Genomic DNA, 54,386 nt, shown 5'->3' with positions numbered 1-54,386 from the left:
GTCCTGCCACACGGTCAGGGCGGGCCCGTGGAGGCTGATGAACGTGTCGTCGATCCGTTGTGGCCGGTTCCACCGGCCGTTGGCGTCGCGTCGGTCAAGCCGCAGGCCGCCCTCGCGGGCCCACCGACACACCGGTCAGTGGTGGCCCGACTCCTTGAGGCGCTTGAACGACGCCTCGACCTCGGCTTCGGCCTCGACGCGGCCGACCCAGTCGGCGCCTTCGACGGACTTGCCGGGCTCGAGGTCCTTGTAGACCTCGAAGAAGTGCTGGATCTCCAGGCGGTCGAACTCCGGAACATGGTGGATGTCGCGGAGGTGCTCCATGCGCGGGTCCGTCGCCGGTACGCACAGGACCTTGTCGTCGCCGCCGGCCTCGTCGGTCATGCGGAACATGCCGATCGCGCGGCAGCGGATGAGCACACCCGGGAAGGTGGGCTCCTCCAGGAGCACCAGGGCGTCCAGCGGGTCGCCGTCCTCACCCAGGGTGTCCTCGATGAAGCCGTAGTCGGCCGGGTACCGCGTCGAGGTGAAAAGCATGCGGTCGAGCCGGATGCGGCCGGTCTCGTGGTCCACCTCGTACTTGTTCCGCGAACCCCGAGGGATCTCGATGGTGACGTCGAACTCCAAGGCTCCTCCATCCATTGTTCGGCCGGGATCGTTAGGGTCTGTCCGTGAAGTCCGCGGTGCTCCGGAAGGATCCCGACATGACCCCTCGCGGACATCGGACACCCGCACCGGGCCAAAGCCCGGCCTTCCGCCGCGCAGAACACGGTGGACGGTGTTTCGGTGGGAGCGTCCCGCACCCCCCATGAGGGTGACGGGAGTCCTGCCGGAGTCCCGAACAGAACCTAGTCTGCTGACAGTGTCTCGCATGCCCGTCCGGGCTGCCGAAGTGGATCTGTCGAAACGGTGTGAGAGGGGTTGGTCGCGCGTGCCCAGGGTGAGGACGGCGGCCCTGGCGGCGGCAATCTTGGGGATCCTCCTTGCGGTCCTCGCGGTATGGGCGGCGGGCCCGTGGAAGGACGGCTACCGCGTCGCCGAGCGGCACGGCGACAAGAGCGGCGGCGTCCAGTCGGCCGTCGGTGCGGACGGCTCCGGTAACGGCGGCACGGCCGCGGGTGAGAGGCGAATCACACCGCCGGTGCTGCTCCCGGTGGGCGTGGACCCCGCCGGGCCGGCCCCGACCGACGCGGGCGTGAAGGCGATCCTCGACCCGCTGCTCGCGGACAAGTCCCTGGGCGGCAGCACCGCGGTCTCCGTCGTCGACGCGGTGACCGGGCAGCCGCTCTACGGCGTGGGCGCGGACCGTGGCGCGACCCCCGCGTCCACCACCAAGATCGTCACCGCCGTCGCGGCGCTCTCCGCGCTGCCCCCCGACATGCGGCTGACCACCCGCGTCGTCATGGGCGCCGACCCCGGCACCATCGTGCTGGTCGGCGGCGGCGACCCGACCCTCACCGCACTCGACGGGACGCAGTACGCCGGGAGCTACGCCCCCGCGCGCCTCGACCAGTTGGCGGAGGCCACCGCGGCGGCCCTGCGGGCGGCCGGCGTCACCTCGCTGAAGCTGGCGTACGACAACTCCCTCTACAGCGGCACCGCGCAGCACCCCATCGGGCCGAACGAGAACATCGCACTGGTCGTCCCGCTGACCACGGACGAGGGACGCGTCGACGGCAAGATCGCCGAAGGCCCGGGCAAGCGGGTGGCCGACCCGTCGGCCAAGGCGGCCCAGCAGTTCGCGCAACTGCTCGCCAGGCAGGGCATCGCGGTCAACGGCACGCCCGCGGCGGGCAACGCGCCCCCGACCGGCGCCGCCGGCGCGCCCACCGCGCCCGGCACCCAGCTGGCGGCCGTCCAGTCGCCGCCCGTCCCCGAGTTCGTCGAGCAGATGATGACCGCGAGCGACAACGACATGGCCGAGGCCCTGCTGCGCCACATCGCGGTGGCCAAGGGCAAGCCGGCCTCGTTCGAGGGCGGCGAGCAGGCGGTGCGCGAGGTCCTGACCGGTCTCGGCGTCAACCTCGGGGCGCTGGACCTCAACGACGGCAGCGGGCTCGACAACCAGAACAAGATGCCGCCCGCCGTGCTCACCCAGACGATCACCCTCGCGGCGTCCCCGGCCCGTCCCGAACTGCGCCCGACGCTCACCGGCATGCCGATCGCGGGCTTCACCGGCACCCTCAAGGACCGCTTCGACGACCGCGGCTCGCTCGCCGGCGCCGGGCTCGTCCGCGCCAAGACCGGCTCGCTGACCAACGTGAGCACGCTCGCGGGCCTGGTCCGCGACAAGGACGGACGCCTGCTCGCCTTCGCGTTCCTGGCGGACGGCGTCAAGGGCGCCCCGGACGTGGCGCGCCCGGCCCTCGACAGCCTCGCCACCGCACTGGCCGGCTGCGGTTGCGGTACGCCCGTCGTCGCCGCGGCGGGCTGACCGCGGGCGTATCCGCACAGCCTTTCGGTCGCTCCTTTGCCGTCCTACGCAGCGCGGGGACCGCAGTTGCACGTACGGTGGCCGTATGACGAGCGGTGCGGACATGATCGACTGGGACCTGGCCGTCTCCACGGCGAACCGGCTGGTGCGCCCGGGGCCCGAGGTGAGTCGCGACGAGGCCCGCGCCGTCGTCGCCGAGTTGCGGGTGCACGCCGCCGATTCCGAGGGGCACGTCCGCGGTTTCACGGGGCTCGACACGCGTGGCAACGACACCCCGGTGCTCATCGTCGACCGGGCGGGCTGGGTGCAGGCCAACGTGCAGGGCTTCCGGCACGTCCTGCGGCCGCTCCTCGACAAGGTCAACGAGCGGCGCGACACGATCCCCGGCGGCAACGCGCTGTCGGGCGTGGGCAGCAAGGTGACCGGCATCGAGCTGGGCACGCTGCTGTCGTTCCTATCCGCGCGCGTGCTCGGCCAGTACGAGACCTTCGCCCCCGGTGCCGCCGACGCCGCGCCGGGCAACGCCGGCCGACTGCTGCTGGTGGCCCCCAACATCGTCCAGGTCGAACGCGAACTCGACGTCGACCCCACGGACTTCCGGCTGTGGGTCTGCCTGCACGAGGAGACCCACCGCACGCAGTTCACCGCCGTCCCCTGGCTGCGCGACCACCTCGAACAAGAGGTGCACGCCTTCCTCACCGAGACCGAGGTCGACCCGGCCGCGATGATGCGGCGGTTCCGCGAGGCGGCCCAGGCGCTGGTGGCCGGACGCCGCGGCGACGAGGGCGCCGAGGCGAGGAACGGCAACGACGGCTCGCTGGTCGAGATGGTGCAGACGCCGGTCCAGCGCGAGATCCTGCACCGCATCACGGCGGTCATGTCGCTCCTGGAGGGCCATGCCGACTACGTGATGGACGGCGTGGGCCCCCAGGTCATCCCGACCGTCTCGGAAATCCGCGAGAAGTTCCAGCAGCGCCGGGCGCGCGGCACCGGGCGGCTCGACCTCGCGCTACGCAAGCTGCTCGGCATGGACGCCAAGCTCCGGCAGTACCGCGACGGCGAGCGCTTCGTCCGCAACGTCGTCGACCAGGTGGGCATGGAGGGCTTCAACCGGGTGTGGACCTCGCCCAACACGCTGCCGACGCGCGGTGAGATCGCCGACCCGCAGACCTGGGTGGACCGGGTGCACGGGACGCGTCCCGGGACCACCTGACCGGCGGTTGGCCGAGGGGTTCGCGGGGGTTCCGGGGCCATCGGGGAAACACTGAGCGTATCCGCCTGACTACTTTCCGGTGCGACACTCCGAAAGCTTCACGCGGTCGGGCCAGTGCGTGCCGTAACTTTGTTGCAGGCTCGGGCGTGCCTTTTCGCCCGTATGGACCGGCCCGCCTGGACCTTGGAGTGCGCAAGCCGCGGCCCGGTTCCCGGCCCGCCCGCTCGGAGCCCGCCAACCCCAGGAGGAGAGCGTGGGACCGCACCCCGCCGTCGCCGCGACCCGCGTCGCCGTCCGTGAAATATTGCGCCCGCTCAACCCGGGCGACCTCGTTCTCGTCGCCTGCAGCGGCGGCGCCGACTCGCTCGCGCTTGCCGCCGCCACCGCCTTCGAGGCCCCCCGGGCCGGCATCCGGGTCGGCGCCATCACCATCGACCACGGCCTGCAGCCCGGTTCCACCCGGCGCGCGGTCGACCTCGTCGCCCGGCTGCGCGACATGGGCCTGGACCCGGTCGAAGCCCTGGGGGTACGCGTCGGCAGGCGCGGCGGCCCCGAGGCCGCGGCCCGTTCCGCCCGCTACGAGGCGCTCGACATCGCCGCCGCCCGGCACGGCGCCAAGGCCGTTCTGCTCGGCCACACCCTCGACGACCAGGCCGAGACCGTCCTGCTCGGCCTCGCGCGCGGCTCCGGCGCACGTTCGCTCGCCGGCATGGCCGTCGCCATGGGGCACTACCGCCGGCCGCTGCTGGGCATCGACCGCGACACGACCCGGGCCGCGTGCGACGCGCAGAACCTCGCGACCTGGGACGACCCGCACAACGCGGACCCGGCGTACTCCAGGGCGCGCGTACGCCACGACGTGCTGCCGATCCTGGAGAAGGCCCTCGGCCCGGGCATCAGCGAATCGCTCGCCCGCACCGCGCGGTTGTTCCGCGACGACGCCGACGCGCTGGACGCGTGGGCGGACCGGGTGCAGGCCGATCTCACCCTCGACGACGGCGGTCTCGACGTCTTCGCCCTGGCCGAACTGCCCGCCGCGATCCGGCGCCGCGTGCTGCGCCGCAGCGCGGTGAGCGCGGGCTCCCCGCCCGGCGACCTGTTCGCGCGGCACGTCGACATGGTCGAGCGGCTGGTGATTTCGTGGCGGGGGCAAGGGCCCATCAACCTGCCGGGCGGCGTCGAGATACGTCGGCGATGTGGAAAGCTTCTCTTCCACCGGCCCTCGCAGCTTTGACTCGCGGCGTGCTCGGCGCCGGGGCCCCCACCTCGGGGACTGCACAGGACACTCGTTAGGGAAGAGCACTGGTGGACGAGAAAGACATGGGCACCGACCTCGCGCGCGTGCTGGTCACCGAGGAAGAGATCAACGCCAAGCTGCGCGAGCTTGCCGAGCAGATCGACCGCGACTACGAGGGCCGCGACGTCCTGCTCGTGGGTGTGCTCAAGGGCGCCGTCATGGTCATGGCCGACCTGGCCCGCGCCATGCACTCGCCGGTCAAGATGGACTGGATGGCGGTGTCGTCCTACGGGTCGGGCACCAAGTCGTCCGGGGTCGTCCGCATCCTGAAGGACCTCGACACCGACATCGTCGACCGGCACATCCTGGTCGTCGAGGACATCATCGACTCCGGCCTGACCCTTTCGTGGATGCTCGCGAACCTCGCGTCCCGCGGCCCCGCCTCGCTCGAGGTGTGCGCGTTCTTCCGCAAGCCCGAGGCGGCGAAGGTCGACATCCCGGTCAAGTACCTCGGCTTCGACATCCCCAACGAGTTCGTGGTCGGCTACGGCCTGGACTACGCCGAGCGCTACCGCAACCTGCCCTTCGTCGGCACCCTCGCGGAGCACGTGTACGCCGGAGCCAAGCCGCACTGACCCGGCCGCCGACCGGCACCCGCCGCCCGCAGCCGGGTCCGGTCCGGGCCCGGTCACCGAGGCCGCCCGCTGCCCCGTACGCTCGAATCCCCGGTTACCCCGTGCTCGCGCCGGGAACCGGGAACAACGGAACACACCCCCACGTTGGACGGGTCGGTGGGAGTCGTCTCCGCGCCGCGACGCCGTAGGGCGCGCGCGGCGCGGTGCCTGGGCGACCGCCGGTGTACCTTCATACGCAGTGGCACACAAGCGGTGACACTTCGTGGGCGACATCGGAGCAGGGCAGTGAGCCTGGGGCCATCAGGTCCCCGGGTAAGGAGCTGGCAGGAGGGACGGGGCGGCTATAGCCCCGCATGAATGGACGTCAAGCGCATTTTCCGCGGGCCGATCATGTGGGTCGTGCTGGCCGTACTTGCTGTCTTCGTCCTGATGCAGCTCGTCGGCGGGTCGAGCGGCTACAAGGGCGTCGACACGAGCCAAGTGATCGAGGCGATCAACAAGGACCAGGTCCAGAGCGCCAAGATCATCGGCGGTAACGACCAGGCGGTCGAGCTGTCGCTGCTCAAGAAGGGCCCGGACGGCAAACAGGTCAAGATCGAGGGCAGCGGCAAGATCAAGTCCTCGTACCTCAACGACCAGCAGGGCGACACGATCGCCGACCTGCTGACCCAGAAGGCGTCCGAGGGCAAGATCCCGGACGGCTACACGGTCAAGATCGGCAAGCAGAGCGCACTGGTCAGCATCCTCTTCTCGCTGCTGCCGTTCGCCCTGATCGTCATCGTCTTCCTGTTCCTGATGAACCAGATGCAGGGCGGCGGCTCCCGGGTCATGAACTTCGGGAAGTCCAAGGCCAAGCTCATCTCCAAGGACACCCCCAAGACGACGTTCGCCGACGTCGCGGGGGCCGACGAGGCCGTCGAGGAGCTCCACGAGATCAAGGAGTTCCTCCAGGAGCCGGCCAAGTTCCAGGCGGTCGGCGCCAAGATCCCCAAGGGCGTGCTGCTGTACGGCCCGCCCGGAACCGGCAAGACGCTCCTCGCGCGTGCCGTGGCCGGTGAGGCCGGGGTGCCGTTCTACTCGATCTCCGGTTCCGACTTCGTCGAGATGTTCGTCGGTGTCGGCGCCTCGCGTGTCCGCGACCTGTTCGAGCAGGCCAAGGCCAATGCCCCCGCGATCGTGTTCGTCGACGAGATCGACGCCGTAGGCCGGCACCGCGGTGCGGGTCTCGGCGGCGGCCACGACGAGCGCGAGCAGACCCTCAACCAGCTGCTGGTCGAGATGGACGGCTTCGACGTCAAGGGCGGCGTGATCCTGATCGCGGCCACCAACCGGCCCGACATCCTCGACCCGGCGCTGCTGCGCCCGGGCCGATTCGACCGGCAGATCGCCGTCGAACGCCCCGACCTGGAGGGCCGCTTCTCGATCCTCAAGGTGCACGCCAAGGGCAAGCCGGTCACCGAGGACGTCGACCTGCGCGCGGTCGCCAAGCGCACCCCGGGCTTCACCGGTGCCGACCTGTCGAACGTGCTGAACGAGGCCGCGCTGCTCACCGCGCGCGGCAACGAGAAGCTCATCGACAACAAGGCGCTCGACGAGGCGATCGACCGCGTGGTCGCCGGTCCGCAGAAGCGGACGCGTCTGATGAGCGACAAGGAGAAGAAGATCACCGCGTACCACGAGGGCGGCCACGCCCTGGTGGCGCACGCGCTGCCCAACACCGACCCGGTGCACAAGATCACGATCCTGTCCCGCGGCCGGGCCCTGGGCTACACGATGGTGCTTCCGGAGGAGGACAAGTACTCCACCACGCGCAACGAGATGCTCGACCAGCTGGCGTACATGCTGGGCGGGCGCGCGGCGGAGGAGCTGGTCTTCCACGACCCGACGACCGGTGCCTCGAACGACATCGAGAAGGCGACCGGCCTGGCCCGCGCGATGGTCACGCAGTACGGCATGACCGAGCGGCTGGGCGCCATCAAGTTCGGCACGGACGGCTCCGAGCCGTTCCTCGGCCGTGAGATGGGCCACCAGCGCGACTACTCGGAAGAGGTCGCGGCTATCGTCGACGAAGAGGTCAAGAGGTTCATCGAGGCGGCGCACAACGAGGCGTGGGAAATCCTCGTCGAGAACCGCGACGTGCTCGACAACCTCGTCCTCGCCCTGCTGGAGCGGGAGACCCTCGACCGCCACGAGGTCGCGGAGATCTTCGCTCCGGTCACCAAGCGTCCGGCCCGCCCCGCGTGGACGGGGTCGAGCCGCCGTACGCCCTCCAGCCGTCCGCCGGTCATGACCCCCAAGGAACTGACCGTCAACGGCAGCGGCGCGGTGCTGAACGGGGGCGGGGCCGCCACCAGCGGGACCACCACCGGAACCACCGGCGGGACCACCGGCACGGCCGTGCCAGAAGGCCCGTCTGACGCTGCGGAGAACTGAACGTGACGATCGACCCGGTCACCCTCGACGGCGGAGGCGCCGTGGGTGAGTTCGACCAGGACCGCGCGGAGCGGGCGATACGCGAGCTGCTGATCGCGGTCGGGGAGAACCCCGACCGCGAGGGGCTCAAGGACACGCCCGCCCGCGTCGCCCGGTCGTACCGCGAGATATTCGCCGGACTGCGGCAGAACCCCGAGGACGTCCTCACCACGACGTTCGACCTCGGCCACGACGAGATGGTGCTCGTCAAGGACATCGAGGTCTACAGCTCGTGCGAGCACCACCTCGTGCCGTTCCACGGCGTCGCCCACGTCGGCTACATCCCCTCCGAGGACGGCCAGATCACCGGCCTGTCCAAGCTCGCCCGCCTGGTGGACGTGTACGCCAAGCGGCCGCAGGTCCAGGAGCGCCTGACCACCCAGGTCGCGGACGCCCTGGTGCGCATCCTGCGTCCGCGCGGCGTGATCGTCGTGTTCGAGTGCGAGCACATGTGCATGACCATGCGCGGCATCCGCAAGCCGGGTGCGAAGACCGTCACTTCGGCGGTGCGCGGCCAGCTCCTGGACGCCGCGACGCGCGCCGAGGCCATGAGCCTCATCCTGCAGCGCTGACCCTCGAACCGGCGTGGGTCCGGGCCACCGCCCGGAAGCGCCGCCCGGCACCTGCCGGATCCCAGGGCGGCGGCCTCGCGGCGCTGACAGTCCGTCAGGCCGTCGGCGGCGGCCTGAAGAGGCCCCGTACGCCCCAGGAGTCGCCACGCACACCGGGCACATGCCCGGTGTGTTGTGCTTTCCGGCTGTTTACGCCCCGCGCCGCACCGTGGCGCCTGGGCTGGGCGGCAGGCCTTTGCCCCTACGCTTGGGGCCATGACAGCGACGACCAAGTCCGAGGGGGGCACCGGCCGGGGCCTTGAGCGGGATCCGAGGCCACCAACCGTGCGAGGACTCCCGGACTTCGGCCGCTGCGCGGTCATGGGCGTGGTCAATGTGACCCCCGACTCGTTCTCCGACGGCGGCATGTGGTTCGACCCGGCCGAGGCGATCGCCCGCGGCCACGCACTCATCGCCGAGGGCGCCGACCTGATCGACGTGGGCGGCGAGTCCACCCGCCCCGGCGCCGAGCGCGTGCCGCTGGACGAGGAACTGCGGCGGGTGGTCCCGGTCGTCCGGGAGCTGTCCGCGGCGGGCGCGATCGTGAGCGTCGACACCATGCGCGTCGAGGTGGCACAGGCCGCGGTCGAAGCCGGGGCCACGGTCGTCAACGATGTCAGCGGCGGCCTCGCCGACCCCGCGATGGCGGCGTTCGTCGCCTCGACCGGGGTGCCGGTGGTCGTGATGCACTGGCGCGGGCACTCGCGCGACATGCAGGACAAGGCGCACTACGACGACGTCGTCGCCGACGTCCGGGCGGAACTGGCCCGGCGCATGGACCGGGTGGTCGACGCGGGGGTCGACCCCGAGGCGGTCATCCTCGACCCGGGTCTGGGGTTCGCGAAGAACGCCGAGCACAACTGGGCGCTCCTCGCCGGGCTGCCGGAACTGACCGGACTCGGCCGCCCGCTGCTGGTGGCCGCGTCCCGCAAGGCGTTTCTCGGTCGGCTGCTGGCCGACGACCAGGGGCTGCGCCCGCCGCGCGGCCGTGACGACGCGACCGCCGCGGTGACCGCCCTCGCGGCGGCGTCCGGCGCATGGGGGGTAAGGGTGCACGAGGTTCCGGCCTCGCGGGACGCGGTTCGGGTTGCGGCGGCCTGGCAGGCGGCCCGATGACCGGCCCGGAGGACGAGCTGCTGTCCCCCGACCAGGCCGAGGTACGCGACCTCAACCTGGCGCTGTGGACCGCCGTGGAGGAGGGCGACCTCGACCGCCTCGGCGCCATATGGGCCGACGGCCCGGAGGCGGCCGGCATCACCTGCGTGCACCCCGGGTGGCCGGTGCTGCGCGGCCGCGCCGAGGTGCTGCGGTCGTACGCCCTGATCATGGCCAACACCAGCTACGTGCAGTTCTTCCTCACCGACGTGCAGGTGACCCTGGACGGCGACGTGGCGATCCTGTCCTGCACCGCGAGTCTCCTGACCGGCATGGGCGAGGAGGACGGCGGCGACGACACCGGCTTCGCGGGCGGCCAGGCCGTGGTGACGAACATCTTCCGCCGGAAGGACGGCGACTGGCGGCTGTGGCTGCATCACGCCTCCCCGGTCCTGGCCGAGGCGGACGCCGAGGACGAGATCTAGACCACATGTCGCCTGCCGACGGCCCGGCCGCGTCGCCCCTGGAAAGGGGCCTCGCGGCCGGATTTCCCGGGCCGGGCGTGAACAGTCGGTGCCCTGGGGAACACCGGGTGGGGTACGGCGGTTGGCATTTTGCGTATCACTGCGCCCGGAGGCGCCCGACGGCACCCCACCCGGGGAGTCGCGTCGGTGTGCATGGGTACATTCGTAGGGCACCAAGGCGATCGAGGACCTGACGAGGACCAGCGTGAAGCCCCCGAGTGCGCCGGAAGAGAGTAGAGCGCCGAGGAGGGCGACCTGATGCTGGACCGCGTCGCTTTGCGGGGCCTCAAGGCCCGCGGGCACCACGGGGTGTTCGACCACGAGCGCGAGGAGGGTCAGACGTTCATCGTCGACCTCGTGCTCGGCATCGACACCCGGCCGGCGGCCTCCGGCGACGACCTGGAGCGCACCGCGCACTACGGTGTCATCGCCGAGCAGGTTGTCGCCGTCGTGCAGGGTGAACCGGTGAACCTCATCGAGACGCTGGCGCAGCGGATCGCCGACGCCTGCCTGGAGCACAAGCAGGTCGAGGAGGTCGAGGTGGTCGTGCACAAGCCCGACGCCCCGATCACGGTGCCGTTCGACGATGTGACCGTGACGATTGTTCGGAGTCGTGTGTGACGGATCTGGGAACGGACACTCTCATGCGGTTGCAGGCCGTCAGCGGCCCCCACCGCGCCGTGCTGGCGCTGGGCAGCAACCTGGGCAACCGCAGAGAAAACCTGCAGGGCGCGATCGACGCGCTCGCCGACACCCCGGGCATCCGGGTCAACGTCGTCTCACCGCTGTACGTGACCGAGGCGGTGGGCGGCCCCGAGGAGCAGCCCGCGTACTTCAACGCGGTGATCCTGGTCGACACGTTCCTGCCCCCGGAGATGCTCCTGGAGCGCGCCAACGCGGTCGAGGAGGCCTTCCAGCGGGTGCGCACCGAGCATTGGGGTCCGCGCACGCTGGACGTCGACATCATCGTCTACGCCGACCGGGTCTCCGACGACCCGCAGCTGACGATTCCTCACCCGCGGGCCCACGAGCGGGCCTTCGTGCTCGCCCCCTGGGTCGACGCGGATCCCGCCGCGGAGATCCCGGGCCAGGGACGCGCGGCGGACCTGCTCGCGAAACTCGGCCGCACGGGCGTCGAACGCCGCGACGACCTGGAGTTGAGGCTCCCCGAGTGAAGCCGACGCGCCCCGCAATCCTGCTCGGCCTGGCCCTGGCCACCGGGGCGCTCTCGTACGGCGCCGTCGACCTGTGGCTGACCCGGGGCACGCCGCCCGGCGTACCGGTGCTCGCGCCGTTCGTGCTGCTGCTGCTCGCGGTGGTGGCCCTCTCGACGGGCCTCTCGCTGCGCACCCGGTTCAAGGCGCAGCGCGAACGGCGCCGCGACGCCCGGCCTGTGGACCCGCTGACCGCCGCCCGCGCGGTGGTCTTCGCGAAGGCCAGTTCGCTGGTCGCCGCGCTCATCGCGGGCCTGTACGGCGGCTACGGCCTGTACCTGTGGATGCACCTCGACAACGACGCACGCCGCGAACAGGCGGCGCGCTGCGGCTTCTCGGTCGCGGCGGCAGTGCTGCTGATCCTCGCCGCGCTGTTCCTGGAGAAGGTGTGCCGCGTGCCGGAGGACCCGGACGAGCCGGGCGGCACCACGGGAGCGGCACCCCGCTGACCCGGACCACCGGCCCGGTCGACCGCCGCTCCGGTCGACCGCCTAGTCGATGATGGAGTCGATCGTCTCCAGCACGACGTGCTCCGGGGGGATGCCCGCCTCTTCGGCCCCGACCGAGCGCCGCAGCGCCTCGTGCAGCCGCTGCGGGGTCAGCACGCCGAGGAAGCGCCCGCCGTCGACGACCGCGATCCAGCCCGCGTCGTACTGCAGCATCATGCCGAACGCCGCCTTCAGTGAACTGTCGGCCGGCACCCACGCCTCCATGCGCCGCGCCCGGTCGCGGACCGTGCCGCTGCCGGAGATCGGCTCGCGGTCGTCTATCCACCCGTGCAGGTCGCCCTGGGCGTCCAGCACGACCGCCCAGCGCGCGTCCGCCGCGCGCAGGGTCTCGCGGGCGTGCGTGAGGCTGTCGTCGAGGCGCACGACCGGGGGCTGTTCGAGGTCGTCGGGGGTGATCGGGGTGACGGCCAGGCGCTTGAGGCCGCGGTCGGCGCCGACGAAGTCGGCGACGTAGTCGTTGGCGGGGGAGCCGAGCACCGCGAGCGGGGTGTCGTACTGCTCGATCCGGCCGCCGGGCGCGAAGACCGCCATGCGGTCGCCCATCCGGACCGCCTCGTCGATGTCGTGCGTCACCAGCAGCACGGTCTTCTTCAGCTCCGCGTGCAGGCGCAGGAACTCGGTCTGCAGCCGGTCCCGCACCACCGGGTCCACGGCGCCGAACGGCTCGTCCATGAGCAGGACGGGCGGGTCGGCGGCCAGCGCCCGGGCCACGCCGACGCGCTGCCGCTGGCCGCCGGAGAGCTGGTGGGGGTAGCGGTCCGCGTACGTGTCCGGCTCCAGGCCGACGAGTTCGAGGAGTTCGCGGCCCCTGGCCTTGGCCTTGCGGCGGTCCCAGCGCAGCAGCGACGGCACGGTGACGGTGTTGTCCAGGACCGTGCGGTGCGGCAGCAGGCCGCCGGACTGGATCACGTACCCGATGCCGCGCCGCAGCTTGACCGGGTCGCGCCGGGTGATGTCCTCGCCGTTGATCAGAATGCGGCCCGAGGTCGGCTCGATGAGCCGGTTGACCATTTTCATGGTGGTCGTCTTGCCGCAGCCGGACGGTCCGACCAGGGTCACCAGGTCGCCTTCCGCGACGTCCAGCGACAGGTCCTCGACGGCGCCGGTGCCGTCCGGGTAGCGCTTGGAGACCCGGTCGAGCCGGATCATCACAGGACGTTCGCCCTCCGCGGCGCCGTCCGTCGGCGGGTTCGTCTCGTGCGAGCTGGGCATGCGGTCGCCTTCCCGGTGCGGTCCGGGTGACCAATACCCCGTGCACGCACGGCCATGCCGTGGCGCATGTGACACCCGGGAATATGTGTGTGAAGGGGCAGGGCGCGGGTAACGGTGCGGCCGTGACGGCATCGGACATGGCGGCCTCGTCGGGGGACTGCCTGGAACGGAACGCGTGGATCTGCGGCGAGTACGTCGGTGAGTACTGGCCGGACATCTCCACGGCGCTTCGCGCGCACGTGGTGCTCACCGTCGTGTCCGTGGTGCTCGGCATGCTGATCGCGTTCCCGCTCGCGCTCGTGGTGCGCCGCTGGCCCAGGACCGGGATCCCGGTGATCGGTACGACGACCGTGCTCTACACGATCCCGTCCCTCGCGATGTTCGCGATCCTCCAGCCGTTCTCCGGCCTCGACCCGTCGACCGTGGTGATCGGCCTGACGCTCTACTCGCTGACCATCCTGGTCGGCAACACCCTCGCGGGACTGCGAGCGGTGCCGGCCGACGCCGTCGAGGCCGCGCGCGGCATGGGGTACGGCCCGGTCCGCCTGCTCTTCGGCGTCGAACTCCCGCTCGCGCTGCCGACCATCATGGCCGGGCTGCGGGTGGCCACCGTCTCGACGGTGGCCCTGACGACGGTCGGCTCGGTCGTCGGGTCCGGCGGCCTCGGCAACCTGATCCAGACGGGCATCGACACGCAGTTCAAGGCGCAGGTGCTCACCGCGTCGGTGCTGTGCGTGCTGCTCGCGGTCGCGTTCGACCTCCTGCTGCTGCTCGTGCAGCGGCTCCTGACGCCGTGGGAGCGTGCGGGGGCGAAGAAGCGGCGGTGGAAGCGGGACTCGCCGTTCGTGCCCGGCCCGACGGCCGACGTCGGGATCGACGACACCCACGCACACCCCAAGGCGGTGGCGTGAACACCATCGAGTCCGCATGGGACTGGCTGACCGACGGCGCGAACTGGTCGGGCAGCGACGGCGTGTGGCAGCGCCTGCTGGAGCACGTGCTGCTCACCGTCGGCTGCCTGGCCGTCGCCGCGGCGATCGCGTTGCCGGTCGCGCTGTGGCTCGGCCACATCGGCAAGGGCGGCGCGCTCGCCGTCAACATCTCCAACATCGGGCGTGCGGTGCCGACGTTCGCGGTGCTGGCGCTCCTCGGCCTGAGCCCGCTGGGCATGGGCACGACGACGACCGTGGTCGCGCTGGTGCTGTTCGCGATCCCGCCGATCCTGACCAACGCGTACGTCGGAATGCGCGGCGTCGACCGCGAGGTGGTCGAGGCCTCCAAGGGCATGGGCATGTCCGGGACGCAGACGTTGTGGCGGGTCGAACTGCCGCTCGCGCTGCCCCTGGTGGTCACCGGGCTGCGTACGTCGGCCGTCCAGGTCGTGGCGACCGCGACCCTCGCGGCGCTCGTCGCCGGCGGCGGCCTCGGGCGCATCGTGACCGCGGGCTTCCAACTCCAGGACCAAGGGCAGGTGGTGGCCGGGGCGTTCCTGGTCGCGGTGCTCGCCCTGGTGGTGGAGGGCGTGTTCGCGCTGGCGCAGAAGGCCGTGGCACGCACGCCCCGGCAGGGCTGAGGGGAGCGGGACTTGTTGTCGACCGACCGCGTACGGCGGGGTATCCGCCGCCGTGCCGCCGCGCTCGGCGCCGTCGCGGCCCTGCTCTGCGGCGTGACCGGGTGCGGGCTGCTCGACAAGGCGGTCGGGACCGGCGGCAGCGGGATTGCGGTGGGCTCGTCGGGGTTCACCGAGAGCCGCATCCTCGCCGAGCTGTACCGGCAACTGCTGGAAGCGGGCGGTGTCGACGCGTACGTGAAGACCGTCAGCAACCGTGAACTGCTGGAGCCCGCGCTCGCGAAGGGCGAGGTCTCGGTCGCCCCCGACTACGCCGCGACGCTCGCGGAGTTCCTCAACCTGAAGGAGAACGGCCCGGACGCGGCACCCGTCGCCTCGCCGGACATCGGCGCGACGATGGAGGTGCTCAGCCGCCTCGCCGCCGAGCAGAACCTGCGCGTCGGGGTGCCGACGCTGGCCGTGGACCAGAACGCCTTCGCGGTGACCCGGGACTTCGCCGCGAAGAACAACCTCAAGACGCTGTCCGACCTGGGGGCCTCCGGGATCCCGGTGACCATCGCGGCGGGCGAGGAGTGCAAGGTGCGGCCGTTCTGCGCGCCGGGCCTGGAGAAGACGTACGGCATCAAGGTCAGCGGCGTCGACCCGCTCGGTGTGGGCACGGCGGCGTCCAAGCAGGCGGTGCAGCAGGGGCGCGACCAGATGGCGCTGGTGACCACGACCGACGCGACGCTGGACCGGTACGACCTCGTGCTGCTCGCCGACGACCGCAAGCTCCAGAACGCGGACAACATCGTGCCGGTCGCGTACGAGGGCGACGCGGCGAAGGTCCTGCCGATTCTGGACAAGCTGTCGCCGGTGCTGACGACCGAGGACCTCGCCGAGATGAACAAGAAGGTGGACCAGCAGCGCCGTCGGCCGGCCACGGTGGTCAAGGACTACCTGACGGAAAAAGGCTTGATCTGACCGCTGCGCGCCGTTCGTCGCAAAACGAGGTTTGATTTGTCGATACATCATCAGAATCCGGTGTGGCGCCATGCGTTCGTGTAGGCGTCCGCGTTAGGGTCACATCTATGCCTCGTGGACGTCACCGCCAGTCCTCCGCCCTCATGCGCATATCCGTGCTGGCCGCGGCACTTGCCCCTGCGCTGATAGCGGTCATTCTCGCGGCAACAGGCAGCGGGGCGGGGGTGCTTCGCGTCGCGGTCATATGCGCGGTGGTGTCCGCGGCGGTTGTCGTCGCGCTGCTGCGCCAGAGCCGGATCGGCTACGGCAAGGATCTGGCCGCCCGCCGTCGCGAGCGCGAGCGCCTCGACGATCAGCTCGGCGAGGCCCGCGAGGCGCACGCCGACACCATGACCCGGCTCGCCGGCCGGGAACGGGAACTGGCCACGGTCCGCGAACGCGAGACGCGACTGCGGGAGGGCGAGACCCGGCTGCGCGAGCGGGTCGCCAAGCTGGAGGCCCGCGCCAAGGCACTCGAAGCCCGCACCGACGAGGCGGAGGGCCGGGCCAAGCGGGCGGAAGGCCGCGCTGCCGAGTCCGAGGCCCGCGCCGCCGCCGCCGAGAAGCACGCCGCCGAGCTGGACGCCCTGGTCTGGGACCTCCCGTCGCGTCCTCCGGTACGCCTGACCCGGGATCTCCTCGTACGCGGTGCGGCGTCCCTGCGGAACCTGGAGCGCGGCAGCGGCGAGCGGACCGCGACCCCGGCTGGCACGTCGGCGCAGGCCCCGACTTCGACCCCGACTTCGACCCCGACCCCGACGCCTGCTCCGAGCCCGGTGCCTGCCTCGACGCCGACCCCGGCCCCGATTCCGGCGCAGGCCGCGGCCCCCACCGAACCGGCCGAGCGGACCGAACCGAGCGAACCGAGCGACCCGGTCGCACCTGCCGCACCGGACGTCGCCGAGCCCGTCGAAGCCGCCCCGGCTCCGCCCGAGATCCCCAACGTCCGGCACCGCCCCATCACCGTCGAGGGTCTGGTGCCCGCGTACGCCGCCGCGATGTACGGGCTCCGGTCCGCCGAACCGGCCGCTCCGGCGGATCCGATCGCTCCGCGTCCCGAACTCCCCGCCGCCCGGCTCCCGGTCCGGCGTCCGCCCGCCGAGGTCGCCGTACCGCAGTCGGCCGTACCGGAAGCGCCCGTGCTCGACCTCGGCGTCGGATCCCTCGAACCGGCCGTGGCCGCGCTGCCCGCCGACGATGCCGTCGCCCGCGTGCTGCGCGACGTCGCGGACACGGTGCGCGCCACGAACCAGCGCATGTCCCGTCCCGAGAACACGAGTTCGTTCGACTTCTTCGGACGTCAGCTGACCGCGGCCGAGGCCGGCGGACCCGACACGACCACATCCGCCGGGACGGCCGCCGCGCCGACGGACGCCGGCGCTCCCGCGCCCGCCCAGCCCGTCGCTGCCGCCAAGTCCCCGGAATCCGACCGAAGTTCGGCGCCGGCGGCCGCCACGCGACCCGCCACGCGCGCCCCGCGCGACGCCGGGCCCCGGGTCGTCGAGGCGGGGCCGCGAGCGCTGGTGACGCACGAGCCGCGCACCGGCCGCCCCATCCCGGTCGACCTGACCGCGCACGACGACACCGAGCAGCTCCCCAGGATCGTCGACGAGCGCCGCCGCGCCTGACCCGCCTGACCCGCCTGACCCGCGGTCCGCCGCGGCGGTGCGCCGCTCACTTGTCGATGTCGCCGACCACGAAGAACATCGAGCCCAGCACCGCCACCATGTCCGCGACCAGGCAGCCCGGCAGCATCTCCGAAAGCACCTGCACGTTGTTGTAGGACGCCGAGCGCAGCTTCATGCGCCACGGCGTCTTCTCGCCGCGCGACACGAGGTAGTAGCCGTTGAGCCCGAGCGGGTTCTCCGTCCACGCGTACGTGTGCCCCTCCGGTGCCTTGAGTACCTTCGGCAGCCGCAGATTGATGGGCCCGGCCGGCAGCGCCTCGAGACGGTCGAGGCACGCGTCCGCGAGGTCGAGCGAGTTGTCCGCCTGGTCCAGCAGGCACGAGAACCGCGCGAGGCAGTCGCCTTCCGTGCGGGTCACCACCTTGAGGACGTCGGCGAGTTCGGCGTACGCCAGGTACGGCTCGTCGCGGCGCAGGTCGAAGTCCACCCCCGAGGCCCGCGCGATCGGCCCGCTCACGCCGTACGCCCGCACCATCTCCGGGGACAGCACCCCCACGCCCTCGGTCCGCGCCCGGAAGATCTCGTTGCCGTGCACGAGGTCCCGCAACACCGGTACGCGCGAACGCACTTCGGCCACCGCGTGGCGGGCGCGCCCGAGCCATCCCGCGGGCAGGTCCTCCTTCAGCCCGCCGACCCGGTTGAACATGAAGTGCATGCGCCCGCCGGAGATCTCCTCCATCACCGTCTGGATCTCCTCGCGGTCCCGGAACGCGTGGAAGATCGGTGTGATGGCGCCGAGTTCGAGCGGGTAGGAGCCGAGGAACATCATGTGGTTCAGCACGCGGTTCAGCTCCGCGAGCAGCGTGCGCGCCCAGACCGCGCGTTCCGGCACCTCCATGCCGAGCATGCGCTCGACGGCGAGCACGACGCCCAACTCGTTCGAGAAGGCCGAGAGCCAGTCGTGGCGGTTCGCGAGGACCAGGATCTGCCGGTAGTCGCGTACCTCGAACAGCTTCTCCGCGCCGCGGTGCATGTAGCCGACGATCGGTTCGGCGCTGAGGATCATCTCGCCGTCGAGGACCAGGCGCAGCCGCAGGACCCCGTGCGTCGAGGGGTGCTGCGGACCGATGTTGAGCACCATGTCGGTGGTGTCGAGCTGGTCCGCGCCGATCCCGACGCCCAGGGTGGCTTCTGTCATGCGGCAGATTTTGCCAGGCTTCCGGGCGCCTGCCCGGATTGTGTGCCCACTGTTCGGAACGGGGCCGCATACGCTGAAAGGCATGGATCACGCCCTGGCACCTCCCGAGCAGCCGTGGCATCCCGTCTCCGAGCAGTTGTTCCGTGTGCGGCGGTTCCTCCTGGTGGGCGCCATGGTGCCGATCGCGGTTGCCGGCGCTGTGCTCGCGGCGCTGTTCGTGGCGGCCTGGCTGGGCGCGCTGATCGTCGCCGCGGTGCTGGTGGGGCTGGTGTGGGGGGTGAGCGCGCTGCGCCGCAACCAGCGCTCGTGGCGGTACGCGGAACGCGCCGACGACCTGCTGATCGCGCACGGCGTGCAGTTCCGCCGGCTGACCGTGGTGCCTTACGGCCGCATGCAGTTCGTCGACGTCACGGCCGGGCCGGTCGAGCGGCGCTTCGGCATCGCCACCATCAAGCTGCACACCGCGTCGGCCGGCACGGACGCGGTCATCCGGGGCCTGCCGCCGGAGGAGGCGGCCCGCCTGCGGGACCGCCTCGCCGAACGCGGCGAGGCCCGCTCGGCCGGGTTGTGAGGCGGGACGCGCCATGACCATAGACCACCCCGAGCGCGGTACGGCGCGGCCGGGCCCGCCGTCGCCCGCCGTCCCGTCGGACCGTCCGGACCGTCCGGGCCGTCCGGACCCTCAGGACAGCGCGGACAGCACCCACGACGCTCACGGCACTCACGACACCCAGAGCCCCCACGGCGCCCACGGCTCCGACAGCGCGCAACCGCGCCGCCTGCACCCCCTGACCCCGGTGGCGAAGGGGTGGAAGGCGATGGCGGTGGTCATCGCGATCTTCGGCCAGCACGCCGCCCGCACCCAGGAGACCCGGCTCGGCGTGATGGTGGCCGGTTCGGTGTTCCTCGGGGCGCTGCTGTGGGGGCTGCTCAGCTGGGCGTTCACCGTCTACCGCATCGAGGACGACGACCTGCGGATTGATTCCGGCGTGTTGTTCCGGCGGACCAGGCACGTGCATTTGGGGCGCCTTCAGGCGGTCGACGTCGTACGCCCGTTCATCGCCCGCCTGCTGGGCCTCGCCGAGCTGAAGCTCCAGGTCGCGGGCGGCGATTCGGCCGAAGGGTCGCTGGCGTACGTCCGCGAGTCGGACGCTTCCCTGCTCCGCGCCGAACTGCTCGCCCGCGCGGCCGGAGTGCGCCCGGACGCGGGGGAGGCGCCGGAGCACCCGCTCGTGGTCGTGCCGATGCCGGTGCTGATCGGGTCCGTGCTGCTGTCGTTCGCCGCGTGGGCCTTCCTGGTCCCGACGGTCGGCCTGGTGGTCGCGGGCGTCGTGATGGGCAACGAGGCGCTGCTGCTCGGCTTCATCCCGCTGTTCATCGCGGCCTGGCAGTTCACCGCGGGGCGCGTGCTGCGCTATTTCGACTTCACGCTGTCGGAGTCGCCGGACGGCCTGCGGCTGGCCCACGGTCTGATCGAGCACCGCCACCAGACCGTGCCGCCGGGCCGCGTACAGGCCGTCCGGATCGTGCAGCCGCTGCTGTGGCGCTGGAAGGGCTGGGTGCGGGTCGAGGTCAACGTCGCCGGCTACGGGGCGCAGGAGGACGGCACCGACCACCACGAGTCGACGCTGCTGCCGGTCGCCCCGCGCGAGGTGGCGCTCGGCGTGCTCGGACGCATCCTGCCCGGGGTCGACGTCGGGTCGGTGCCGCTGACGCCGGTGCCGAAGCGGGCCCGCTGGCACAGCCCGGTACGTCGCCGCCGGATGTTCTGCGGTGCCGACGACCGGGTGTTCGTGGTGCGGCGCGGGGTCTTCCAGCGGGAGACGGATGTCATCCCGCACGCGAAGGTGCAGAGCGTACGCCGCACCCAGGGGCCGATCGAGCGCCTGCTCGGTCTGGCGACCGTGCACTTGGACTCGACGCCGGGTCCGGTACGTGTCACCGCCCAGCTCCGGGACGCCGACGAGGCGTCGCAACTGGTGGACGAACAGGCTGAAAGGTCGCGTATCGGACGTCGAGGAGAGGGGCCTCACAGGTGGTCGGCGCACTCTGGGGGTTCCCCTGAAAGGATCGATCGCTAATATCTGACGCATCGTCATATTCCCCTGGAGGTCACGATGAGTCAGGTGCCAGCGCCGCTGGCCGGTGTCCGCATCATCGAATGTTCGATGCTCGGCCCCGCCGCGATCACCTCGGCCCTGGTCGACCTCGGTGCCGAGGTCATCAAGATCGAGCCGCCGAACGGCGACTACATCCGCGACATGACGTGGCCGATCGTCGAGGGCGTCTCGCTGATGCACCTCCACATCAACCGGGGCAAGAAGTCGCTGGTCCTGGACCTGCGCAAGCCCGAGGCCGTGGCCACGTTCAAGGAACTGGTCAAGGACGCGGACGCGGTCATCGAGGCCATGCGGCCGGGTGGTCTGGCCAAGCGCGGTATCGGGTTCGACGACCTGAAGGAGATCAACCCGAAGATCGTCTTCTGCACCATCTCCGGCTACGGCGCGACCGGTCCCTACCGCGACATGCCGTCGCACGGTGTGGCGTACGACACGTGGGCGGGCGTCGTGAAGCCGGCGTTCACCGACGAGGGCCACCCGTACACGCCGGAGCACGCGTCGATCGGCATCCACGCGGGCCCGCTGTTCGGTGCGCTGGGTGTGCTGGCCGCGATCATCCGCGCCCGCGCCACCGGCGTCGGCGGGCAGATAGACATCGCGCAGTCCGACGCGGCGGCGGCGATGGACTGGCTGCGCAGCGAGACGTACAAGGCGTACGAGCGCCCCGAGTCCGAGGTCACCGGCAACAAGACGGACAACTACGTCCGCCGCGCGCCGGGCACCGCGGGCATGACCGAGGGCGTGCGCTACCAGATGTACAAGTCCTCGGACGGCTACATCCTGTTCATGGCGTCCGAGCAGTCGCTGTGGAAGAACTTCTGCGAGGCCGTGGGCCGCCCCGACCTGTTCGAGAAGTGGCCGGGCTCGACGTATGCGGACCACGCGGTGGGCAACCTCGAACTCCGCGAGGAGCTCACCAAGATCTTCGAGACGCGCACCTCGCTCGAATGGCTGGCCTTCGGCAACGAGGCGAACACCCCCATCGCCCCGGTCAACGACCCGAAGACCATCGCGGACGACCCGCAGTTCCAGCACCGCTTCACGTGGTTCCCGAAGGAGGAGCTGGGCTCCGACCAGCTCTCCAGCCCGATCCACTTCGTCGGCGAGGAACTGCCGCGGCCGTTCAAGGCGCCGACCATCGGCCAGCACAGCGGCGAGGTCCTGAAGGACCTGCTCGGCTACGACGACGCGAAGATCGCCGAACTGCGCGAGGCGGGCGTCCTCGGCAAGAGCTGAACCCGAGAGCAGGCCCGCGGTCAGAGGGAACAGGCCGCGGGCCGCAAGCGGACCGATGTGGGCGGGGCAAGGCAACTTGCCCCGCCCACACGCTTGTCGGCGCCGACCGCGGAGCCACCCCCGGATATGGCCAAGCGGTCTCGGGGAACTCAAGTGCGCTTCCGGGTTGTCCAGTGCGTGCTACCGCAAGGCGCGGGACCGAAGCTCGTACTCGCAAGGTCCCGCAACGCCGCGAGAGTGCGTGCTGGGCCGCGCGGAAGTGTTCCCCAGTTCCCCGAGGTCGCTCAGCTCTTGTCGAGGCGCTGCTCCAAGGCCACCCCGGCGTCCACGCCTATGCCCATGTCCATTTCGGACACCACCTCGACGCTGTTGACCTCCTCGGGGGCGACATCGCGCGAGGAGTCGAAGGCCATGGAGGTCATCCCCGCCGCCGCGATCTTGGCCGCCGAATCCATGCCCGCGCCCGGCGACATGGCCGGCTCGAAATCCATGCCCGCGGAGGCCGAGTTGACTTCCGGGGCGGCTGAGCTGAACTCCGCCTCGGGCTGCCAGTCGTCCCGGGACCGTGTCTCGGCCACCGCCGACGGGGGTTCTGCCGTCGCGTGCTCGATCAGTTCCGGTTCGGGTTCGGGTGTCGGTGCCGTTGTCGGTGCCGCCGACGGCGGTTCCGCGGTCGGGGCGGCCGCCGGGGTGGGGGCGGGCGCCGGGGTGGGGGCGGGCGCCGGGGCCGGAGCCGGGGCGGGGGCCGGGGGAGGCGTCGGTGCGGCACCCGGCCGAGTGCCGGTCGGTCGGGCGCCCGGTGCGGCGTTGCCTTGGATCTCGGCCCGCATGTGCGCGGTGTCCCGCTGGATCTCCGCACGAAGTTGCGCGGTTTCCCGCAGGATCTCGGCCCGGAGGCCGACAGCGTGGGCGGCGACCGACTCGCCGCCGCGGTGCTCCCGGTAGTCCGGGACCTGGTAGTGCGGGACCTGGTAGTCGGGGACGTTGTAGTCCCGTCCTTGGATTCGCGATGCCTGGGCGCCCGCCAGGCGTTCGTAGTCGGCCTGCTGCGCTTTCATGCGGGCGGCCAGCATGGACATGAGGTATTCGCGGTCGGCCGAGTTCGTCAGGCCCGGCCCCGCGGGGGCCGCCGTCGGTCCGGAGGCGTTCGCCGCCTGTCGGCCCCTGCCGGTGACCTTGGTGAAGGCCGCGCGGGCGAAGTCGCCGAATCTCGACATTCGCCACCGCCTTCACGAAGTCACTCGAGGACGGGAGGGACCCCCGAATTCACACCCTGCACTACCCACCGAAAACTGCCTAGGCCGTCGAGCGCGGTGAGTTCGCCCGCTTCGCCCGCATCGCGCAACGCCGCCAGATAGCCGCGCGGATCGGCGCGCGCCTGCTCGTACGGTGGACGCTTCCCGTTCACGCCGAGCGCATGCAGCGCGGCCCGCTGGCTCGACAGCCTGGTCCCGGTCGCGCCCGCGGCCTCGCCCGCCGCCGCGATCGCGTCGACGGCGACGTGCGAGGTGACGTCGCAGGTGCCGTCCGGAATCGGGGGCACCGCGCGCCCCTGCCGGTAACCCGCGAGCGTGCCGAACGGCGGCCGCGACGCGCGCTCATGCCCGTAGTCGATCGCCACCGCGAGCCCGGACGACAACGCCCCGACGGCCGCCGCCCACGCCTCGTCGCGCGGTACGCCCACCTCCGCCCGCAGGCCGGGCTCCGCCCCCTTGAGCGGCCACCACCGGTCGAGCCACACGGCATCCGTACCGCCGGCCTCCGCCCCGAGGCGTTCGCGCCCGGTGCCCGACTCGACCTCGACGATGCGCGGCACGCCGTGCCCGTCCACCTCGACGACGTCCACGGGCACGTTGTCCAGCCACTCGTTGGCCACCAGCAGCGCGGACACGTCGCCCGGCACCTCCGGCGACCAGCCGATCGACGGCGGCAGCGCCTCCGGCCGCCCGGCCACGTCGACACCGTGCAGCGTCAGCGCCGGATCGATGCGGCGCAAGGCGATCAACAGCTCGCCGCGGCCCGCGCCGACGTCCACGACCGTGGTCAGGCCGGCCTCGCGGGCCAGCCGGGCCAGCGCGCCGGCGAACAGCGGCGAGGCGTGGACCGAGGTGCGGAAATGCCCCGCGGGACCCTCGGGACGCAGATAGAAGCCCCCGGTCCCGTACAGGGCCCGGTGCGTGGCGTCCCGCCAGGTGGACCAGGTGTTCATCGCCGACGACGCTACCGCCCCGGGGCATCCGGCGTAGCTGGACCGGGCGGTCCGAGATCAAACTCTTAGGGTTGATATGTGCAATACGTCTATGCCTGGCTTCGGGCGCGTCCCCTGTACGTCGACATCGCGTGGGCGCTGCTCCTGCTGGGCCTGAGCCTGCTGGAGATCCTGACCGACACGCTGACCGGCGACTCCGGCACCATGTACTTCGCGCTGGCCCTGCTGTGCGGTGCGGTCGCGCTGCGCCGGCGCTTCCCGGTCGGCGCACTGGCCGCCACCGTCGTGGCGGGGCTCGCGCAGCTGATCGGCGACGTGCCGCCCGCGACCATGGACTTCGCGATGCCGGTCATCGTCTACGCGTCGGCGGCGTACGCGCCCCGCTGGGCCGCCCGCACCGCACTGGCCGCCTGCGTCGCCGCGCCGCTCGCCGCCGCGGCCCGCTGGTGGGACCTGCCGAACACCACTTTGATGCACACGGTGTTCCTGTTCCTGCTGCTCACCGGCCCGTTCCTGATCGCGTGGGTGCTGGGCGACTCGATGCGCACGCGCCGCGCGTACTACGCCGAGTTGGAGGACCGCGCGGCCCGCCTGGAGCGGGAGCGGGACGCGCAGGCCCAGGTCGCGGCGGCCGCCGAACGGGCCCGCATTGCGCGGGAACTGCACGACGTGGTGGCGCACAACGTGTCGGTGATGGTCGTGCAGGCGGACGGTGCCGCGTACGCCATCGACTCCGCCCCGGACCGCGCCCGCGACGCCCTCGGCACGATTTCGACCACGGGCCGCGAGGCGCTCGCCGAGATGCGCCGCCTGCTCGGCGTGCTCCGGTCCGCCAACGAGGCCAAGGCCCTGGTCCCGCAGCCCGGCGTCGCCCAGCTCGAAGACCTGCTGGCCCAGGTACGCGGCGCCGGCCTGCCCGTGGACTTCCGCGTCGACGGCGTCCCCGCCGAACTCCCGCAGGGCGTCGCGCTGACGGTCTACCGCATCGTGCAGGAAGCCCTCACCAACACCCGCAAGCACGGCGGTCCGGACGTCCGCGCGACGGTCCGTCTGCACTACGGCGACGACGGCGTGGTGGAGGTCGAGGTGGCCGACGACGGCCGCGGCGCGGACGCGCCCGGCGACGGGATGGGCCACGGCCTGGTCGGCATGCGCGAGCGCGTCGCCCTCTTCGCCGGAACGCTCGACGCCGGGCCGCGGCCGTCCGGCGGGTACCGCGTCACCGCCGTGCTCCCGCTGAACGTCCCGGCGGACGGCCCGGTCGCCCCCGTCTGACGCCGACCCCGACCACGACCGCGCCCCCGACCCCGACCACGCCCCCGAGTCCGCCCCTGACTTCGCGGCCCGTCACCTCGTCGCCGCGGACGAGACGCCGGGTCGTCGCCGTCCACCCGCACCGCCCAGCCCTGATACCTACGTCGTACAGGCCGTTCCCCATGCAGGCGGACGCCGCGCCGCACCCGGGTGCCTAGTGTCGAACGTATGCAGACTCTGTATGAGTGGTTGCGAAGGCACCCGTTCGCCGTGGACGCGTCGGGTGCCTTCGTGCTGCTCATGCTCGGGTCCATCGCGGTGCTGGGCGAGAACGCCCGTGAGGAGGCGATGGCCAACGGGTTCATCACCTTCATCCTGTGCGCGTCGATGGCCGTCCGCCGCAAGCACCTGACCGTCGCCGCCTTCGGCGCGATCGCCGGCGGGTTGATGCAGATCGCGGCCGGCATGCTCCCGCTCGTCGCGGACGCCGCGATCATCGTCGTGCTGCACTACGCCGCGAAGTCCGGGCCGCGGTGGATGTCGCGGCTCGGCCTCGTGCTTTCCTTCGTCGGCCCGGCGCTGCTGGCACTGCGCATCGAGCCCGAGGAGCCGGGCGGCTACCGCGAGCGGTTCTTCTTCTTCGCGTTCGTGTCTTTCATGCTCGTGATCGCGTGGGTGCTGGGCGACTCGATGCGCACGCGCCGCGCGTATTACGCCGAGCTGGAGGACCGCGCGGCTCGCCTGGAGCGCGAGCGTGACGCCCACGCGGAAGTGGCCGCCGCCGCCGAACGGGCGCGCATTGCGCGGGAACTGCACGACGTGGTGGCGCACAACGTGTCGGTGATGGTCGTGCAGGCGGACGGTGCCGCGTACGCCATCGACTCCGCCCCGGACCGCGCCCGCGACGCCCTCGGCACCATCTCGACCACGGGCCGCGAGGCACTCGCCGAGATGCGCCGCCTGCTCGGCGTGCTGCGCTCCGACGCCGACCGGGGGCCGTACGCGCCGCAGCCCGGCGTCGAGCAGCTCGGCGACCTCGTCGACCGGGTACGCGACGCGGGGCTGCCCGTCGACCTGCGCATCGTCGGCGTGCCGGTGGAACTGCCGAAGGGTGTGGCGCTCGCGTCGTACCGCATCGTGCAGGAGGCGCTGACCAACACCCGCAAACACGCCGGGCCGACGGCCAACGCATCGGTGCTGCTCGGCTACGGCGAAGATGTCCTGGAGATGACGATCACCGACGACGGCCGCGGCGCGGACGCGCCCGGCGACGGTATGGGCCACGGCCTCGTCGGCATGCGCGAACGCGTCGCGATGCTGGGCGGCCGGATCGAGACCGGCCCCGCACTCGAGGGCGGCTGGCGGGTGTGGGCCGTGCTCCCGTACGTCGCCGACGCCGGGCCGACCACGGTGCCGTCCGCGAGCGGCCGGGCCCCGGCCGGCCGGCCCACCCGAGACCACGCCGCCGCCTTCGCGGCGCGGACCACACCCGCTGTACCCCCTGTACCGCCCGCCCCCACCGCACCCACCGCACAAGGAGCCGCATGACCATCCGGGTGATGCTGGTCGACGACCAGGAACTGCTGCGTACCGGATTCACGATGGTGCTCCAGGCGCAGCCCGACATGGAGGTGGTCGCCGAGGCCGGGAACGGCGCCGAGGCGATCGACAAGCTCCGGTCGACCGCGGTGGACATCGTGCTGATGGACGTGCGCATGCCGCGCATGGACGGTGTCGAGGCATGCCGCCGCATCTGCGACGACGGCCCCGACGCCATCAAGGTCCCGCCGGGCCGCGAGCGCCCCAAGGTGCTGATGCTGACGACGTTCGACCTCGACGAGTACGCCTTCGCCGCGATCAAGGCGGGGGCCAGCGGCTTCCTGCTCAAGGACGTCCCGCCCACCGAACTGCTGTCCGGCATCCGCGCGGTGGCGTCCGGCGACGCGGTGGTCGCGCCCAGCACCACGCGGCGCCTGCTCGACCGCTTCGCACCGATACTGCCGAGCGAGACGGACGCCAAGCCGGAGGCCGTCGAGCTGTTGACCGAGCGCGAGCACGAGGTTCTGCTGCTGGTCGCGCAGGGTTTGTCGAACGCGGAGATCGCCGAGCGGCTGTTCCTGTCCGAGGCGACGGTCAAGACGCACGTCGGGCGCATCCTGATGAAACTGGGGCTGCGCGACCGCGTGCAGGCGGTGGTCCTCGCGTACGAGACGGGCCTCGTCCGCGCCCGCGGCGCCTGACGGCCAGCCGGTCCGGCCGGTCCGCGCGGCGCCGGGCGCGTCCGCGGAGTCAGTCGGTGTAGAAGCCGCCGTCCGGGTGCAGCATCTCGCCGGTGAAGTACGACGACTGCTGGCTGGCCAGGAACAGCGCCGCGTCCGCGACCTCGCGGGCGGTGCCCATGCGTCCGAGCGGGACGTTGGCCAGGAGGCGTTCCTCCAGGTCCGGGAGTCCGCGTACCACCGCCGTCATGTTGGTCTCGATGAAGCCGGGGCCGATCGCGTTCACCCGGATCCCGGCCGGGCCCAGCACGCGGGCGGCGTACTTGGTGAGCATCCAGACCCCGGCCTTGGACACCGAGTACGCGGGCGCGCCGGCCTCCGGGTGCTTGGCCGCGATCGACGCGATGGTGATGATCGAGCCGCGCTTCTTGAGGTCGAGCATGACGCGCGACGCCGCCTGCACGGCCAGCAGCGTGCCGGTCAGGTTGACGTCCAGGACCTTCTGCCACTCCGCGAGCCGCAGTTCGGTGAAGCGGCGCATCGGGTCGGGCTGCTCGCGCGCGTGCTTGGCGGCCTTGCGGGCGACGATCTCCGGTTTGTCGCTGCGGTAGTCCGCGGTCGAGATCCCGGCGGCGGTCACCAGGATGTCGATGCCGCCGAAGACGTCGACGGCGTGCTGCATGACGGTCTCGTTGTCGGTCGGGCTGCTCGCGTCCGCGTGCATGTACGCGGCGCGGCGGCCCTTCTTCTCGACCGCGGCGATGGTGTCTATCCCCTGCTCGTCGAGGATGTCCGCGACGACGACGTCCGCGCCCTCCTCGGCGAAGCGCTCGCAGCACGCCCGGCCGATGCCGTTGGCACCGCCCGTGACCACCGCGACCTTGCCGTCCAACAGGCCGCGCGTGCCGCCCTGACCCTGCCCCATGTGCCGTACCCCTCCCGATACGCGCGCCCGATGCCCCCGGCGGCGTCCGCCGCGCGCGTACCGACCCATCCTCCCCCTCCGGATCAGTACTCCAAACCGGCCCTCGAAACCGATGGCCCCCTGAGGCATGCTGTTACACCGTTACAGAAATGACGCAGCATCAGGAGGCACCATGACCACCCTTGCCGACGGCCCCGACCTGTCGATTCACATCGGAGCGGACGACCTGCCCTTCGTCGAGATCGGCGGCGGCAACAAGCTGAAGGTCCTCTGCGTCAAGCCGCAGGAAGGCCTGTGGATCGTCGAGAACGTCTTCCAGGCGGGCTTCCAGGCCCCGATCCACCGGCACACCGGCCCGGTCTACGCCTACACGACCGCCGGGGCGTGGAAGTACGCCGAGTACGACTACGTCAACCGCGCCGGGTCCTTCCTCTACGAGCCCGCGGGCTCGGTGCACACCCTCACCTGCCTCGAGGCGGACACCCGGGTGTGGTTCCAGATGTACGGCGCCAACCTCAACCTGGCCGCCGACGGGACCACGATCGAGTCGGTCACGGACGGCCCGGGAACGCTCCGCGCCTACTACGCGCTGTGCGAGGCTCAGGGCTTCGGCCGTCCGAACGTCCTCGTCGCGTAACCGCCGACACCCGACAGCCGCCGACGCTGCCTCCCAGCCGCCACCAAAGGGGTCCCCCTGCGATGACCACGACCGTCCCGGACATCTACACGCCCGACCTGTACATCGCCGGCCCGCCGCACGAGCTGTTCACCGAACTCCGCCGCACCCAGCCGGTGTTCTGGCAGGACATGCCCGGCGAGCCGGGTTACTGGGCGGTGCTCAAGCACACTGACGTCGAGTATGTCTCCCAGCACTCCGAGCTGTTCTCGGCCGAGCGCGGCGGCATCGTCCTGGAGGACCTGGACGAGGCGCGCCTGGCGGCGCTGCGCGGCAGCCTGCTGGCCATGGACCCGCCGCGCCACCGGCAGTACCGCAAGCCGCTGGTGAAGTCCTTCACCGCGAAGGTCGTCGGCGGCATGGAGGCCCGTATCCGGGAGATCTGCCGCGAGATATTCGCCCGGCTCGACGGCGACGTCGAGTTCGTGCACGACGTCACCTCCAGCCTCCCGACGCAGGTCATCGGCGAGCTGATGGGCCTGCCGCAGGAGGACTGGGACTACATCCACCGGCTGGCCGAGCGGAACACCACGGGCCAGGACCCCGAGGTCGGCGGCACCGAGGAGGACGGCTACGGCCCGGGCGCGGCGTCGATCGAGATGGCGAAGTACGCCATCGGCTTCGCCATGAAGCGTCGGTCGGAGTTGGACAGCGCCGAGGAGCCGCCGGAGGACCTGACGACGCTGATCCTGGAGTCGGAGTTCGCCGGGAAGCGGATGTCGGACATCGACTTCGGCATGTTCTTCGTGCAGCTGGTGACGGCCGGCAACGACACCACCAAGACCATGCTGGCGGCCGGCCTGCACGCGCTGCTCACCCATCCGGACCAGTTCACCGCCCTGCGCGAGGACCCGTCGCTGGTGCCCGGCGCGGTCGAGGAGATCCTGCGCTGGGCGAACCCGCTGCACTACTTCCGCCGCACCGCGACCCAGGACGTCGAACTGCGCGGCGTGCGGATCAAGGCGGGCGACAAGGTCGCCATGTACTACACGTCGGCGAACCGCGACGAGGAGGTGTTCGAGGACGCGCAGAGCTTCGACATCTTCCGCCGCCCGAACCCGCATCTGTCGTTCGGTTTCGCGGAGCACTTCTGCCTGGGCGTGCACATCGCCCGTTTGGAGGGCCGGGTGTTCTTCGAGGAGTTGCTCGCCACGTTCCCGCGCATCGAACTGACCGGCGAGCCCCGCCGCGTCCGCTCGAACCTCAACAACGCCCTGGCGGAACTGCCGGTACGCCTGCACCGCGCCTGAGCCGCCCGGCGGACCGCTGCGCCCTCCCGTCCGCGGGAGCGCGCAGCCCCGCTCGCCCCGCCGACCTCCCCGGTGCGCCTCCACCGGTTGCACCTCTACCGGTTGCCGAGCCGACCTCCACGCCGAACCCCCGGACCGCCCCGTGCGGTCCGGGGGTTTCGTTTTCTCCTGCTGGGAACTGTGAAATGAGCCGATATGCGCGATATCAGGCGGTATGTTCCCCTGAGGGTCGGAGGTTCACATGCGCAAGCTCATGGCTCGCGTGGCCCTCAGGTCCGCGCTCGCGATATCCGCGGTGGGCATCGTCACCGCCACGGGGGTGTTCGGTGGGGACTCGAACAGGAGTACCCCTGACGGCCCGCGTCATTCCGCACAAGTGCGCGCCGCGGCGTACGGCACCGCCGACACCGCATCCGACACCGCATCCGGCGCCTCTTCCGGCAGTGCTCCCGGCACCTCTTCCGGTGCGGCCCCCGCCGCCGACGGCCTGCGTGCCGAACCCGCCGGCCGCGGCGCCTCCTCCTACACGCTGCGCACCGAGAACGGCCCCCGCGCGGCCCTCGCCGCCCGCATAGTCACCGCGACGCTGCTGCTCACGGGCCTGGTCCTCACCGGCCTCGGCGCCGTCGGAATGCGCGGCCCCAGCCTGCTGCGCCGCCCGGCGGCCGGCGCGGAGCCCGCCGCGGGCGACGTACTCCCGTACGCCGCGGGGCCGGGGCACCCCGCTGTGCCGGTGTATGCGCCCCTCCACGTCCCCCGGCCGGGAGGCCACCCGCGATTCGGCCCGCCCCCCACCTGAGTACGCTGATCAGGCCAGTACTCGTCCGGTACCCACCGCGGACTGGAACGGAAGGCCATCGTGAACGACAACGACCCCCTCGCCGTACCCCAACGGCGGCCCCGCCCCACGGACCCCGCGGACCGACCCGCCCGCCTGGCGGTCGGTGTCGTCGGCGCGGGACGCGTCGGCGCACCGCTCGCCGCCGCCCTCGCCCTCGCGGGCCACCACGTCGTCGCCGCCTCCGGCGTCTCGGACGCGTCCCGCCGACGCGTCGAGGACCTGCTGCCGGGCGTGCCGCTCACCACACCGCAGGACGTGATCGCGCGCGCCGACCTCGTCCTGCTCACCGTCCCCGACGACGCACTCCAGGACCTGGTGTCCGGACTGGCGTCCACCGGTGCGCTCAAGCCCGGCCAACTGCTCGTGCACACGTCCGGGCGCTTCGGCGTCTCCATCCTCGAAGAGGCGGCGCGCGCCGGGGCGTTGCCCCTCGCGCTGCACCCGGTCATGACCTTCACCGGTACGTCCGTGGACGTGCAGCGGCTGGTCGGCTGCTCGTTCGGGGTGACCGCCCCCGAGGTGCTGCGGCCGGTCGCCGAGGCGCTGGTCGTCGAGATGGGCGGCGAGCCCGAGTGGATCGACGAATCCGCCCGCCCGCTCTACCACGTCGCCCTCGCCAACGGCGCGAACCACCTGGTCACCCTCGTCGCCCAGTCGCGCGACCTGCTCGCGGCAGCGGGCGTACGCGCCCCTGACCGCATGCTCGGCCCGCTGCTCGGCGCGGCGCTCGACAACGCGCTGCGGTCCGGCGACCTCGCGCTGACCGGCCCGGTCGCGCGCGGCGACGCCGGGACGGTCGCGGCGCACGTCGCCGAACTGCGCCGCGTCGCCCCCGAGGCGCTTGCCGCGTACATCGCGATGGCCCGCCTCACCGCCGACCGCGCGCTGACCGCCGGGCTGCTCAAGCCGGAGTCCGCCGAGGCGCTGTTGGACGTGCTGGCGGAAGGGGGCGTGTGATGGGGTTCCTGAGCAGGCGGGGCCGCGACATCCCGGTCGCGCGGAGCCTCGCGGAGTTCCAGGAGTTCCGCGAGAACCTGGTCATGCCGCCGCGTCCGTGGGCGGTCGTCATGACGATGGGCGCGCTCCACGACGGGCACGCCGCGCTCGTGCGGGCGGCCCGCGAACGGGTGGGGAAGCACGGACAGGTCGTCGTGACCGTCTTCGTCAACCCGCTCCAGTTCGGCGCGAACGAAGACCTCGACCGCTACCCGCGCACGCTCGACGCCGACGTCGACGTGTGCCGTGACGCCGGCGCGAGCATCGTGTTCGCGCCGACGGTCCAGGACGTCTACCCGGGCGGCGATCCGCAGGTGCGCGTCACCGCCGGGCCCATGGGCACGGTCCTCGAAGGGGCCTCCCGGCCCGGCCACTTCGACGGCATGCTGACCGTGGTCGCCAAGCTGCTGCACCTCACGGCGCCGATGGTGGGCCATCCCCACATCGCCGCGTTCTTCGGCGAGAAGGACGCGCAGCAACTCGCCCTGATCCGCCGCATGGTCGCCGACCTCAACTTCGACCACGAGATCGTCGGCGTCCCGACCGTCCGCGAGCCCGACGGCCTCGCGCTGTCCAGCCGCAACCGCTACCTCTCGGACGCCGACCGCGTCACCGCCCTCGCGCTCAGCCGCGCCCTGCGGGCCGGGGAGGCGGAGGCGACGGCAAGTCGCGGCCCCCAGGCGGTCCATGACGCCGCGTCAGCCGTCCTCGGGAAGGCCGCGACCGCGTCCCCGCCCCTCGAACTCGACTACCTCGCGCTCGTGGACCCCGCCACGTTCACCGAGGTGCCCGAGCACCACTCCGGCCCGGCCGTCCTCGCCGTCGCCGCACGGGTCGGCACGACCCGCCTGATCGACAATGTCCCCCTGGTCATCGCAGGAGCACGGTCATGATGCGCACGATGTTCAAGTCCAAGATCCACCGGGCCACCGTGACCCAGGCGGACCTGCACTACGTCGGTTCGGTCACCATCGACGAAGACCTGCTCGACGCCGCCGACCTGCTGCCCGGCGAACTCGTCCACATCGTCGACATCGACAACGGCGCCCGATTGGAGACGTACACGATCGCGGGCCCGCGCGGCACCGGGATCATCGGCATCAACGGGGCGGCGGCGCGGCTCGTGCACACCGGCGACCTGGTGATCATCATCGCGTACGCGCAGGTCACCGACGAGGAAGCGCGCGACATGAAGCCGCGCGTGGTCTTCGTCGACGGCGCGAACCGGATCACCGGGACGGGCCACGACCCGGCCGAAGTCCCGGCCGGGAGCGAGCTGGTGCGGGGCGACGTACCGGCGCAGCGCGACGGCGGGGCTGACGCCGAGGCCGCGGTGACTGCGAAGGCCGCGAAGGTGGCCGACAAGGCTGCCAAGAAGGCTGCCGAGAAGGCCGCGAAGAAAGCCGCGAAGGCTGCTGTGTCCTCCGGGGGTTCGTCCCCGGGCGGGAAGTCGTCCACGACCGCTGGGGTCCCAGAAGCGGCGACCCGGTGACCACCTACCCGACCCGCCTCGCCGCGCAGGCCCCCGGCTGGACCACGTACGCCGACGTCATCGTCGTCGGCTCCGGTGTCGCGGGCCTGACCGCCGCGCTGCGCGCCCGCGCCGTGGGCAGCGTGCTCGTGGTGACCAAGGCGGTCCTCGACGAGGGTTCGACCCGCTGGGCGCAGGGCGGCATCGCGGCCGCGCTCGGCGACGGCGACACCCCCGAGCAGCACATGCAGGACACCCTCGTCGCGGGGGTCGGGCTGTGCGACGAGGATGCCGTGCGGGCCCTGGTGACCGAGGGGCCCGACGCGGTACGCCGACTCATGTCGGTCGGCGCGGAGTTCGACCGCGACGCCGAGGGCCGGATCCTGCTGACACGTGAAGGCGGGCACCTGCGCAACCGGATCGCGCACGCGGGCGGCGACGCCACCGGTGCGGAGATATCGCGCGCGCTGGTGCACGCGGTGCAGGACGCGGGCATCGAGGTCATCGAACACGCCCTCGTGCTCGACCTGTTGCTGGACGACGAGGGCCGCGCGTGCGGTGTCACACTGCACGTCATGGGCGAGGGGGCGCGGGACGGCGTGGGCGCCGTGCACGGGCGCGCGGTCGTCCTGGCCGCCGGCGGCATGGGCCAGATCTTCTCGTCCACCACCAATCCCCACGTCTCCACCGGCGACGGCGTCGCGCTCGCGATGCGGGCCGGCGCCGAGGTGACCGACCTGGAGTTCGTGCAGTTCCATCCGACGGTGCTGTGGGTCGGCTCGGGGGCGGAAGGGCAGAAGCCACTCGTCTCCGAGGCGGTGCGCGGCGAGGGCGCGCACCTCGTCGACGCCGACGGCACACGGTTCATGACGGGTCGTCACCCGCTCGGCGAGCTGGCCCCGCGTGACATCGTCGCGAAGGGCATCATGCGCCGGATGGCCGAGACGGGCGCCGAGCACATGTACCTGGACGCACGGCACTTCGGCGAGCGCATGTGGGCCGAGCGCTTCCCGACGATCCTGGCGGCCTGCCGGGCGCACGGGATCGAACCGGCGCACCAGCCCATCCCGGTCGCGCCGGCGGCGCACTACGCGAGCGGCGGCGTGCGTACCGACCTGGACGGGCGTACGTCCGTGCCCGGCCTGTACGCCTGCGGCGAGGTCGCCTGCACCGGCGTGCACGGCGCGAACCGCCTGGCCTCCAACTCCCTCCTGGAGGGCCTGGTCTTCGCCGAGCGGATCGCCGCGGACCTGGCCCGCGACCTGCCGCCGCGCCGCGAGCCCGCCGAACCGGTGGGCGAGGCGGCGCTGTTGGACCCCGGCGTACGCCTGCCGCTGCAGCGCGCGATGACCGCGGGCGCCGGGGTGCTGCGCAGCCGCGACAGCCTGCGGGAGACGAAGCGCGTGCTGGACGAACTCGCCGCCCGCACCGGGTCCGACCCGTGCACGGAGGCGTGGGAGGCGACCAATCTGCACACGGTCGCGAGCGCGCTGGCCGCGGCGGCGTACGACCGCGAGGAGACGCGCGGCTGCCACTGGCGCGAGGACTTCCCGGACGCCGACGACAAGGACTGGCTGGGGCACGTCGTGGCCACGATGACCGGCGGCCGCCTCGACCTGACGTACGAGCCGAAGGAGAAGCCGTGACCCTCACCCCGGACCTCACGTCCCGCCTGGCCAAGGCCGGTCTGGACCCGGCCGCGGTCGAGGCGCTGGTGCGCGCGACCGTCGCCGAGGACCTGGACGGCGGCGTCGACGTCACCTCGGTCGCGACCGTGTCGGCGGACGCGCGCGGGCATGCCGACTTCACCGCGCGTATCGTCGGCGTCGTCGCCGGGATCCCGGTCGCCGAGGCCGTCGTCGAGGCCGTCTGCGGCCCGGACGTCACCATCGAGCGCTTTGCCGCCGACGGCGACCGCGTCGCCCGCGGCCAGGTGCTCTTCACCGCCACCGGCGCGACCCGCGACCTGCTGACCGCCGAACGCTCCGCGCTCAACCTGCTGTGCCGCCTCTCCGGCATCGCGACCCTGACGCGCGAGTGGGTCGACACCGTCGCGGGCACCGGCGCGGCGATCCGCGACACCCGCAAGACCACCCCCGGCCTTCGGGCGCTGGAGAAGTACGCGGTGCGCTGCGGCGGGGGCGTGAACCACCGCATGTCGCTGTCCGACGCCGCGATGGTCAAGGACAACCACGTGGTGGCGGCGGGCGGCGTGGCGGAGGCCTTCCGGGCCGTACGCGAGGCCTTCCCGGACGTCCCCGTCGAGGTCGAGGTCGACCACCTGGACCAGATCCCGCCGGTGCTCGACGCCGGGGCGGACCTGATCCTGCTGGACAACATGACGCCGCACCAGCTGCGCGAGGCGGTGGCCCTGGTCGCCGGCCGCGCGCGCCTGGAATCCAGCGGCGGCCTGACCCTGGACACCGCCCGCGAGGTGGCCGCGACCGGCGTCGACTACCTCGCGGTCGGCGCGCTCACCCACTCCGCGCCGATCCTCGACATCGGCGTGGACCTCCGCGACTGACTTGCCCGCTCCTCCGCGAGGTACTCTGCACAGTTCCGCCCCCCGGGTCCCGGCAGTCCCCACCGGTCCCGTCCGAACCCTCGCTCCCGCCCCGCCCCCTCGCCCCGACCGCGACCACCGCCACAGCCAAGGACACGCGACGATGCTCCTGACGATCGACGTAGGCAACACGCACACCGTGCTCGGCCTGTTCGACGGCGACGAAATCGTCGAGCACTGGCGCATCTCCACCGACGCGCGGCGTACCGCCGACGAGTTGGCGGTCGTGCTGCAAGGCCTGCTCGGACAGCATCCGCTCATCGGCGCGGGCGGCGTCGACGGCATCGCCGTCTGCTCGACCGTGCCCTCGGTGCTGCACGAGATGCGGGACATGTTCCGTCGGTACTACGGCGACATCCCGGCCGTGGTCGTCGAGCCGGGCGTCAAGACCGGGGTCCCCGTCCTCATGGACAACCCCAAAGAGGTCGGCACCGACCGGATCATCAACGCGCTGGCCGCGATCAAGCTGTACGGCGGCCCGTGCATCGTCGTCGACTTCGGCACCGCGACGACCTTCGACGCGGTCAGCGCCAAGGGCGAGTACATCGGCGGCGCGATCGCCCCCGGCATCGAGATCTCCGTCGACGCGCTCGGCGCCCGGGGCGCCCAGCTGCGCAAGATCGAGCTGATGCGCCCGCGCAGCGTCGTCGGCAAGAGCACCGTCGAGGCGATGCAGGCCGGCATCCTGTACGGCTTCGCCGGCCAGGTCGACGGCGTCGTCAAGCGCATGGCCGCGGAGCTGTCCGACGACCCGGAGTCGGTCACCGTCGTGGCCACCGGAGGCCTGGCCACCCTGGTCCTCGGCGAGGCGTCGGTCATCGACATCCACGAGCCGTGGCTGACGCTGATCGGCCTGCGAATGGTCTACGAACGCAACGCCGGAGCCTGAACAAGCCCCACGGCGCGCTCCCACGCCCCCGCCGAGAAGGCAAGGCACCCACCACCGGGCACCTTGCCGTCCCGGACCAACACCTCACCGGGTGGGGCCGGTGCGACCTCGACGCACTGCGTGTTCTGCGCGGAGTAGCTCGACTTACGCCAGTTCGGCTGCCAATGCTTCACAGGGTCTTCCGCCTTTGCTCGATCAGTCGGAACGAGTCGTCCTCAGACAATGTCTGCCGCAAGACGTGATCGAACAAGCGCTGGTATCGACTGATCTCGCGATCGGTGTCGAGCAGAGTGGTGCCGCCTTGGTATTCGAGGAAGACCATGCTCGGATCGCCGGTCTGCGCGAAGTGGAACAGGGTGACACCGCCGACGTACGCGCCTCCGGTGGCCGCGAACGGCAGCACCGAGAGTGAGACGTTGGGCAGTTCGGCCCGCTCCAGCAGGTGAGCGAGCTGCCCGCGCAGCACCGCGGCGCCACCGACATGTTGGTGCAACGCGGCCTCGGGCACCACGGCCGTCAGCCGGACCGGAGCCTCGTCGGTCAGGACGGCCTGACGGCGTCCGCGCACCAGGACGAGCCCGTCGACGTCGTCAGGGTCGGTGATGAACGGCCCGGCGGTGATCACGGCTCGCGCGTAGTCCGGTGACTGGAGCAGGCCCGGGATGATGCTGAAGTTGACGTCCTGGATGTGCGACGCCTCCGCCTCGTAGGCGATGAACTCCTGGTAGGCGACGCTGATCAGGTCGGCGTAGCGCATCCACCAGCGACGCTCGGTTCCGTCCAGCACCAAGGCGTCGAGCGCCGCCCGTGTCGCCGCGTCGGCCTCGTACAGGTCGAGCAGCGAGTGCAGGTCATGGCGCCGCAGGCCGACGCGCGCGAGCTCGATGCGACTCAGCTTCGCCTTGTTCCAGCCGACGTGCTCGGCCACGTCTTCGAGGCGAAGTCCCTTGGCGTCGCGAAGCTTCCGCAACTCGGTGCCGAGGCGTCGGCGACGCAGGGAAACGGTGCTCTTGGGTGGCATGGCCGCATCCTCCCGCACTGAAGGGATCTGATGTCACCGACTGTTGAGAGTCGCTTGCAGAATGAATACAGCGAACCACATACTCATCGTGAAGGGGCAATCACACCACGCAAGGAGGTCCGATGTCCGAAACCGCTCCGGAGGCACCGCCCGACGGCACTCACGTCGTCACCGTCATCTGTGCCGCGGTCCCGGAACTCGCCAAGCCTGTCCGGGACTTCGTCGCGGCCGTCCTCGGTCTCCACGGTGACTCCGAGGTCACCGAGACCGGTCGCCTGGTCTGCTCCGAGCTGTTCGGCAACTCGGTACGGCACGTGCCCGGTTCGCGTACCGAAGTGACGGTGCACCACGACAAGGAGCGTCCGGCCGTCGTCATCGCGGTCGCCGACGAACACCCGAAGGTGCCCGCTCCCCGCGCGCTCCCGCCGCTCGCCGAGGACGGCCGCGGGCTGGGAATCGTCGCCGCCGTCTCGCAGGCTTGCGGCACGCACGCGTTCCCCGACGGCAAGCGCGTCTGGTCCCGACTCGGCCTCACCGTCTGAAGCCCGAGGAACCGCAGATCCGGCCGCCACGCGCCTGGAACCGCCCGTCCCAGGCGCCCTCCACGCCAAGCGCGTGGCGTCTACCCGAACTCCCCCCTTGCCGTCGGCCACCGGCACCGCGTCCGGTACGTGCGAGGCGCGCACTCGGGGCCTTGATCCGGTCGGGTACAGATGCCGGGCGACGGCGGCGGTTCCGCTTCCGGGCCGGGCCGTCGACGTATCGTTCGGATATGCCGATGCCGCATGGGGACCACGGGCTGGCCTTTGCCATGTCCGAGGTCGGCGTGCTGCGGAGGGCGCTGCTGCTGGCGATGAAGTCGGAATGTCCGCGGCAGCCCGGGGATCCGGAGCCGGTGGACTACTGGCTGCTGGACCGGGCCATCGGCGAGGCGGACGCCGAGCGCCACCGGTTGCGCGCGTTCCATCTGGCCGAGCTGGCGCACCAGCGGGCGGCACTGCCGGGCAGCGGGACGACGTACCTGAGCAGCCTCGAACACGCCGTCGCCGGATACCGCTACACCCCTACCGCCGACGACCTCGCCGCGCTGCGTGGCCTTGCGGACCAACCCTGCGGCGCCCGCGAGCAGGACCGCCGCGAACGTCTCCTCGCGCACTGCACCCAGCTCGCCGAACGAGCCCTGGACCGCCGCCTCGCCGAAAAGGCCCGGGAACGCCAGGAGTCCCCCGCGCCGCTCGACCTGCTGGTCCCCGTACAGCTCACGTTCGTGGCCGACGACTCGGCCACCGGTTGCGCCGATCCGCCGTCAGACGCATCGCCGGACACGTCGACGAGCGCCGGGCCGGATGGATCACCGAAGACCAACTCGGCTGGGACCCAAGCACTCTGACGGCTATTCAGCACCAAGTCGACGCGTCGGCCATGACCCGATGTGACGGTTCACTGACGGACAATCGACGTAACCGAATCGTTGCCGGAATCGCTGGTTGGCATTGAGGTCCATACCAATAAGCTCACGTCCCTCAGCGATCACACGCACGGCCGACAGGCCTTTGATCGCTGCGGGGGAGGCGTTAGTGGCGGGGCGCCGTGCGGCCCCCGATACCCGCGCCGACACGTCGGCGAACTCGCCTGCGTCCCCGAACGTGAGGTCGACATACATGCTCCCCAATCTCCGACGCCGAACGCGCATGCTTGCGGTCGGTGCGACTCTCGGCGCGACGGCCGGCCTGGCAGTGGGTGGGGCGGCGCCCGCCGCGCACGCCGACGAAGGCCCCGAGCGGGGAGTGCACGTTCAGGCCATTGATGCTCTCGTGGCCTCTCGCGCCGTCGGCGGCGGCGACTTCAAGATGCAATGGGTGCGGGTGTCGAACAACAACCCTGCGCCCGCGCGCGACCTGGTCGTCAATGTCGATGCCTCGGCGCTGTCGGGTGTCGCCGAGGTCAAGTGGCCCGAGGAGTGCAAGGGCGCCGGACTCACGGCGAAGTGCGAGGTCGATGCGCTGGGTTCGTACAGCCAGGCCACGCTGTGGCTCGGCTTCCGTGCGCTGCCTGGAGCCGCCGACGGGACGACCAGGACGGTGAAGTACTCCGGGACGACTGCCAACGTCGGCGACGTGAAGCCGACAACTCAGCAGATCGAGATCGCCAGTGGCGTGGACCTCGTGGCCTCGCAGAACACCGAGCGCGAAGGAGCGGTGCCCGGGTCGAAGGTCGATGTGCCGGTCAGTGTCCGCAACGTGGGCAACAGGCCTGCCGACGGAGTGACCATCGGCCTCTGGTCGAGCCAGGGCCTGGCGTTCAGCGAGCGCTACGAGAACTGCAGGTACAGCGACTACGGCAACGGAAATGTCATTGGTACCTGCCAGTTCGACCAGACACTCGAACCCGGCGTGACGTACGAACTGGAAAAGCCGATTCCGCTCAAGCTGGATGCGGACACGGTGCGCGGACGTTTCACGTACTCCGCCCACGCGGGTGCATCAGCGGCGAAGTCGGCCGCCGACGCGGGTGCGAAGGCCGGAACCGCAGGCGCCCTGAAGCTGGTCAAGAAGGCGTCGCCGCAGGCGGCGGCTCGCGAACTCGACACCAGCGACAACACGTCCCAGACCACGGTGTGGACAACCCTGAAAGCCGACCCGGCGGTCTCGGACGTCAGCGTCACGGGCGCCGCGGGAACGGTGGCCCAGGCGAAGATCACCGTGCAGAACAAGGGCACCGGGCTCACCGACAACAACGGCGGCATCGGTGGGCTGTCTTTCGACGTGCCGGATGGCGCCGAGGTCGCGAAGCTGCCCGAGTACTGCACCACCTACAGTGACGCGGGGAAGGCCCGTGTGTCCTGCACCATCCTGGAGTCCGTCAAGCCGGGTGGTTCGCTCGATGTGCCCTTTGAGCTCAAGCTCGTTCGCGCGACCGGCGCCTCGGTCGGCGCCATCGAATTCGACACCGCGATCGATCTTCCCGGGTTCAATGCCGACACGAGCAACGACAAGGCCGAGCTGACCCTCACGGTGACGGGCTCCGGCACGACTACCGGCGGTTCGACTTCGACCGGCGGCTCGTCGGGCAACGGCTCCGGCACCTCGGGCGGTTCGACCGGGCAGAACGGCGGCGCGGCCGCAGCAGGCGCGCAGCCTCCCGCGGACAACGGACCGGAGTTGGCGGAGACGGGTGGGTCGTCGTCGACGGCGTTGATTGCCGGTGTTGGGGGCGGTTTGCTCGTGGTGGCGGCCGCGGCGTTCGTCGTGGTCCGGCGGCGCAGGAGTGGGGACGTCGCGGTCTGATCGACTAGCGGTGCGCAATGCGTGATGCGCGGTGGGCGGGGCCTTTGGGCCCCGCCCTTTGCGTGCGGCGACTGCCGGGCCGGGGTGTCCGGCGGCGGTGTCAGGAGTCTCAGGAAGGGCCGTCCGCGCTGAAGAGGTGGGTGTTCTCCTCGGCCCATGAGCGGAAGCTGCGGGCGGGGCGGCCGAGGAGGCGTTCGACCGTGTCGGTGGTGGGGCCGGGGTGTTGGGCGTAGTCGGCGAGGGAGCCGAGAAGGCGGTCCGGGATTTCGTCGGGGAGGCCCTGGGCGAGCATCGCCGACCGTACGGCCTCGGCCGGCAGTTCCACGAACGACAGCTCTCGGCCCAGGGTTTCGCCGATGATGCGGACCTTGTCGTGCTGGTCGAGCGACTCGGGGCCGGTGAGCACGTAGGCGCGTCCCGAGTGCGCGTCCTTCAGCAGGGCTTCGACGGCGATCTCGGCGATGTCGCGCTCGTGGATCGGCGACGTCGACGCCTTGGCGTACGCGCCCCGCACCACGTCGCCGCTCCGTATCTGCGGCGCCCAGGCGGCGGAGTTCGCGGCGAAGTCGGCGCAGCGCAGGTACGTGTAGGACAGGGAGGACTCCCGCGCTGCGGCCTCGACGGCGTCGAAGTGCCGGATGAAGCGCGGGTCGCCGACCGGGTGGTCCACGGTCGCGGCGGACAGGACCACCACGTGCCTGGCTCCGAAGCCGCCGGCCAGCGACAGGAGTTCCGCCGCCGCGTCGCCGACGGCGCGGGGGCTCAGAAGGACGGTCTCGGCTCCGTGCAGGGCGTCGGCCAGCGTGGCCGGGCGGCTGGGGTCCGCCACGACGGTCCGGGCGCCGTCGGGGATTTCCGCCGCGGGGTTGCGCGTGACGGCGGCCACCTCTTGGCCTGCATCCAGCAGGAGCCGGACCGCGGTCCGGCCTACGGTTCCGGTTGCTCCGACGACCACGTGCATGGCATGCCTCCGTACGTCGACGGCAGCCGTTCTTTGGCTGCCGTAAAGTACGAGAACCGTAACATATTTGATTTGAGAGGCAGATATTATGAGTTCCGTAGTTGATGGCGAGGGCGGCCGGACGCCGCGGGGCCGCAAGCAGGCGACCGCCGCCGTCAAGCAGGGGCTGCGCGAGCTGAGCCTCCAGCTCGGCCAGTTGAACCGCCAGGTGGGCAGCCGCCTCGCCCTCAAAGACGTCGACCTCGACTGCCTCGACCTCGTCAACACCCATGGCCCCGTGGGGCCGAGCGCGCTCGCCCGGCTCGCCGGCGTGCACCCCGCGACCCTCACCGGAATCCTCGACCGGCTCGAACGCGCCGGATGGGTGGTCCGTGAGCGCGACCCCGCGGACCGCCGCGGCACCCTTGTACGCGCGCTGCGCGACCGCAACGGCGAGTTGCTGGAGCTGTTCGCCGGCATGAGCGCGTCGGTGGAGGCGATTTGCGCCGAACACGACCCGGCGGAGCTGGCCCTGCTCGCGGAGTTCCTGAGGCGTACGGCGGAGGCCGGGCGCCACGCGTCCGCGCAGCTCTCGGAGCGTTCGTGACCGTGTGACGGCGGCCGCGGCGAGCGACGCTTGACCGCGACGGCGGTATTCGGGTACGGACCCGGACAGGGGCGCGGGTAGCCTTGCCTGGTGACCGAGAACGCCCAGGCCAACGTTGCGCAGACCAGCGAGCCGAACTCCGTGCAGGCCGATGACCTTCCCGAGCAGATGCGGGTGCGCCGCGAGAAGCTCGACCGGATGCGGGGGGAGGGCGTCGATCCGTACCCGGTCGGGTTCCCGCGGACCACGAGCGTGGCGAAACTCCGCGAGGAGTTCCCCGCGCTGGAGCCGGACACGCAGACCGGCAAGCGGGTGGGCCTGACCGGCCGGGTCCTGCTGGCGCGGACCGGCGGCAAGCTGTGCTTCGCGACGCTGCGCGACGGCAGCGGCGACCTCCAGGTGATGGTGTCGCTCGACAAGGTGGGCGCCGAGTCGCTGGCGGCCTGGAAGTCGGACGTCGACCTGGGCGACCACGTCGGCGTCGAGGGCGAGGTCATCACGTCCAAGCGCGGTGAGCTGTCGATCATGGTCGACTCGTGGGCGATCACCGCCAAGTGCCTGCGGCCGCTCCCCGACAAGCACAAGGGCATGACCGACCCCGAGGCGCGCGTCCGCATGCGGTACGTCGACCTCATCGTCAACGACGAGTCCCGCAAGATGCTGCGCACCCGCAGCGAGATCGTGCGCGCCGTGCGCACGTGGTTCAACGCGCGCGACTTCCTCGAGGTCGAGACGCCGATGCTGCAGCCGGTGCACGGCGGTGCCACGGCCCGTCCCTTCGTGACGCACATCAACGCGTACGACATGGACCTCTACATGCGCATCGCCCCCGAGCTGTATCTCAAGCGGCTCGTGGTCGGCGGTGCCGAGAAGGTCTACGAGATCAACCGCAACTTCCGCAACGAGGGCGCGGATTCGACGCACAACCCCGAGTTCACGATGCTCGAGGCGTACGAGGCGTACGGCGACTACAACACCATGGCCGAGGTCACGCGCGAGGTGTACCAGTACACCGCGCAGCAGGTCTTCGGCACGCACGTCTTCGCCTGGGACGGCAAGGAGATCGACATCTCCGGCGAGTGGCCGGCGATCACCGTCTACGGCTCGGTGTCGGAGGCGGTCGGCGAGGAGATCTCCCCGGCCACCCCGATCGAGCAGGTCCGCAAGCTGGCCGACGCCCGCGACATCGGGTGGGACCCCGCGTGGGGGCAGGGCAAGCTCGTGCAGGAGCTGTTCGAGGAGCTGGTCGAGCACACGATCGTGCAGCCCACGTTCGTACGCGACTACCCGATCGAGACGTCGCCGCTGACCCGCCAGCACCGCGAGCTGCCGGGGCTGGCCGAGAAGTGGGACCTGATCGGCTTCGGCATGGAGCTCGGGACCGCGTACTCCGAGCTGGTCGACCCGATCGAGCAGCGCAAGCGCCTCACCGAGCAGTCGCTGCTCGCCGCGGGCGGCGATGCCGAGGCGATGCAGCTCGACGAGGACTTCCTGCGGGCCCTCGAATACGCGATGCCGCCCAGCGGCGGCCTCGGCCTCGGTATCGACCGCATGGTGATGGCCTTCACCGAGCGGAACATCCGCGAAACCATCCTCTTCCCGCTCGTGAAGCCGGAGTAGTCACCATGGACGCTGTTGCCGCCCTCATCCCTTCCGCCGTCGTCGCCGCGATGTTCGCCGGGGTGATGATCACGATCTTCCGGGGGACCGACGCGCGGCGCTCGCGCGGTGACGCGGGCGCCGACTCCGGCGACTCCGGCGGAGGCGAGTGACACTCAGGGGTGGGTGACGGCCGGGTACGCGTCACAGCACGCGGTGCTCACGGCCGAGGCGCGTGACAGCAAGAGGCGCATGATTGCCGGGGTGCGGGCGGGCTCCGTCGTCTTCGAGCAATGCCGCAGGGCGGGAGTTCCATGGGGAACTCCCGCCCTGCGGCATTGTTCTGACTTTGAGTCAGGCGTTCGGGGGTGTCAGATGGCGACGCCCTTGGAGCGCAGGTACGCGATCGGGTTGATGTCCGAGCCGTAGTTCGGGCCGGTGCGCACCTCGAAGTGCAGGTGCGGGCCGGTCGAGTTGCCGGTCGAGCCGGACAGGCCGATCTGCTGCCCGGTGGTCACCTTCTGGCCGGCCGAGACGGAGAACTTGGAGAGGTGCCCGTACTGCGTGTACTTGCCGTCCGGGTGCTTGATGACGACCTCGTTGCCGTACGCGCCGCCCCAGCCCGTCTTGACGACGGTGCCGGAGGTCACGGCCTTGACCGAACTCCCCATGCCGGCCGAGAAGTCCTCGCCGGTGTGCCCGTGCGACCACAGCGAGCCGGAGCGGCCGTAGCTGCCGTGGCCGGCGCCCGCGACGGGACGGACGTACCCGGAACCCGAGGCGGCCGGGGCGGAGGCGGCCGGCGCCGACACCGCGGGGGCGCTCGGCGCGGGGGCCTGTGCCCGGGCTGCGGCCGCGGCAGCTGCGGCTGCCTGGTCGGCCGCCGCACGCTCGGCGGCGGCGCGGTCGGCCGCGGCCTTCTGCTCGGCCTCCACGCGCGCCCGCTCGGCGGCCTCGGCGGCTGCCTTCTGCTCGGCGGCGGCCAGCGTCTCCTGGGCCCGCATGTGCTGCTTGGCGGCAAGCACGTCCGACACGTCGGACAGGTTGGAGGCCTTGGACGAGTCGGCAGCGCCGGACGCGTCGCCCGCCAGCGGTGCACGGGCCTGGCCGCGTGCCGCGGCCGCGTCCCCGCGCTCGGCCGCGGCCTGGGCGGCGACGGAGTCGGCGGAGGTGCCGGGCGTACCGGCGGCGGCCTGCGCGACCGCTGCGATGTGCGAGTCGTCCGCGACCGGGGCGCCCGAGGCGATGCCCATGCCGGTGGCCGTGGCCAGCGCGGCGATCCCGGCGACCATGACGAGGGGCCGGGTCGGCCGGCGCAGGGCGCGCAGACGGTCGGCGCGGTGCTTCGGCGCGCGGTGCTTGGCCGGGCGCGACTTGGGCGTGCGGGAGTTGTCGATGGGGTTCTGCACGGGTACCTCGGGGTGTTCGACGGCATGCTCGCGCCCCCGTGCGGCAGAACCGCCGGATGGAGATCGGGCGCGCCCGGGCAACGGCCGGATCGGCCTTGTGCGGGCGGCTGCGGGCGGCGCGGCGTCGATGCGGCGCGGCACTCGCTGCGGAGCGGGACGCGGACTCGAACGTCCTCGTACGAATCCGCCGGCCCGAAGCTCTGGCGCTGGAGTGCGCGGGGTCCGCCTTCGTCGGCGGGACCCGGCGTCGGGGCCGGCTCAACAGTGGTAACAGACCGGTTCACCGCGGAGCCAACCTGTCACCATGCGGTCACTACGACGCGCGGTCGTAGTGCGGTGCCGACAATGTGAGATATGCCGGTTTTGCCGCATCGAAGCTCTACTATGGCGCCTAGGAGGCGCTGAAACTCCTGTGCTTCAGATCACAAAATCCGCAGGTTTGATTCCGGCTAAACCCGCAGAGGTCGTGAATTTCCGGCGGGAAGGGGCGCTCATGACCCGCTTCGGAGAACTTGAGGAGCAAGTGATGCTCCACCTGTGGGCGGCACACGAACCGCTCGCGGTACGCGAGGTGCGCGACGCGCTGCTTCCGGAACGGGACCTCGCCTATACGACGGTGATGACCGTGCTCGACAACCTCTATCGGAAGGGCGCGGTACGCCGGGAGCTCGACGGGCGGGCGTATCGCTACGAACCCGTGCTTTCCCGCGAAGCGCATACCGCGGGCCTCATGCGCGAGGACTGGCTTTCCGGCGGAGGGCGCGCGGGGGCTTTGGTCCATTTCGTGGAAGCGATGAGCCCCGAGCAGCACGACGCGCTTCGCGATGCCCTGCGAGTGGCGCTGCCGGAGGTTTCCGAGAGGCCGGACCCGTCATCCCGGCGGGATCCGCCTGATCGACCCGCCTGATCGATCCGCCCGCCGGGCCGCCCGCCGACCTGCCGGTCCCACAGCTGGTCCGGCCGGGTGAAATCACCGGTCTGTTCGGAGTGTTGCCCCCACTCGTTCCGCTGAATGCGCTCACCTTTTGGAGGGGTGAAACATCCGCTTATCGGACTGGTGATGCGCCGAACGGAGTGAGGTGGGCGCCACATGACCCGGAACAGGTCGGCCCATGCCCGGGCGCGCTCCCGTCCGCGCTCCCGTCCGCACAGGGTGGCGCGGCCTGTCCTCACCGCGCTGGCGACTGCCGCCGCCCTGGTCGTGGTTCAGCTGGCGGTGGCCGCCGGGCGGGACGTACGCCCGCACTTCGCGCTGGATCTCACGCTGGGCACGCCGGTCGCCGCCGACGGCGAGACCGTCACGGCCGTCGTACGCCTGACCATGTCCGACACCAGGCCCGGCGACCACGTCACGGTCGCCGGACGACTGACCGGCGGCCTGCGTACGGTCGGCGCCGACCCGTCGCGCGGCGGCTTCGACGGGCCGTCAGGTGTCTGGACGGTGCCCACGGCCCCTGGTCGTAATGAGGCCGTCCTCGTGTGGCGGATCCAGGCCACCGCCAAGGCCGCAGACGCGGTGGAGCGCGTACGCGTGTCCGTCACGTCGCCGCGCACGCGGGCACACGGCGTGGTCGTCTCGGGCAGTCCGTCGCCGCGCCCGTCGGCAAGCAGCGCCACCGGATCTGCCGGGTCCGCCAAGCCGGGCAAGCCGTCGGCCTCCGGAAAACCCGTCACCGCCACGCCCACCGGCGGCAAGGCCACAAAGCCCGTCGAGCCCACAAAGCCGGTTGCGCCCACAAGGCCCACGGAGCCCACCACACCGAACGGGCCCACCGAATCGCCCAAGGCCCCGCCGCCGTCCCCGCCGCCGTCCCCGTCGACATCGCCGTCGACATCGCCGGGCGCGGCGTCCACGAAGCCCACCGCAACTCCCGGCCCGGCGGCCAGCCCCACGTCGACTCCGACTCCGACCCTGACGGCCAAGCCGGCCCTGACGGCCAAGCCGACCCTGACGGCCAAGCCGACTCCGCCGACCCAGCCGACCCCGACTTCCAAGCCCGCGCCCACCATCAGCCCCACGCCGACCGCCAAGCCGACACCCACCACGCCCAAACCGCCCTCATCCCCGCCGCCGCCACCGCCACCTCCGCCACCGCCCCCACCCGCGTCCGAGGTCGAGGTGCCGACAGCCCAACGCTGCGCCGACGACGCGACGGCCGCGTGCGCGGACCTCCGCTTCGGCAAGCCGCGACTCACGCTGGCCCGGACCGTCGACACCACCGACGCGCGCCCCGGCCAGACCCTGACGCACACCGTCACCGTCACCGATTCGGGCAACGCCGCCGCGCTGTTCGCGAACGTCCGCAACAGCCTCCCGGCCGGTGCCCCACTGCTCTGGGGCGCGCTGTCGCAGGGCACGTACGACGTCGGCACGGGCGTCTGGCAGACCGGCCGCATCGCCGCCGACGGGCGGGCGACCCTGACGCTCGCGGTTCGCGTACCGGATCCGGCGGCCGGGACGGTGATGGCGGCGCGCTCGGATTTCGTCGCGTCGTCGGATCCCGCGCCGGCCGTCACCGGGCCCTGTGCCGATGATCCGGACGCGGCCTGCAGCAGCACCCGAATCGCGGCACGTGACGCGCGTTCCCGTGCGCAGATCCCGAACGCGCACGATGCCGCGGACCGACCTCTCAACAACCCCGAATGGGGTGATTCCGCAGCCCGTTCCGGTGCCCCGCAAATGCATGCCGACTAGATACCCACCGGTTGTCGGTCCGGTGTGTCGGCGAGTTGTCGGCAAAGGTTGTGTCCGCATTCCGGGCGACCGGTGCCGGGGTGTTCGCCGGGTGTTCACAGGGGCTGCCGGGGTGCCTGCGACCGCCTCGCGTGATCGCGATACCTTCACGACATGGAAGTCACGATCCGCCGGGCCAGAACCTCGGATGTCACGGCCATTCGCCGGCTGGTGGACGACTACGCGGGCAAGCGCATCCTCCTCGACAAACCGACTGTGACACTGTTTGAGGACGTGCAGGAGTTCTGGGTCGCGGAACGCGACGCGGACGGACTCGTCGTCGCGTGCGGCGCGCTGCATGTCCTGTGGGAGGACCTCGCCGAGGTCCGCACCCTCGCCGTGGACACGTCCTGCCGGGGCCACGGAGTGGGGCACCGGCTCCTTGCCAAGTTGTTGGAGACGGCGCGTTGGCTCGGCGTGCGGCGGATATTCTGCCTGACCTTCGAGGTCGACTTCTTCGCCCGGCACGGCTTCGTGGAGATCGAGGCGACACCGGTGGATCCGGAGGTCTACCGCGAACTACTTCGTTCGTATGACGAAGGCGTCGCGGAGTTTCTGGACCTGGAACGCGTGAAGCCCAACACCCTCGGCAACACGCGGATGCTCCTTCACCTGTAGCGCACCCCCCGGGCCACATGGTCTATCCACAGTCAAACGCATTGCCGGGGCGTTCGGTTCCGCTTCCCCGGGTTTGAATTTTTCCCGGAAAAGCGGTTTCCTTTTCATGGTTGGTGGCGATCCCTCCCGATGAAAGGGAAACCGGTGGCACAGAAGGTCCAGATTCTTCTCGTGGACGACCTCGACGGCGGGAAGGCCGACGAGACGGTGACGTTCGCCCTCGACGGTGTCTCGTACGAGATCGACCTCAGCGAAGCGAATGCGGGCGAGCTCCGCAACGCTCTCGCCACCTATGTACAGGTGGCTCGCAAGACCGGTGGCCGGGTCGGCCGCCGGGCCGCGCGGGGGACGGCAAAGTCGGCCGGCGCGGGTGCGGACACGGCGCTTGTGCGCCAGTGGGCGAGGGACAACGGATATGAGGTGAGCGAGCGCGGTCGCGTGCCCGCGAACATCCGCGAGGCGTACGACAAGGCTCACGCCTGATCGACGACAAAGGGCGGCCCTGTCACTTCTTGCCTTCGGTGAAGAAGTGACAGGGCCGCCCTTTGCTGATTTATGTCCCTTTTGTAGATATATCTGAAGGGCAGGCCGGGTCAGGCTTCCCGGCGGCACCGCTGCCGGGGGAGCAGCCGCACTTGCTGGCAGGCGTCGGCGAGGCCGCTCAGCAGCCGTGTGACGTCCGGGAAGCGCACGTCCACCCTCATCAGTGGCTCCGCCCGCGCTCCGGCCGCACAGCGCAGCCGAGAGGCCGCGGGGGCACGCAGCCAGCGGGCCGACTCCCACGCCCGGGGCCACGGGGCCAGCCACGTGGCCGGCCACGGCGACGGGGCCGGTACGGAGTCGCCCGCCCCGAACGCCCGCAGGTCCAGGTCGAGATCCGACCAGTCCAGCCAGTCCAGCAGCGCGGGCAGATCCTCCGCGACGCCCGGCGCGACGAAGAACTGCACCCGGCCGGCGGCCGTCGCCGCGACCGGCCCGAGCGGCAGGCCCAGGCGCTCGGCCCGGCGCAGCGCGCGGGTCCCGGCGGCGCCCGGTACGTCGAGGACGTCGAAGTGCACGCCCGCGGCCAGCCGCACCGGCCGCCGGGGCGCGGTCCGCCACCAGTGCAGGATCACGTCGGGATCGGTGCTGCCGAGGACGCCGTCCGGCTCCGCGCGGTCCACCTCGCCGGGCAGCACCGGCCACCCGAGGGCGCGGGCGTACCACAGCGCCTCGTCCTGCGGCCCGGGGACCATCGCCGCCGAGCGAGGGGCGAAAAGGAGTGTCGCTGTCATAGCGTGTTCAACTCCGGGAGTGGATGCCGGTTACGAGAGGTGATTGATCGATTGCGCTACGTACACGCGCCTACTGTAATCCGCGTTGCGGGCGGTCCGCCGGAAGCCGTGCCACCTGCGGACTTCCGTGTGCCGGATGGTGGTCGGCGGGCGTATGCCCCGCACGGCCGTGGGTATGAGCCGGTCAGGACCGCGATCGAGGGGGCGCATGTGCGAGGTGGGGTGAGGCTTGAAGGGGGCGCGGTCCGCAGGGGCCGGGCCTTCGGAGTCGTCGTCGAACCGCCGCGTTCGCTTCTGGCGTACTCGCAATCGGTCACTCTGCTTGGTTCGGGGGAACACTGCCCCGCACTATCAGGTTTGACTAGGTGTCCGGAGCGGCCCGCAACACGTGGGTCGCACGTCCATGTGGACGAAGTGAGCGGTCCCGCGTGCGGGACTAGCATGCGGAAGGACAGGGAGGGGACCGTCCCCGAACTGCACGACCGCTCTGAGGAGCGATAACGATGTTCGAGAGGTTCACCGACCGCGCGCGGCGGGTTGTCGTCCTGGCTCAGGAGGAGGCCAGGATGCTCAACCACAACTACATCGGGACCGAGCACATCCTCCTCGGCCTCATCCACGAGGGTGAGGGCGTGGCCGCGAAGGCGCTCGAGAGCCTCGGGATTTCGCTCGAGGCGGTCCGTCAGCAGGTGGAGGAGATCATCGGCCAGGGCCAGCAGGCCCCGTCCGGGCACATCCCCTTCACTCCCCGTGCCAAGAAGGTCCTGGAGCTCTCGCTGCGCGAGGCGCTTCAGCTTGGCCACAACTACATCGGCACCGAGCACATCCTCCTGGGCCTGATCCGCGAGGGCGAGGGCGTCGCCGCCCAGGTCCTGGTCAAGCTCGGCGCGGATCTGAACCGGGTGCGGCAGCAGGTCATCCAGCTGCTGTCCGGGTACTCGGGCGAGAAGACCGCCTCGCCGGGCGGCGCCGGGCAGGAGGGCACCCCGTCCACCTCGCTCGTGCTCGACCAGTTCGGCCGCAATCTCACGCAGGCTGCCCGCGAGGGCAAGCTCGACCCGGTCATCGGGCGTGAGAAGGAGATCGAGCGGGTCATGCAGGTGCTGTCCCGCCGCACCAAGAACAACCCGGTGCTGATCGGCGAGCCCGGTGTCGGCAAGACCGCGGTCGTCGAGGGCCTGGCCCAGGCGATCGTCAAGGGCGAGGTCCCCGAGACGCTGAAGGACAAGCAGCTGTACACGCTTGACCTGGGCGCCCTGGTGGCCGGCTCGCGCTACCGCGGTGACTTCGAGGAGCGCCTGAAGAAGGTGCTCAAGGAGATCCGCACCCGCGGCGACATCATCCTGTTCATCGACGAGCTCCACACCCTGGTGGGTGCGGGTGCCGCCGAGGGCGCGATCGACGCCGCCAGCATCCTCAAGCCCATGCTCGCCCGCGGCGAGCTGCAGACGATCGGTGCCACGACGCTCGACGAGTACCGCAAGCACCTGGAGAAGGACGCCGCGCTCGAGCGCCGCTTCCAGCCGATCCAGGTCGCGGAGCCGTCGCTGTCGCACACCATCGAGATCCTCAAGGGTCTGCGCGACCGGTACGAGGCGCACCACCGCGTCTCGATCACCGACGCCGCGCTGGTGGCCGCCGCGACCCTGGCGGACCGGTACATCTCCGACCGGTTCCTGCCGGACAAGGCGATCGACCTCATCGACGAGGCCGGCTCGCGCATGCGCATCCGCCGCATGACCGCGCCGCCGGACCTGCGCGAGTTCGACGAGAAGATCGCGAACGTGCGCCGCGAGAAGGAGTCCGCGATCGACGCGCAGGACTTCGAGAAGGCGGCCTCGCTGCGCGACAAGGAGAAGACCCTCCTTGCCGACAAGGCGAAGCGCGAGAAGGAGTGGAAGGCCGGCGACATGGATGTCGTGGCCGAGGTCGACGAAGAGCTGATCGCCGAGGTGCTGTCCACGGCGACCGGCATCCCGGTGTTCAAGCTCACCGAGGAGGAGTCGGCCCGTCTGCTCCGCATGGAGGACGAGCTGCACAAGCGGGTCATCGGCCAGAAGGACGCCATCAAGGCGCTCTCCCAGGCGATCCGCCGTACCCGTGCCGGTCTGAAGGACCCGAAGCGCCCGGGTGGCTCGTTCATCTTCGCGGGCCCGTCCGGCGTGGGTAAGACCGAGCTGTCCAAGACGCTCGCCGAGTTCCTGTTCGGGGACGAGGACGCGCTGATCCAGCTCGACATGTCGGAGTTCTCCGAGAAGCACACCGTGTCGCGGCTGTTCGGCTCGCCTCCCGGCTACGTCGGGTACGAGGAGGGCGGCCAGCTCACCGAGAAGGTGCGCCGCAAGCCGTTCTCGGTCGTGCTGTTCGACGAGGTCGAGAAGGCGCACCCGGACATCTTCAACTCGCTGCTGCAGATCCTGGAGGACGGTCGTCTGACCGACTCGCAGGGCCGGGTGGTCGACTTCAAGAACACCGTCATCATCATGACCACCAACCTCGGAACCCGGGACATCTCCAAGGGCTTCGGGCTGGGCTTCACCGGCAACTCGGACGTCAAGACCGGGTACGACCGGATGAAGGCCAAGGTCAACGAGGAGCTCAAGCAGCACTTCCGGCCGGAGTTCCTCAACCGTGTCGACGACACGATCGTGTTCCACCAGCTGTCCGAGGAAGACATCATCCAGATCGTCGACCTCATGATCGCCAAGGTGGACGAGCGCCTCAAGGACCGGGACATGGGCCTGGAGCTCACCCCCGCGGCCAAGAAGCTGCTCGCGAAGAAGGGCTACGACCCGCTCCTGGGCGCGCGTCCGCTGCGGCGCACGATCCAGCGGGAGATCGAGGACAACCTGTCCGAGAAGATCCTGTACGCGGAACTGCGGCCCGGCTCGATCGTCGTGGTCGGTACCGAGCCCGACGGCGAGGGCGGCGAGAAGTTCACCTTCGTCGGTGAGGAGAAGGCCGCGCTGCCGGACGTCCCGCCGGTCGAGGCCGCGGGCTCCGGCCCGGACCTGACCAAGGGCGAGGCGTCCTGACGCAGGGCATCGCGCGCGACCCGCGCGACTGACGGAGGGCCGCCCCCGGGAAACCGGGGGCGGCCCTCCGCCGTTTCCGGGCCCTGCCCGGTGCCGGTCCGCGGAGGGCTCAGACCGGTACCGGGAAGCAGGCGCACAGCGCCTTGCGGTCGGCCATCACCAGCGTCTCGACGCGCTCGGCGAGGGTCCGGGCGATGAGCAGTCCGCGGCCGCGCTCGCGTTCCTCGCCGGGGTCCCGGACCTGGTCGAGGTCCGGGACGAATTCCGGTGCGAAGTCCACCACTTCGATCCACAGGTAGCCCGGATCCACGGAAACCCACACCTCTATTCCGCCGCACATGCCGGCGTGCTCCACCGCGTTGCCGGCGAGTTCGGACACCACCTGGACCGGCGCGAAGCTGTCCACGCCGAATTTGTGGCACAGACCCTCCACGTGTTCGCGCGCGGTCGCGACGGAGCTGGGGAGGGGTGGCAGCCGCACGATATAGACGGGTTCCGAATACGCGGCGGTGGCGTGCACAGCTCTCCCTGGGGGCCGCGCGGTGCGACTTCGGCATCGCGGTGATCGTCGCTCTTGGTGTTGACTCAAGAGCGGTGTGTAGTCAAGATGAGTGAAGCACTCACGAAACTGCACGTGCAAGTAGATGCCGAAAAGTCGC

Annotated in this window: 53 protein-coding genes and 1 pseudogene (1 of these 54 only partly in view); 41 read left to right on the top strand and 13 right to left on the bottom strand. The window is 71.3% G+C overall.

Features of this window, described 5'->3' with window-relative positions; translation table 11 throughout:
- Positions 1–135 precede the first annotated feature (135 nt).
- Positions 136–627 (bottom strand): inorganic diphosphatase, encoded by a 492-nt coding sequence (locus AB0C36_RS06760; RefSeq protein ID WP_231773328.1) that lies wholly within the window; start codon positions 625–627, stop codon positions 136–138.
- A 304-nt stretch (positions 628–931) separates the two neighbouring features.
- On the opposite strand from AB0C36_RS06760, the gene dacB reads away from it, so the two are divergent.
- The 11 genes from dacB (at position 932) to AB0C36_RS06705 (ending at position 11,884) form a co-directional block, all read left to right on the top strand.
- Positions 932–2,434: a D-alanyl-D-alanine carboxypeptidase/D-alanyl-D-alanine endopeptidase gene (gene dacB / locus AB0C36_RS06755; protein WP_358350237.1), complete on the top strand. Its 1,503-nt coding sequence runs from the start codon at positions 932–934 to the stop codon at positions 2,432–2,434.
- 85 nt (positions 2,435–2,519) lie between these two features.
- A complete protein-coding gene (locus AB0C36_RS06750) occupies positions 2,520–3,647 on the top strand; it encodes a zinc-dependent metalloprotease (RefSeq protein ID WP_358350234.1) in 1,128 nt (375 codons plus the stop codon).
- A 253-nt stretch (positions 3,648–3,900) separates the two neighbouring features.
- Positions 3,901–4,881, top strand: a complete 981-nt coding sequence (gene tilS / locus AB0C36_RS06745) for a tRNA lysidine(34) synthetase TilS (protein ID WP_358350231.1) — start codon at positions 3,901–3,903, stop codon at positions 4,879–4,881.
- A 71-nt stretch (positions 4,882–4,952) separates the two neighbouring features.
- Positions 4,953–5,519 carry a hypoxanthine phosphoribosyltransferase gene (gene hpt / locus AB0C36_RS06740; RefSeq protein WP_358350229.1) on the top strand — a complete coding sequence of 189 codons (567 nt, stop codon included), beginning with the start codon at positions 4,953–4,955 and terminating at the stop codon, positions 5,517–5,519.
- A gap of 357 nt (positions 5,520–5,876) precedes the next feature.
- Positions 5,877–7,952, top strand: coding sequence for an ATP-dependent zinc metalloprotease FtsH (ftsH, locus tag AB0C36_RS06735; RefSeq protein WP_358350227.1), 2,076 nt, complete (start codon positions 5,877–5,879; stop codon positions 7,950–7,952).
- Between the two features lie 2 nt (positions 7,953–7,954).
- Positions 7,955–8,563 carry a GTP cyclohydrolase I FolE gene (folE, locus tag AB0C36_RS06730; RefSeq protein ID WP_435838997.1) on the top strand — a complete coding sequence of 203 codons (609 nt, stop codon included), beginning with the start codon at positions 7,955–7,957 and terminating at the stop codon, positions 8,561–8,563.
- 324 nt (positions 8,564–8,887) lie between these two features.
- A complete protein-coding gene (gene folP / locus AB0C36_RS06725; RefSeq protein ID WP_435838998.1) occupies positions 8,888–9,718 on the top strand; it encodes a dihydropteroate synthase in 831 nt (276 codons plus the stop codon).
- The gene (locus tag AB0C36_RS06720; RefSeq protein WP_358350224.1) at positions 9,715–10,182 is read left to right on the top strand and encodes a nuclear transport factor 2 family protein; all 468 of its coding nucleotides are present in this window, start codon (positions 9,715–9,717) and stop codon (positions 10,180–10,182) included. The genes folP and AB0C36_RS06720 overlap by 4 nt, the downstream gene beginning before the upstream one ends.
- A 300-nt stretch (positions 10,183–10,482) precedes the next feature.
- Positions 10,483–10,842, top strand: coding sequence for a dihydroneopterin aldolase (folB, locus tag AB0C36_RS06715; RefSeq protein WP_358350257.1), 360 nt, complete (start codon positions 10,483–10,485; stop codon positions 10,840–10,842).
- Between the two features lie 23 nt (positions 10,843–10,865).
- Positions 10,866–11,396 (top strand): 2-amino-4-hydroxy-6-hydroxymethyldihydropteridine diphosphokinase, encoded by a 531-nt coding sequence (folK, locus tag AB0C36_RS06710; RefSeq protein WP_358350254.1) that lies wholly within the window; start codon positions 10,866–10,868, stop codon positions 11,394–11,396.
- Positions 11,393–11,884 carry a DUF3180 domain-containing protein gene (locus AB0C36_RS06705; RefSeq protein WP_358350221.1) on the top strand — a complete coding sequence of 164 codons (492 nt, stop codon included), beginning with the start codon at positions 11,393–11,395 and terminating at the stop codon, positions 11,882–11,884. The genes folK and AB0C36_RS06705 overlap by 4 nt, the downstream gene beginning before the upstream one ends.
- A gap of 42 nt (positions 11,885–11,926) precedes the next feature.
- Here AB0C36_RS06705 and AB0C36_RS06700 read toward each other — a convergent pair whose 3' ends face one another.
- Complete coding sequence (locus AB0C36_RS06700; protein ID WP_358350251.1) at positions 11,927–13,093, bottom strand: ABC transporter ATP-binding protein; 1,167 nt, start codon at positions 13,091–13,093, stop codon at positions 11,927–11,929.
- A gap of 200 nt (positions 13,094–13,293) precedes the next feature.
- On the opposite strand from AB0C36_RS06700, the gene AB0C36_RS06695 reads away from it, so the two are divergent.
- From AB0C36_RS06695 to AB0C36_RS06680, 4 genes are all read left to right on the top strand, one after another.
- Positions 13,294–14,067 carry an ABC transporter permease gene (locus tag AB0C36_RS06695; RefSeq protein ID WP_358350248.1) on the top strand — a complete coding sequence of 258 codons (774 nt, stop codon included), beginning with the start codon at positions 13,294–13,296 and terminating at the stop codon, positions 14,065–14,067.
- On the top strand, positions 14,064–14,729 hold the full coding sequence (locus AB0C36_RS06690) for an ABC transporter permease (protein ID WP_358350219.1): 666 nt from the start codon (positions 14,064–14,066) through the stop codon (positions 14,727–14,729). The genes AB0C36_RS06695 and AB0C36_RS06690 overlap by 4 nt, the downstream gene beginning before the upstream one ends.
- 12 nt (positions 14,730–14,741) lie before the next feature.
- Entirely contained in the window at positions 14,742–15,689 is a 948-nt protein-coding gene (locus AB0C36_RS06685; protein WP_358350217.1) for an ABC transporter substrate-binding protein, read from the top strand.
- A 107-nt stretch (positions 15,690–15,796) separates the two neighbouring features.
- On the top strand, positions 15,797–17,356 hold the full coding sequence (locus AB0C36_RS06680) for a hypothetical protein (protein WP_358350216.1): 1,560 nt from the start codon (positions 15,797–15,799) through the stop codon (positions 17,354–17,356).
- 46 nt (positions 17,357–17,402) lie between these two features.
- On the opposite strand, the gene AB0C36_RS06675 is transcribed toward AB0C36_RS06680, so the two are convergent.
- On the bottom strand, positions 17,403–18,554 hold the full coding sequence (locus AB0C36_RS06675) for an NADH-quinone oxidoreductase subunit D (RefSeq protein WP_358350213.1): 1,152 nt from the start codon (positions 18,552–18,554) through the stop codon (positions 17,403–17,405).
- 82 nt (positions 18,555–18,636) lie between these two features.
- Between AB0C36_RS06675 and AB0C36_RS06670 the strand changes: the two genes are divergently transcribed.
- The 3 genes from AB0C36_RS06670 to AB0C36_RS06660 are packed head-to-tail and all read left to right on the top strand — an operon-like array spanning position 18,637 to position 21,910.
- Positions 18,637–19,125, top strand: coding sequence for a PH domain-containing protein (locus tag AB0C36_RS06670; protein WP_358350210.1), 489 nt, complete (start codon positions 18,637–18,639; stop codon positions 19,123–19,125).
- Positions 19,126–19,138: 13 nt separating this feature from the next.
- Positions 19,139–20,635 (top strand): PH domain-containing protein, encoded by a 1,497-nt coding sequence (locus tag AB0C36_RS06665; RefSeq protein WP_358350207.1) that lies wholly within the window; start codon positions 19,139–19,141, stop codon positions 20,633–20,635.
- A gap of 36 nt (positions 20,636–20,671) precedes the next feature.
- Complete coding sequence (locus tag AB0C36_RS06660; protein WP_358350204.1) at positions 20,672–21,910, top strand: CaiB/BaiF CoA transferase family protein; 1,239 nt, start codon at positions 20,672–20,674, stop codon at positions 21,908–21,910.
- Between the two features lie 284 nt (positions 21,911–22,194).
- Here AB0C36_RS06660 and AB0C36_RS06655 read toward each other — a convergent pair whose 3' ends face one another.
- Positions 22,195–23,127, bottom strand: a complete 933-nt coding sequence (locus tag AB0C36_RS06655) for a hypothetical protein (protein WP_358350202.1) — start codon at positions 23,125–23,127, stop codon at positions 22,195–22,197.
- A gap of 20 nt (positions 23,128–23,147) precedes the next feature.
- A complete protein-coding gene (locus AB0C36_RS06650) occupies positions 23,148–24,119 on the bottom strand; it encodes an SAM-dependent methyltransferase (RefSeq protein WP_358350201.1) in 972 nt (323 codons plus the stop codon).
- A 78-nt stretch (positions 24,120–24,197) separates the two neighbouring features.
- Between AB0C36_RS06650 and AB0C36_RS06645 the strand changes: the two genes are divergently transcribed.
- The 3 genes from AB0C36_RS06645 to AB0C36_RS06635 all read left to right on the top strand — a co-directional run bounded on the left by AB0C36_RS06645 (position 24,198) and on the right by AB0C36_RS06635 (position 27,613).
- On the top strand, positions 24,198–25,394 hold the full coding sequence (locus tag AB0C36_RS06645; protein ID WP_358350198.1) for a sensor histidine kinase: 1,197 nt from the start codon (positions 24,198–24,200) through the stop codon (positions 25,392–25,394).
- A 207-nt stretch (positions 25,395–25,601) separates the two neighbouring features.
- Positions 25,602–26,921, top strand: coding sequence for a sensor histidine kinase (locus AB0C36_RS06640; protein ID WP_358350195.1), 1,320 nt, complete (start codon positions 25,602–25,604; stop codon positions 26,919–26,921).
- Complete coding sequence (locus tag AB0C36_RS06635; RefSeq protein WP_358350192.1) at positions 26,918–27,613, top strand: response regulator; 696 nt, start codon at positions 26,918–26,920, stop codon at positions 27,611–27,613. Before AB0C36_RS06640 ends, AB0C36_RS06635 begins: the two co-directional genes overlap by 4 nt.
- 49 nt (positions 27,614–27,662) lie before the next feature.
- Here AB0C36_RS06635 and AB0C36_RS06630 read toward each other — a convergent pair whose 3' ends face one another.
- Positions 27,663–28,517 carry an SDR family NAD(P)-dependent oxidoreductase gene (locus tag AB0C36_RS06630; protein WP_358350190.1) on the bottom strand — a complete coding sequence of 285 codons (855 nt, stop codon included), beginning with the start codon at positions 28,515–28,517 and terminating at the stop codon, positions 27,663–27,665.
- A 172-nt stretch (positions 28,518–28,689) separates the two neighbouring features.
- Here AB0C36_RS06630 and AB0C36_RS06625 point away from each other — a divergent pair, with 172 nt between their 5' ends.
- The 9 genes and pseudogenes from AB0C36_RS06625 (at position 28,690) to AB0C36_RS06585 (ending at position 37,203) form a co-directional block, all read left to right on the top strand.
- Positions 28,690–29,154, top strand: coding sequence for a 2,4'-dihydroxyacetophenone dioxygenase family protein (locus tag AB0C36_RS06625; RefSeq protein ID WP_358350187.1), 465 nt, complete (start codon positions 28,690–28,692; stop codon positions 29,152–29,154).
- 62 nt (positions 29,155–29,216) lie between these two features.
- Entirely contained in the window at positions 29,217–30,443 is a 1,227-nt protein-coding gene (locus tag AB0C36_RS06620; protein WP_358350185.1) for a cytochrome P450, read from the top strand.
- A 241-nt stretch (positions 30,444–30,684) separates the two neighbouring features.
- On the top strand, positions 30,685–31,242 hold the full coding sequence (locus AB0C36_RS06615) for a hypothetical protein (protein WP_358350182.1): 558 nt from the start codon (positions 30,685–30,687) through the stop codon (positions 31,240–31,242).
- Positions 31,243–31,302: 60 nt separating this feature from the next.
- Positions 31,303–32,241, top strand: coding sequence for a Rossmann-like and DUF2520 domain-containing protein (locus AB0C36_RS06610; protein WP_358350180.1), 939 nt, complete (start codon positions 31,303–31,305; stop codon positions 32,239–32,241).
- A complete protein-coding gene (gene panC / locus AB0C36_RS06605; RefSeq protein ID WP_358350177.1) occupies positions 32,241–33,173 on the top strand; it encodes a pantoate--beta-alanine ligase in 933 nt (310 codons plus the stop codon). The genes AB0C36_RS06610 and panC overlap by 1 nt, the downstream gene beginning before the upstream one ends.
- Positions 33,170–33,565 (top strand): annotated as a pseudogene (gene panD, locus AB0C36_RS06600) (aspartate 1-decarboxylase); the annotation flags it as partial. The gene panC and the pseudogene panD, both read left to right, overlap by 4 nt.
- A gap of 203 nt (positions 33,566–33,768) precedes the next feature.
- Positions 33,769–35,397, top strand: a complete 1,629-nt coding sequence (locus AB0C36_RS06595) for an L-aspartate oxidase (RefSeq protein ID WP_358350174.1) — start codon at positions 33,769–33,771, stop codon at positions 35,395–35,397.
- A complete protein-coding gene (gene nadC / locus AB0C36_RS06590) occupies positions 35,394–36,275 on the top strand; it encodes a carboxylating nicotinate-nucleotide diphosphorylase (protein ID WP_358350171.1) in 882 nt (293 codons plus the stop codon). Before AB0C36_RS06595 ends, nadC begins: the two co-directional genes overlap by 4 nt.
- A gap of 142 nt (positions 36,276–36,417) precedes the next feature.
- A complete protein-coding gene (locus tag AB0C36_RS06585; RefSeq protein ID WP_358350168.1) occupies positions 36,418–37,203 on the top strand; it encodes a type III pantothenate kinase in 786 nt (261 codons plus the stop codon).
- Here AB0C36_RS06585 and AB0C36_RS06580 read toward each other — a convergent pair.
- Complete coding sequence (locus AB0C36_RS06580; protein WP_358350165.1) at positions 37,179–37,376, bottom strand: DUF397 domain-containing protein; 198 nt, start codon at positions 37,374–37,376, stop codon at positions 37,179–37,181. The two genes, AB0C36_RS06585 and AB0C36_RS06580, sit on opposite strands and share 25 nt — an antisense overlap.
- Positions 37,373–38,224 (bottom strand): helix-turn-helix domain-containing protein, encoded by an 852-nt coding sequence (locus AB0C36_RS06575; protein ID WP_358350162.1) that lies wholly within the window; start codon positions 38,222–38,224, stop codon positions 37,373–37,375. Before AB0C36_RS06575 ends, AB0C36_RS06580 begins: the two co-directional genes overlap by 4 nt.
- A gap of 122 nt (positions 38,225–38,346) precedes the next feature.
- On the opposite strand from AB0C36_RS06575, the gene AB0C36_RS06570 reads away from it, so the two are divergent.
- Positions 38,347–38,766: an ATP-binding protein gene (locus AB0C36_RS06570; RefSeq protein ID WP_358350160.1), complete on the top strand. Its 420-nt coding sequence runs from the start codon at positions 38,347–38,349 to the stop codon at positions 38,764–38,766.
- Positions 38,767–38,996: 230 nt separating this feature from the next.
- Positions 38,997–39,614 (top strand): hypothetical protein, encoded by a 618-nt coding sequence (locus AB0C36_RS06565; protein ID WP_358350158.1) that lies wholly within the window; start codon positions 38,997–38,999, stop codon positions 39,612–39,614.
- 3 nt (positions 39,615–39,617) lie between these two features.
- On the opposite strand, the gene AB0C36_RS06560 is transcribed toward AB0C36_RS06565, so the two are convergent.
- Positions 39,618–39,887 (bottom strand): hypothetical protein, encoded by a 270-nt coding sequence (locus AB0C36_RS06560; RefSeq protein ID WP_358350155.1) that lies wholly within the window; start codon positions 39,885–39,887, stop codon positions 39,618–39,620.
- Between AB0C36_RS06560 and AB0C36_RS06555 the strand changes: the two genes are divergently transcribed.
- Positions 39,886–41,511: an LAETG motif-containing sortase-dependent surface protein gene (locus AB0C36_RS06555; RefSeq protein ID WP_358350153.1), complete on the top strand. Its 1,626-nt coding sequence runs from the start codon at positions 39,886–39,888 to the stop codon at positions 41,509–41,511. The two genes, AB0C36_RS06560 and AB0C36_RS06555, sit on opposite strands and share 2 nt — an antisense overlap.
- A 109-nt stretch (positions 41,512–41,620) precedes the next feature.
- Here AB0C36_RS06555 and AB0C36_RS06550 read toward each other — a convergent pair whose 3' ends face one another.
- Entirely contained in the window at positions 41,621–42,472 is an 852-nt protein-coding gene (locus AB0C36_RS06550; RefSeq protein ID WP_358350150.1) for an NAD(P)H-binding protein, read from the bottom strand.
- A gap of 88 nt (positions 42,473–42,560) precedes the next feature.
- Here AB0C36_RS06550 and AB0C36_RS06545 point away from each other — a divergent pair, with 88 nt between their 5' ends.
- The 3 genes from AB0C36_RS06545 to AB0C36_RS06535 all read left to right on the top strand — a co-directional run bounded on the left by AB0C36_RS06545 (position 42,561) and on the right by AB0C36_RS06535 (position 44,830).
- Complete coding sequence (locus AB0C36_RS06545) at positions 42,561–43,058, top strand: MarR family winged helix-turn-helix transcriptional regulator (RefSeq protein WP_358350148.1); 498 nt, start codon at positions 42,561–42,563, stop codon at positions 43,056–43,058.
- A 90-nt stretch (positions 43,059–43,148) separates the two neighbouring features.
- Positions 43,149–44,678 (top strand): bifunctional lysylphosphatidylglycerol synthetase/lysine--tRNA ligase LysX, encoded by a 1,530-nt coding sequence (lysX, locus tag AB0C36_RS06540; protein WP_358350146.1) that lies wholly within the window; start codon positions 43,149–43,151, stop codon positions 44,676–44,678.
- 5 nt (positions 44,679–44,683) lie between these two features.
- Entirely contained in the window at positions 44,684–44,830 is a 147-nt protein-coding gene (locus AB0C36_RS06535; protein ID WP_358350143.1) for a hypothetical protein, read from the top strand.
- Positions 44,831–45,028: 198 nt separating this feature from the next.
- Here the strand turns inward: AB0C36_RS06535 and AB0C36_RS06530 are convergent, their stop codons facing one another.
- The gene (locus AB0C36_RS06530) at positions 45,029–46,066 is read right to left on the bottom strand and encodes a M23 family metallopeptidase (protein ID WP_358350142.1); all 1,038 of its coding nucleotides are present in this window, start codon (positions 46,064–46,066) and stop codon (positions 45,029–45,031) included.
- A gap of 493 nt (positions 46,067–46,559) precedes the next feature.
- On the opposite strand from AB0C36_RS06530, the gene AB0C36_RS06525 reads away from it, so the two are divergent.
- The 4 genes from AB0C36_RS06525 to AB0C36_RS06510 all read left to right on the top strand — a co-directional run bounded on the left by AB0C36_RS06525 (position 46,560) and on the right by AB0C36_RS06510 (position 49,901).
- Positions 46,560–46,973, top strand: a complete 414-nt coding sequence (locus tag AB0C36_RS06525) for a BlaI/MecI/CopY family transcriptional regulator (RefSeq protein WP_358350139.1) — start codon at positions 46,560–46,562, stop codon at positions 46,971–46,973.
- 246 nt (positions 46,974–47,219) lie between these two features.
- A complete protein-coding gene (locus AB0C36_RS06520) occupies positions 47,220–48,761 on the top strand; it encodes a DUF11 domain-containing protein (protein WP_358350136.1) in 1,542 nt (513 codons plus the stop codon).
- Positions 48,762–48,914: 153 nt separating this feature from the next.
- On the top strand, positions 48,915–49,418 hold the full coding sequence (locus AB0C36_RS06515) for an amino-acid N-acetyltransferase (protein ID WP_358350134.1): 504 nt from the start codon (positions 48,915–48,917) through the stop codon (positions 49,416–49,418).
- 144 nt (positions 49,419–49,562) lie between these two features.
- Positions 49,563–49,901 (top strand): histone-like nucleoid-structuring protein Lsr2, encoded by a 339-nt coding sequence (locus AB0C36_RS06510; RefSeq protein ID WP_358350131.1) that lies wholly within the window; start codon positions 49,563–49,565, stop codon positions 49,899–49,901.
- A 110-nt stretch (positions 49,902–50,011) separates the two neighbouring features.
- Here the strand turns inward: AB0C36_RS06510 and AB0C36_RS06505 are convergent, their stop codons facing one another.
- Positions 50,012–50,692 (bottom strand): SCO3374 family protein, encoded by a 681-nt coding sequence (locus AB0C36_RS06505; protein WP_358350128.1) that lies wholly within the window; start codon positions 50,690–50,692, stop codon positions 50,012–50,014.
- Positions 50,693–51,195: 503 nt separating this feature from the next.
- On the opposite strand from AB0C36_RS06505, the gene AB0C36_RS06500 reads away from it, so the two are divergent.
- Positions 51,196–53,727 (top strand): ATP-dependent Clp protease ATP-binding subunit, encoded by a 2,532-nt coding sequence (locus tag AB0C36_RS06500; protein WP_358350125.1) that lies wholly within the window; start codon positions 51,196–51,198, stop codon positions 53,725–53,727.
- Between the two features lie 109 nt (positions 53,728–53,836).
- On the opposite strand, the gene AB0C36_RS06495 is transcribed toward AB0C36_RS06500, so the two are convergent.
- A protein-coding gene (locus tag AB0C36_RS06495) for an ATP-binding protein (RefSeq protein ID WP_358350122.1) crosses the window boundary here: on the bottom strand, positions 53,837–54,386 show its 3' portion. Its footprint extends 11 nt past the window's final position; 550 of the gene's 561 nt are visible here — the last part of the coding sequence; its start codon lies beyond the right edge, outside the window; it ends in the stop codon at positions 53,837–53,839.

The sequence above is a fragment of the Streptodolium elevatio genome (assembly GCF_040649515.1).
Classification (GTDB): Bacteria; Actinomycetota; Actinomycetes; order Streptomycetales; family Streptomycetaceae; genus Yinghuangia; species Yinghuangia elevatio.
Note: the sequence above shows the minus strand (reverse complement) of the source record. Positions and strands in the feature narration are given on the sequence as shown.

Excerpts from the sequence above, each read along its gene's own strand:
- AB0C36_RS06750 (WP_358350234.1), top strand. The coding sequence starts at position 2,520 with ATGACGAGCGGTGCGGACATGATCGACTGGGACCTGGCCGTCTCCACG.
- ftsH (WP_358350227.1), top strand. The coding sequence starts at position 5,877 with ATGGACGTCAAGCGCATTTTCCGCGGGCCGATCATGTGGGTCGTGCTG.
- AB0C36_RS06720 (WP_358350224.1), top strand. The coding sequence starts at position 9,715 with ATGACCGGCCCGGAGGACGAGCTGCTGTCCCCCGACCAGGCCGAGGTA.
- folK (WP_358350254.1), top strand. The coding sequence starts at position 10,866 with ATGCGGTTGCAGGCCGTCAGCGGCCCCCACCGCGCCGTGCTGGCGCTG.
- AB0C36_RS06700 (WP_358350251.1), bottom strand. The coding sequence starts at position 13,093 with ATGATCCGGCTCGACCGGGTCTCCAAGCGCTACCCGGACGGCACCGGC.
- AB0C36_RS06695 (WP_358350248.1), top strand. The coding sequence starts at position 13,294 with ATGGCGGCCTCGTCGGGGGACTGCCTGGAACGGAACGCGTGGATCTGC.
- AB0C36_RS06680 (WP_358350216.1), top strand. The coding sequence starts at position 15,797 with ATGCCTCGTGGACGTCACCGCCAGTCCTCCGCCCTCATGCGCATATCC.
- AB0C36_RS06675 (WP_358350213.1), bottom strand. The coding sequence starts at position 18,554 with ATGACAGAAGCCACCCTGGGCGTCGGGATCGGCGCGGACCAGCTCGAC.
- AB0C36_RS06670 (WP_358350210.1), top strand. The coding sequence starts at position 18,637 with ATGGATCACGCCCTGGCACCTCCCGAGCAGCCGTGGCATCCCGTCTCC.
- AB0C36_RS06665 (WP_358350207.1), top strand. The coding sequence starts at position 19,139 with ATGACCATAGACCACCCCGAGCGCGGTACGGCGCGGCCGGGCCCGCCG.
- AB0C36_RS06660 (WP_358350204.1), top strand. The coding sequence starts at position 20,672 with ATGAGTCAGGTGCCAGCGCCGCTGGCCGGTGTCCGCATCATCGAATGT.
- AB0C36_RS06655 (WP_358350202.1), bottom strand. The coding sequence starts at position 23,127 with ATGTCGAGATTCGGCGACTTCGCCCGCGCGGCCTTCACCAAGGTCACC.
- AB0C36_RS06650 (WP_358350201.1), bottom strand. The coding sequence starts at position 24,119 with ATGAACACCTGGTCCACCTGGCGGGACGCCACGCACCGGGCCCTGTAC.
- AB0C36_RS06640 (WP_358350195.1), top strand. The coding sequence starts at position 25,602 with ATGCAGACTCTGTATGAGTGGTTGCGAAGGCACCCGTTCGCCGTGGAC.
- AB0C36_RS06635 (WP_358350192.1), top strand. The coding sequence starts at position 26,918 with ATGACCATCCGGGTGATGCTGGTCGACGACCAGGAACTGCTGCGTACC.
- AB0C36_RS06630 (WP_358350190.1), bottom strand. The coding sequence starts at position 28,517 with ATGGGGCAGGGTCAGGGCGGCACGCGCGGCCTGTTGGACGGCAAGGTC.
- AB0C36_RS06625 (WP_358350187.1), top strand. The coding sequence starts at position 28,690 with ATGACCACCCTTGCCGACGGCCCCGACCTGTCGATTCACATCGGAGCG.
- AB0C36_RS06620 (WP_358350185.1), top strand. The coding sequence starts at position 29,217 with ATGACCACGACCGTCCCGGACATCTACACGCCCGACCTGTACATCGCC.
- AB0C36_RS06615 (WP_358350182.1), top strand. The coding sequence starts at position 30,685 with ATGCGCAAGCTCATGGCTCGCGTGGCCCTCAGGTCCGCGCTCGCGATA.
- panC (WP_358350177.1), top strand. The coding sequence starts at position 32,241 with ATGGGGTTCCTGAGCAGGCGGGGCCGCGACATCCCGGTCGCGCGGAGC.
- AB0C36_RS06585 (WP_358350168.1), top strand. The coding sequence starts at position 36,418 with ATGCTCCTGACGATCGACGTAGGCAACACGCACACCGTGCTCGGCCTG.
- AB0C36_RS06575 (WP_358350162.1), bottom strand. The coding sequence starts at position 38,224 with ATGCCACCCAAGAGCACCGTTTCCCTGCGTCGCCGACGCCTCGGCACC.
- AB0C36_RS06570 (WP_358350160.1), top strand. The coding sequence starts at position 38,347 with ATGTCCGAAACCGCTCCGGAGGCACCGCCCGACGGCACTCACGTCGTC.
- AB0C36_RS06565 (WP_358350158.1), top strand. The coding sequence starts at position 38,997 with ATGCCGATGCCGCATGGGGACCACGGGCTGGCCTTTGCCATGTCCGAG.
- AB0C36_RS06555 (WP_358350153.1), top strand. The coding sequence starts at position 39,886 with ATGCTCCCCAATCTCCGACGCCGAACGCGCATGCTTGCGGTCGGTGCG.
- AB0C36_RS06560 (WP_358350155.1), bottom strand. The coding sequence starts at position 39,887 with ATGTATGTCGACCTCACGTTCGGGGACGCAGGCGAGTTCGCCGACGTG.
- AB0C36_RS06550 (WP_358350150.1), bottom strand. The coding sequence starts at position 42,472 with ATGCACGTGGTCGTCGGAGCAACCGGAACCGTAGGCCGGACCGCGGTC.
- AB0C36_RS06545 (WP_358350148.1), top strand. The coding sequence starts at position 42,561 with ATGAGTTCCGTAGTTGATGGCGAGGGCGGCCGGACGCCGCGGGGCCGC.
- AB0C36_RS06535 (WP_358350143.1), top strand. The coding sequence starts at position 44,684 with ATGGACGCTGTTGCCGCCCTCATCCCTTCCGCCGTCGTCGCCGCGATG.
- AB0C36_RS06525 (WP_358350139.1), top strand. The coding sequence starts at position 46,560 with ATGACCCGCTTCGGAGAACTTGAGGAGCAAGTGATGCTCCACCTGTGG.
- AB0C36_RS06515 (WP_358350134.1), top strand. The coding sequence starts at position 48,915 with ATGGAAGTCACGATCCGCCGGGCCAGAACCTCGGATGTCACGGCCATT.
- AB0C36_RS06505 (WP_358350128.1), bottom strand. The coding sequence starts at position 50,692 with ATGACAGCGACACTCCTTTTCGCCCCTCGCTCGGCGGCGATGGTCCCC.
- AB0C36_RS06500 (WP_358350125.1), top strand. The coding sequence starts at position 51,196 with ATGTTCGAGAGGTTCACCGACCGCGCGCGGCGGGTTGTCGTCCTGGCT.